Annotated in this window: 53 protein-coding genes; 40 read left to right on the top strand and 13 right to left on the bottom strand. The window is 36.3% G+C overall.

All coding sequences use genetic code 11. The features are described 5' to 3' along the window. Positions 1–275: 275 nt before the first annotated feature. From ACIQ1H_RS22665 to dnaA, 7 genes are all read right to left on the bottom strand, one after another. Complete coding sequence (locus tag ACIQ1H_RS22665; protein WP_173479123.1) at positions 276–1,364, bottom strand: HD-GYP domain-containing protein; 1,089 nt, start codon at positions 1,362–1,364, stop codon at positions 276–278. Positions 1,365–1,512: 148 nt separating this feature from the next. Next, a complete protein-coding gene (gyrA, locus tag ACIQ1H_RS22660; RefSeq protein WP_402892256.1) occupies positions 1,513–4,005 on the bottom strand; it encodes a DNA gyrase subunit A in 2,493 nt (830 codons plus the stop codon). Positions 4,006–4,030: 25 nt separating this feature from the next. Beyond that, a complete protein-coding gene (gyrB, locus tag ACIQ1H_RS22655; protein ID WP_402892253.1) occupies positions 4,031–5,965 on the bottom strand; it encodes a DNA topoisomerase (ATP-hydrolyzing) subunit B in 1,935 nt (644 codons plus the stop codon). Positions 5,966–6,056: 91 nt separating this feature from the next. Then, positions 6,057–7,172 carry a DNA replication/repair protein RecF gene (gene recF, locus ACIQ1H_RS22650; protein ID WP_173479126.1) on the bottom strand — a complete coding sequence of 372 codons (1,116 nt, stop codon included), beginning with the start codon at positions 7,170–7,172 and terminating at the stop codon, positions 6,057–6,059. Positions 7,173–7,175: 3 nt separating this feature from the next. After that, positions 7,176–7,400 carry a S4 domain-containing protein YaaA gene (gene yaaA / locus ACIQ1H_RS22645; RefSeq protein ID WP_024364626.1) on the bottom strand — a complete coding sequence of 75 codons (225 nt, stop codon included), beginning with the start codon at positions 7,398–7,400 and terminating at the stop codon, positions 7,176–7,178. Between the two features lie 166 nt (positions 7,401–7,566). Beyond that, positions 7,567–8,703 carry a DNA polymerase III subunit beta gene (gene dnaN / locus ACIQ1H_RS22640; RefSeq protein WP_173479127.1) on the bottom strand — a complete coding sequence of 379 codons (1,137 nt, stop codon included), beginning with the start codon at positions 8,701–8,703 and terminating at the stop codon, positions 7,567–7,569. A 168-nt stretch (positions 8,704–8,871) separates the two neighbouring features. Continuing rightward, positions 8,872–10,221 carry a chromosomal replication initiator protein DnaA gene (gene dnaA, locus ACIQ1H_RS22635; RefSeq protein ID WP_402892249.1) on the bottom strand — a complete coding sequence of 450 codons (1,350 nt, stop codon included), beginning with the start codon at positions 10,219–10,221 and terminating at the stop codon, positions 8,872–8,874. 554 nt (positions 10,222–10,775) lie between these two features. Between dnaA and rpmH the strand changes: the two genes are divergently transcribed. From rpmH to ACIQ1H_RS22580, 11 genes are all read left to right on the top strand, one after another. Further along, on the top strand, positions 10,776–10,910 hold the full coding sequence (gene rpmH, locus ACIQ1H_RS22630; RefSeq protein WP_004233310.1) for a 50S ribosomal protein L34: 135 nt from the start codon (positions 10,776–10,778) through the stop codon (positions 10,908–10,910). Positions 10,911–11,004: 94 nt separating this feature from the next. Beyond that, positions 11,005–11,349: a ribonuclease P protein component gene (gene rnpA, locus ACIQ1H_RS22625; RefSeq protein WP_173479129.1), complete on the top strand. Its 345-nt coding sequence runs from the start codon at positions 11,005–11,007 to the stop codon at positions 11,347–11,349. Positions 11,350–11,585: 236 nt separating this feature from the next. Further along, positions 11,586–12,356: a membrane protein insertase YidC gene (gene yidC, locus ACIQ1H_RS22620; RefSeq protein ID WP_173479130.1), complete on the top strand. Its 771-nt coding sequence runs from the start codon at positions 11,586–11,588 to the stop codon at positions 12,354–12,356. Continuing rightward, positions 12,353–13,174, top strand: a complete 822-nt coding sequence (gene jag, locus ACIQ1H_RS22615) for an RNA-binding cell elongation regulator Jag/EloR (RefSeq protein ID WP_402892246.1) — start codon at positions 12,353–12,355, stop codon at positions 13,172–13,174. The genes yidC and jag overlap by 4 nt, the downstream gene beginning before the upstream one ends. A gap of 304 nt (positions 13,175–13,478) precedes the next feature. After that, positions 13,479–14,864 carry a tRNA uridine-5-carboxymethylaminomethyl(34) synthesis GTPase MnmE gene (gene mnmE, locus ACIQ1H_RS22610; protein ID WP_402892243.1) on the top strand — a complete coding sequence of 462 codons (1,386 nt, stop codon included), beginning with the start codon at positions 13,479–13,481 and terminating at the stop codon, positions 14,862–14,864. A 27-nt stretch (positions 14,865–14,891) separates the two neighbouring features. Next, positions 14,892–16,787, top strand: a complete 1,896-nt coding sequence (mnmG, locus tag ACIQ1H_RS22605) for a tRNA uridine-5-carboxymethylaminomethyl(34) synthesis enzyme MnmG (RefSeq protein ID WP_402892240.1) — start codon at positions 14,892–14,894, stop codon at positions 16,785–16,787. 153 nt (positions 16,788–16,940) lie between these two features. Then, on the top strand, positions 16,941–17,657 hold the full coding sequence (gene rsmG, locus ACIQ1H_RS22600) for a 16S rRNA (guanine(527)-N(7))-methyltransferase RsmG (protein WP_401012247.1): 717 nt from the start codon (positions 16,941–16,943) through the stop codon (positions 17,655–17,657). 180 nt (positions 17,658–17,837) lie between these two features. Then, on the top strand, positions 17,838–18,737 hold the full coding sequence (gene noc, locus ACIQ1H_RS22595) for a nucleoid occlusion protein (protein WP_402892237.1): 900 nt from the start codon (positions 17,838–17,840) through the stop codon (positions 18,735–18,737). A gap of 233 nt (positions 18,738–18,970) precedes the next feature. Beyond that, positions 18,971–19,732, top strand: coding sequence for a ParA family protein (locus tag ACIQ1H_RS22590; RefSeq protein ID WP_173479136.1), 762 nt, complete (start codon positions 18,971–18,973; stop codon positions 19,730–19,732). Then, positions 19,725–20,576, top strand: a complete 852-nt coding sequence (locus ACIQ1H_RS22585; RefSeq protein WP_173479137.1) for a ParB/RepB/Spo0J family partition protein — start codon at positions 19,725–19,727, stop codon at positions 20,574–20,576. The genes ACIQ1H_RS22590 and ACIQ1H_RS22585 overlap by 8 nt, the downstream gene beginning before the upstream one ends. A gap of 74 nt (positions 20,577–20,650) precedes the next feature. Next, positions 20,651–21,367 carry a DUF554 domain-containing protein gene (locus tag ACIQ1H_RS22580; protein WP_402892234.1) on the top strand — a complete coding sequence of 239 codons (717 nt, stop codon included), beginning with the start codon at positions 20,651–20,653 and terminating at the stop codon, positions 21,365–21,367. On the opposite strand, the gene yyaC is transcribed toward ACIQ1H_RS22580, so the two are convergent. Next, positions 21,284–21,916: a spore protease YyaC gene (gene yyaC, locus ACIQ1H_RS22575; RefSeq protein WP_402892231.1), complete on the bottom strand. Its 633-nt coding sequence runs from the start codon at positions 21,914–21,916 to the stop codon at positions 21,284–21,286. The two genes, ACIQ1H_RS22580 and yyaC, sit on opposite strands and share 84 nt — an antisense overlap. Positions 21,917–22,009: 93 nt before the next feature. On the opposite strand from yyaC, the gene ACIQ1H_RS22570 reads away from it, so the two are divergent. The 4 genes from ACIQ1H_RS22570 (at position 22,010) to ACIQ1H_RS22555 (ending at position 25,892) form a co-directional block, all read left to right on the top strand. Then, a complete protein-coding gene (locus ACIQ1H_RS22570; RefSeq protein ID WP_402892228.1) occupies positions 22,010–22,837 on the top strand; it encodes a mechanosensitive ion channel family protein in 828 nt (275 codons plus the stop codon). Between the two features lie 55 nt (positions 22,838–22,892). Then, the gene (locus tag ACIQ1H_RS22565; RefSeq protein WP_173479265.1) at positions 22,893–23,093 is read left to right on the top strand and encodes a DUF951 domain-containing protein; all 201 of its coding nucleotides are present in this window, start codon (positions 22,893–22,895) and stop codon (positions 23,091–23,093) included. Between the two features lie 448 nt (positions 23,094–23,541). Beyond that, on the top strand, positions 23,542–24,642 hold the full coding sequence (ychF, locus tag ACIQ1H_RS22560; RefSeq protein ID WP_173479266.1) for a redox-regulated ATPase YchF: 1,101 nt from the start codon (positions 23,542–23,544) through the stop codon (positions 24,640–24,642). A 209-nt stretch (positions 24,643–24,851) separates the two neighbouring features. After that, entirely contained in the window at positions 24,852–25,892 is a 1,041-nt protein-coding gene (locus ACIQ1H_RS22555; protein WP_402892225.1) for an acyl-CoA dehydrogenase family protein, read from the top strand. Positions 25,893–25,908: 16 nt separating this feature from the next. Here the strand turns inward: ACIQ1H_RS22555 and ACIQ1H_RS22550 are convergent, their stop codons facing one another. After that, positions 25,909–26,481 (bottom strand): DUF3267 domain-containing protein, encoded by a 573-nt coding sequence (locus tag ACIQ1H_RS22550; protein WP_402892222.1) that lies wholly within the window; start codon positions 26,479–26,481, stop codon positions 25,909–25,911. A gap of 178 nt (positions 26,482–26,659) precedes the next feature. On the opposite strand from ACIQ1H_RS22550, the gene rpsF reads away from it, so the two are divergent. From rpsF to ACIQ1H_RS22490, 12 genes are all read left to right on the top strand, one after another. Continuing rightward, on the top strand, positions 26,660–26,950 hold the full coding sequence (rpsF, locus tag ACIQ1H_RS22545) for a 30S ribosomal protein S6 (protein ID WP_024364644.1): 291 nt from the start codon (positions 26,660–26,662) through the stop codon (positions 26,948–26,950). A 36-nt stretch (positions 26,951–26,986) separates the two neighbouring features. Then, positions 26,987–27,559, top strand: a complete 573-nt coding sequence (gene ssb / locus ACIQ1H_RS22540) for a single-stranded DNA-binding protein (RefSeq protein WP_173479143.1) — start codon at positions 26,987–26,989, stop codon at positions 27,557–27,559. Between the two features lie 46 nt (positions 27,560–27,605). Then, on the top strand, positions 27,606–27,842 hold the full coding sequence (rpsR, locus tag ACIQ1H_RS22535) for a 30S ribosomal protein S18 (protein ID WP_024364646.1): 237 nt from the start codon (positions 27,606–27,608) through the stop codon (positions 27,840–27,842). 242 nt (positions 27,843–28,084) lie between these two features. Continuing rightward, positions 28,085–28,504: a hypothetical protein gene (locus ACIQ1H_RS22530; RefSeq protein WP_402892219.1), complete on the top strand. Its 420-nt coding sequence runs from the start codon at positions 28,085–28,087 to the stop codon at positions 28,502–28,504. Positions 28,505–28,561: 57 nt separating this feature from the next. Next, complete coding sequence (locus ACIQ1H_RS22525) at positions 28,562–29,494, top strand: hypothetical protein (RefSeq protein ID WP_402892218.1); 933 nt, start codon at positions 28,562–28,564, stop codon at positions 29,492–29,494. Further along, positions 29,491–30,774 (top strand): hypothetical protein, encoded by a 1,284-nt coding sequence (locus ACIQ1H_RS22520; RefSeq protein WP_402892215.1) that lies wholly within the window; start codon positions 29,491–29,493, stop codon positions 30,772–30,774. The genes ACIQ1H_RS22525 and ACIQ1H_RS22520 overlap by 4 nt, the downstream gene beginning before the upstream one ends. Next, positions 30,767–31,459, top strand: a complete 693-nt coding sequence (locus ACIQ1H_RS22515) for an ABC transporter ATP-binding protein (protein WP_402892213.1) — start codon at positions 30,767–30,769, stop codon at positions 31,457–31,459. The genes ACIQ1H_RS22520 and ACIQ1H_RS22515 overlap by 8 nt, the downstream gene beginning before the upstream one ends. 231 nt (positions 31,460–31,690) lie before the next feature. Beyond that, complete coding sequence (locus ACIQ1H_RS22510) at positions 31,691–32,632, top strand: YybS family protein (RefSeq protein WP_402892211.1); 942 nt, start codon at positions 31,691–31,693, stop codon at positions 32,630–32,632. A 12-nt stretch (positions 32,633–32,644) separates the two neighbouring features. Beyond that, the gene (locus tag ACIQ1H_RS22505; protein WP_402892208.1) at positions 32,645–34,618 is read left to right on the top strand and encodes a DHH family phosphoesterase; all 1,974 of its coding nucleotides are present in this window, start codon (positions 32,645–32,647) and stop codon (positions 34,616–34,618) included. Continuing rightward, on the top strand, positions 34,615–35,061 hold the full coding sequence (gene rplI / locus ACIQ1H_RS22500) for a 50S ribosomal protein L9 (protein ID WP_173479149.1): 447 nt from the start codon (positions 34,615–34,617) through the stop codon (positions 35,059–35,061). Before ACIQ1H_RS22505 ends, rplI begins: the two co-directional genes overlap by 4 nt. Before the next feature lie 13 nt (positions 35,062–35,074). Then, positions 35,075–36,436, top strand: a complete 1,362-nt coding sequence (gene dnaB / locus ACIQ1H_RS22495) for a replicative DNA helicase (protein ID WP_173479150.1) — start codon at positions 35,075–35,077, stop codon at positions 36,434–36,436. 188 nt (positions 36,437–36,624) lie between these two features. Then, positions 36,625–37,914 carry an adenylosuccinate synthase gene (locus ACIQ1H_RS22490; protein ID WP_402892204.1) on the top strand — a complete coding sequence of 430 codons (1,290 nt, stop codon included), beginning with the start codon at positions 36,625–36,627 and terminating at the stop codon, positions 37,912–37,914. A 237-nt stretch (positions 37,915–38,151) separates the two neighbouring features. Here ACIQ1H_RS22490 and ACIQ1H_RS22485 read toward each other — a convergent pair whose 3' ends face one another. After that, entirely contained in the window at positions 38,152–38,964 is an 813-nt protein-coding gene (locus ACIQ1H_RS22485; protein ID WP_173479268.1) for a YitT family protein, read from the bottom strand. Between the two features lie 400 nt (positions 38,965–39,364). Here ACIQ1H_RS22485 and ACIQ1H_RS22480 point away from each other — a divergent pair, with 400 nt between their 5' ends. The 11 genes from ACIQ1H_RS22480 (at position 39,365) to ACIQ1H_RS22430 (ending at position 51,534) form a co-directional block, all read left to right on the top strand. Further along, positions 39,365–40,828, top strand: a complete 1,464-nt coding sequence (locus tag ACIQ1H_RS22480) for a peptidoglycan DD-metalloendopeptidase family protein (RefSeq protein ID WP_402892202.1) — start codon at positions 39,365–39,367, stop codon at positions 40,826–40,828. Positions 40,829–41,217: 389 nt separating this feature from the next. Continuing rightward, positions 41,218–41,931 (top strand): response regulator YycF, encoded by a 714-nt coding sequence (gene yycF / locus ACIQ1H_RS22475; RefSeq protein ID WP_173479152.1) that lies wholly within the window; start codon positions 41,218–41,220, stop codon positions 41,929–41,931. A 5-nt stretch (positions 41,932–41,936) separates the two neighbouring features. Beyond that, positions 41,937–43,802: a cell wall metabolism sensor histidine kinase WalK gene (gene walK / locus ACIQ1H_RS22470; RefSeq protein ID WP_173479153.1), complete on the top strand. Its 1,866-nt coding sequence runs from the start codon at positions 41,937–41,939 to the stop codon at positions 43,800–43,802. Then, on the top strand, positions 43,799–45,115 hold the full coding sequence (locus tag ACIQ1H_RS22465; protein ID WP_402892199.1) for a YycH family regulatory protein: 1,317 nt from the start codon (positions 43,799–43,801) through the stop codon (positions 45,113–45,115). The genes walK and ACIQ1H_RS22465 overlap by 4 nt, the downstream gene beginning before the upstream one ends. Next, positions 45,102–45,923, top strand: a complete 822-nt coding sequence (locus ACIQ1H_RS22460) for a two-component system regulatory protein YycI (RefSeq protein WP_173479154.1) — start codon at positions 45,102–45,104, stop codon at positions 45,921–45,923. Before ACIQ1H_RS22465 ends, ACIQ1H_RS22460 begins: the two co-directional genes overlap by 14 nt. A gap of 2 nt (positions 45,924–45,925) precedes the next feature. Continuing rightward, positions 45,926–46,714 carry an MBL fold metallo-hydrolase gene (locus ACIQ1H_RS22455; protein WP_402892195.1) on the top strand — a complete coding sequence of 263 codons (789 nt, stop codon included), beginning with the start codon at positions 45,926–45,928 and terminating at the stop codon, positions 46,712–46,714. A 203-nt stretch (positions 46,715–46,917) separates the two neighbouring features. Further along, positions 46,918–48,228, top strand: coding sequence for a S1C family serine protease (locus ACIQ1H_RS22450; RefSeq protein ID WP_402892192.1), 1,311 nt, complete (start codon positions 46,918–46,920; stop codon positions 48,226–48,228). Positions 48,229–48,607: 379 nt separating this feature from the next. Further along, complete coding sequence (locus ACIQ1H_RS22445) at positions 48,608–48,772, top strand: CxxH/CxxC protein (RefSeq protein WP_402892191.1); 165 nt, start codon at positions 48,608–48,610, stop codon at positions 48,770–48,772. A gap of 90 nt (positions 48,773–48,862) precedes the next feature. Further along, entirely contained in the window at positions 48,863–49,342 is a 480-nt protein-coding gene (gene rlmH / locus ACIQ1H_RS22440; protein WP_402892188.1) for a 23S rRNA (pseudouridine(1915)-N(3))-methyltransferase RlmH, read from the top strand. A 531-nt stretch (positions 49,343–49,873) separates the two neighbouring features. Then, positions 49,874–50,473 carry a hypothetical protein gene (locus ACIQ1H_RS22435; protein WP_402892186.1) on the top strand — a complete coding sequence of 200 codons (600 nt, stop codon included), beginning with the start codon at positions 49,874–49,876 and terminating at the stop codon, positions 50,471–50,473. A gap of 458 nt (positions 50,474–50,931) precedes the next feature. Then, positions 50,932–51,534, top strand: coding sequence for a DUF3885 domain-containing protein (locus ACIQ1H_RS22430; RefSeq protein ID WP_402892183.1), 603 nt, complete (start codon positions 50,932–50,934; stop codon positions 51,532–51,534). A gap of 117 nt (positions 51,535–51,651) precedes the next feature. Here the strand turns inward: ACIQ1H_RS22430 and hepT are convergent, their stop codons facing one another. Continuing rightward, positions 51,652–52,059, bottom strand: coding sequence for a type VII toxin-antitoxin system HepT family RNase toxin (gene hepT, locus ACIQ1H_RS22425; protein ID WP_402892181.1), 408 nt, complete (start codon positions 52,057–52,059; stop codon positions 51,652–51,654). Beyond that, a complete protein-coding gene (mntA, locus tag ACIQ1H_RS22420) occupies positions 52,052–52,462 on the bottom strand; it encodes a type VII toxin-antitoxin system MntA family adenylyltransferase antitoxin (protein ID WP_337980162.1) in 411 nt (136 codons plus the stop codon). Before mntA ends, hepT begins: the two co-directional genes overlap by 8 nt. A gap of 911 nt (positions 52,463–53,373) precedes the next feature. On the opposite strand from mntA, the gene ACIQ1H_RS22415 reads away from it, so the two are divergent. Both ACIQ1H_RS22415 and ACIQ1H_RS22410 read left to right on the top strand, forming a co-directional pair. After that, positions 53,374–55,425, top strand: a complete 2,052-nt coding sequence (locus ACIQ1H_RS22415) for a GAF domain-containing sensor histidine kinase (RefSeq protein WP_402892178.1) — start codon at positions 53,374–53,376, stop codon at positions 55,423–55,425. 158 nt (positions 55,426–55,583) lie between these two features. Then, on the top strand, positions 55,584–56,075 hold the full coding sequence (locus tag ACIQ1H_RS22410; RefSeq protein WP_402892176.1) for an LURP-one-related/scramblase family protein: 492 nt from the start codon (positions 55,584–55,586) through the stop codon (positions 56,073–56,075). Between the two features lie 423 nt (positions 56,076–56,498). On the opposite strand, the gene ACIQ1H_RS22405 is transcribed toward ACIQ1H_RS22410, so the two are convergent. Next, a complete protein-coding gene (locus ACIQ1H_RS22405; RefSeq protein ID WP_402892259.1) occupies positions 56,499–56,627 on the bottom strand; it encodes an IS3 family transposase in 129 nt (42 codons plus the stop codon). Positions 56,628–56,642 lie beyond the last annotated feature (15 nt).

Genomic DNA, 56,642 nt, shown 5'->3' with positions numbered 1-56,642 from the left:
TGATGTCCAAAATTTTGTTTCGTTCACTAACGAAGTTAGCTACTAAAAACTATATTGATTACGTTTTGCTTGTTCAGTTTTCAAGGTTCATTTTGTTTCGTTTAGCGTGTCACCTCTTGGCGACTCATTAATAATATCAAGTTTCATAATCTATGTCAACACTTTCTCTAAAAAAATTAAAATAGTTTTTAATGACATGGATTTACTCCTTATATTATGCAAATTAAAAAGGCAATCTGGATGCTTAATGACTGCCTTATTAATACTTTGTTCTATTATTCATTTGTAATTATTCTTGAAATATAGAAAGTGCGATTTTTACCTAAATCAAAAATCTCTCCTGTAATACTTAATTTAATAATTGGACGAGTTGGAGCAAATCTATTAACAAACATTACTTCTCCACGTTCAAGATTTGAAAGCTCAATAATTGTACCGATAGGTAAGTCTGCAACTAAATCAATTAGTGCTCTAACTACTTTAATATCAAACTTTCCAAACTCAGACTCATTAATCATTTCTATAACTTTAAACGAAGATTGTTTAGATCGATAGATACGTTCACATGTCATAGCATGAAAAACATCTGCAACAGCAATTATCTGTGCAAAGATAGATATATTAGCGATTTTCTCACCTTTAGGATAGCCGCTTCCATTTAAGCGCTCATGATGCTGAAAAATTGCTTCTTTTATTGTATCTTTTAAGATTGTTAAATCCTTTACCATGTTGTAGCTATAAATAGGATGTTTATAAATCTCTGCAAATTCTTGTTCGGTTAAAGACGTTTTTTTATCTCGAATACGTGGATGGATTTTAGCCATTCCGCAATCTGCTAATAAACCGCCAATTGCAATTTGAATTGTTAGCCCTTTATCATAACCTAATTTTTGAGCAATAACGGAGGAAATCAAAGCTGTACCTACACAATGATGGTATAAATAATCTTTAGGATTAGAATACTCGTTTAAATTGAAAATTATTGTACGATCTTCTAATACCATATCCAATAAAGGCAAAATAATTGTACGAGCTTTTGTAATATCTACTTTTGCACCAGCTTCCCAATTTTTGAACTCTCTTTTAAATTGTTCAACAGAATTGTCGTATACTCTTTTAAATGTTGGGATGGCTTCTGGAAGGATAGCAAAATCTATTTCTTGTTCGGTTTCTACTAAAACTTCCTTTACATTATCTTTATATACAGGAGCTCTTGAAATATTAAAAGCACTAAAAACTTGTAAATGTTCATGAGATACTACTGTATCTTTGAAGATAATAGGATATTGTGTATTAGCGAAAATATCTTCAGAAATAACTTTTCCTAAACGTAATTCTGAAATTGGGACATGTACCGTTTCCACGAAATTAAACACCTCTTTACTATTTCACTTACTTAAACTAAGGTCTAATAATATATTATCACGAATTTCTAAATTATTACTTATTTTTCATGATATATAATAAAAACCGATGAGCAGCAACAAGTGCTGTCTTCATCGGTCTTTTTTTTTATTCTTCTATTTGCTCATTTTCATTTTCATTTTCAATTTCGTTTTCATCGGTCACGTCTTCGTCTTCTTTTTCTACTTTCGCAACAGTAGCAACAAGTTCGTCATCTCCTAAACGAATTAAACGAACGCCTTGCGTACTACGACCGATTAATGAAATATCATTTACATCCATACGTATAAGCATGCCGTTGATAGTAATAAGCATTAAATCTTCAGAACCATCGACGGTTTTAACAGCTACCATAGGACCATTTTTGTCGGTAATTTGAATTGTTTTTAAACCAACGCCTCCACGACTCTGTAAACGATACTCCTCTTCGGTTGTACGTTTACCATAGCCTTTTGCGGTAACAACTAAAATTTCTTGTCCTGGTTCAACGATTTCCATACCAACTACTTCGTCACCATCACGTAGTTTAATACCACGGACACCGCCTGCTGTACGCCCCATTGAACGAATATCCTCTTCTTGGAAACGAACAAGCATCCCATCACGTGTACCAATAATAACTTGCTTAATTCCATCCGTTAAACGAACAGCAATTAAATCATCATCTTCTCGTAAACTAATAGCAATTAAGCCATTTGTACGGATATTAGCAAATTGAGATACTGGCGTACGCTTCGTAATACCTGTTTTCGTCGTAAAGATAAAATAAGCATCCTTATCAAATGAATCTACGCGAATCATTGCTGTAACTTTTTCACCTTTATCGATGTTAAGTAAGTTAACGATAGGTAAACCTTTAGCTGTACGTCCATACTCAGGAATTTCGTAACCTTTTGCACGGAATACTTTCCCCTTAGATGTGAAGAATAAAATAGTATCATGCGTAGATGTATTCATAAGGTGTTCTACGAAATCATCATCGTTCGTACCCATTCCTTGTACACCACGGCCACCACGCTTTTGACTGCGGTATGTATTGGCAGCTAAGCGCTTAATATAACCATTGTGCGTTAAAGTAACAACTGAATTTTCTACAGGAATTAAATCCTCATCTTCAATCATTTCCATACCGCCAGATGTTATTTCTGTACGACGAGCATCACTGAAGCGTTCTTTAAGCTCTAATATTTCGGTACGAATAATATCAACAATTTTAGCTTCATCAGCTAAGATTGCTTTTAATTCAGCAATTAGCACTTGCAGCTCTTGATATTCAGCTTCTATTTTTTCTCGCTCTAATCCACTCAAACGAACTAAACGCATATCTAAAATTGCTTGCGCCTGACGTTCAGATAAATTAAATCGCTCCATTAATTGTGGTTTTGCTTCTTCCCCACTACGTGAACCACGAATAATCGCGATAATTTCATCGATATGGTCAAGTGCAATACGTAAGCCTTCTAAAATGTGTGCACGATCTTCCGCTTTCTTTAAGTCAAATTCAGTACGGCGACGAATAATGACTTTTTGATGCTCTAAATAATGATAAAGCATCTCTTTTATACCCATTACTTTTGGCTGTCCATTTACTAACGACAACATATTAACACCGAAACTTGATTGCATCGCTGTTTGTTTATATAGATTATTTAAAACGACGTTAGCATTTGCATCTTTTCGTATTTCAATAACCACTCGCATACCACGGCGGTCAGATTCATCACGTAAATTAGTAATGCCATCGATTTTTTTATCGCGTACGAGCTCAGCAATCTTTTCGATTAGTTTTGCTTTATTTACTTGATAAGGTAATTCATGAATTAAAATTGTTTCCTTACCATTCGATTTTTGCTCAATTTCTACTTTAGCTCGAATAATAATGGAGCCACGACCGCTTTCATAAGCACGGCGAATACCACTGCGTCCTAAAATTATTCCACCAGTCGGGAAATCTGGTCCTGGAATAATTTCCATCAATTCTTCGGTTGTAATTGCAGGATTTTCAGATAGTGCTAACACCCCATCAATCGTTTCCCCAAGATTATGTGGAGGAATGTTTGTAGCCATACCAACGGCAATCCCTGCCGCACCATTTACTAATAAGTTTGGATAGCGACTTGGTAAAACAACTGGTTCTTTTTCAGAGCCATCATAGTTATCCGTATAGTCAATTGTATTTTTATTAATGTCACGAAGCATTTCCATTGCAATGCGGGACATACGTGATTCTGTATAACGCATCGCCGCAGCTCCGTCACCATCGACAGAACCAAAGTTCCCGTGACCATCCACTAGCATATAACGATAACTAAAATCTTGCGCCATACGTACCATTGCATCATAAATTGAGGAGTCACCATGTGGATGGTACTTACCCATTACATCCCCAACGATACGTGCTGATTTTTTATACGCTTTATCTGCTGTATTACCTAGCTCCTGCATGCCGTATAAAATACGACGATGAACTGGTTTTAATCCATCACGTACATCTGGTAATGCACGCGAAACGATTACACTCATTGCATAATCGAGGAAGGATGTTTCTATTTCTTCTGTTATATTGACTCCTTTTACTCCGGAGCGTTCTTGTTCTGACAAAGTGTAGACCTCCCCTCAAGAAAAATTAAATATCTAAATTAGCGTATACCGCATTTTCTTCAATGAATTGACGACGAGGTTCTACTTCATCGCCCATTAAGCGTTCAAAAGCTTCATTTGCTTTAATTGCATCATCTAACTCTACTTGTAACAATGTGCGGTGCTCTGGATCCATCGTTGTATCCCATAGCTGCTCTGCGTTCATTTCTCCAAGACCTTTATAACGTTGAACAACAGGCTTTGGCATACTTGATAATCTTCCTAAAATCTCTTGTAGCGCAATATCATCATAGCAATATTCAACATGCTTACCTTGCTTCACTTGATATAGTGGTGGCTGTGCAATATAAATATAGCCAGCATCTACTAGCGGTCGTAGGAAACGGAAGAAGAATGTTAACAGTAACGTACGAATATGCGCTCCGTCTACGTCGGCATCCGTCATAATAATGATTTTATGATAACGGGCTTTTTCTAAATTAAATTCCTCGCCAATACCAGTACCGAATGCTGTAATCATTGCGCGAATTTCTGCATTCGATAAAATTTTATCTAATCGTGCTTTTTCTACGTTCAAAATTTTACCACGTAAAGGTAAAATCGCTTGGAAGTGACGGTCACGTCCAGATTTTGCAGAACCACCGGCAGAGTCACCCTCTACAATGTAAATTTCACATTCAGCAGGATTTGTGGAAGAACAGTCTGCAAGTTTACCAGGCAAACTTGATACTTCAAGCGCTGACTTACGACGTGTAAATTCACGGGCCTTTTTCGCTGCTACACGTGCACGAGCAGCCATTAAGCCTTTATCAATAATTTTACGTGCTACTGTTGGGTTTTCTAACATAAATCGTTCAAAACCATCTGAGAATAATGCATTCGTAATTTGGCTTACCTCTGAGTTACCAAGCTTTGTTTTCGTTTGTCCTTCAAATTGAGGATCAGGGTGCTTGATAGATATAATAGCCGTTAACCCTTCACGAACGTCTTCACCTGTAAGGTTGGCATCAGCTTCTTTTAACAAACCATTTTTACGTGCGTAATCGTTGATAACACGAGTAAGTGCTGTTTTAAAGCCAGACTCATGTGTACCACCTTCGTACGTATTGATATTATTAGCGAATGAGAAAATATTCGATGAAAATCCTGCATTATATTGCATGGCTATTTCAATTGAAATTCCATCCTTTTCACCAAGAACATCAATTGGTTCATGGATAGGCTCTTTAGATTTATTTAAGTGCTCTACATAAGAACGAATACCACCCTCATAATGATATGTAGTAGAACGTACCTCATCTTCACGCTCATCTGCAATTGTAATTCGAATACCGCGATTTAAATAAGCTAGTTCGCGAATACGGTGTGCTAAAATATCGAATTCATAAACTGTTGTTTCTTTGAAAATTTCAGGGTCTGCTTTAAAACGAGTTGTTGTTCCGTTATGATCTGTATCACCAATAACAGTTAATGCTTGTTTCGTTTGACCGCGTTCAAATTTAATTTCGTGAATATGTCCCTCACGATGAACTTGAACGATTGTCTCAACTGATAAAGCATTTACAACCGAGGCCCCTACACCATGAAGACCACCAGATACTTTATATCCCCCACCGCCGAATTTACCACCAGCATGGAGCACTGTCATAATTACTTCGACAGCTGGTTTACCCATTTTTTCTTGAATACTAACAGGAATTCCTCGACCATTATCCTCTACACGAATCCAGTTATCTTTTTCAATCGTAACAGAGATATCAGTACAAAATCCTGCAAGTGCTTCATCAATACTATTATCAACAATTTCCCACACCAAATGGTGGAGACCTTTAGAACTTGTTGAACCGATATACATCCCTGGTCTTTTACGAACCGCTTCTAAACCTTCTAATACCTGTATCTGATCGGCTTCATACGCTTGATCTTGTAAACCTTCGTTTTCTATAGCCACGGCTTCCATCTACTCCTTCATAACATCATTGTGTGTAAATGAATGAACAGTCAACCGAGCTGACTATTACCATTCTTTTATAATCTAAAAAACTCCCTGGCTAACTTTCTTCAATCGCACCTTGTTTCACGTGGAACAGCTGTGCATGTTCCATCGTCTCATGATGAATTCCATCAACACTTGTAGTCGTTACAAAGGTTTGGACTTCACCTTGAATGGTGTTTAATAAATGCGATTGGCGATAATCGTCGAGTTCCGACAATACATCATCTAAAAGTAGAATGGGTGTTTCATTTGTTTCTTGTTTAATTAACTCAATTTCGGCAAGCTTTAATGATAATGCAGTTGTACGTTGCTGCCCTTGAGAGCCATATGTTTGCACATCATAGTCGTTCACTAAAAATTGTAAATCGTCTCGATGTGGTCCAACCATAGTGACGCCACGATCGAATTCACGGTCCTTAACCTCTATTAGCTTTTTAAGTAAAATATCTTCAATTTCACCCGTTGTCTGCCCCTTATCAATACCTGCTACTGTGCGGTATTTAATAACTAAAGTTTCTTTGCCTTGTGAAATTCCTGCATGTATTGGTTCTGCCCACTCTTGTAACAAATCCATAAATTGAAATCTTTTTCGAATAATTTGGGTAGCTGCGTGAATATACTGCTCATTATAAACATCATACATCACGTCATTAGTCATTAACTTGCCCTGATTCATTTTCAAATAATGATTTCGTTGTTTTAAAATCTTCTGAAAGGTTAATAAATCATGTAAGTAGACTGGCGAAATTTGACCAATCTCCATATCGATAAAACGTCGTCGTATTTGTGGACTTCCCTTTACAACATTCAAATCTTCTGGCGCAAACATCACTACATTCATTTGACCGATATAATGGCTCAGGCGACTTTGTTCAATATGATTAATCTTACCTTTTTTGCCTTTTTTCGTAATGGTAAGCTCAATCGGTAAAATACCGTGCCTTTTTTGAACGGCCCCTTCTATTTTACCATAGTCTGAATCCCAACGTATCAATTCTTTATCGTTCGTCGTACGATGCGATTTTGCCATCGCTAATACGTAGATAGATTCCATGACATTTGTTTTCCCTTGGGCATTTTCACCAATAAATACATTTATTTTTGGAGAGAAATTTAACGCCAAAGCGTCATAATTACGGTAATTTGTAAGTTTTAACTGCTCTATATGCATAATTTATTGTCCAGTAGGCCCAACAATTCGGAATCGGCCACACCCAGGGATATTTACAACATCTCCGTTACGTAATTTGCGACCACGGCGATCGTCTACCTCGCCATTTACGTAAACATCATTTTCGTGTAAAAACCATTTTGCCATTCCGCCTGAGCTAATAGCATCGGTCATTTTTAATAGTTGCCCTAATGTGACAAACTCTACGTCGATTTCAATGTCTTTCATAGCTGTGTTACCCTCCAAATACAGAATGTCTATCTCTCTATCATACCTAAAAATGCATGATAAGTAAAAAAAGATAGCCGCATCTCGCGACTATCCTAAAGTTTATCCAAATAAAGTAAACATAACACAATTTCTTTACATTGCTCCACTAATATAAATTAGATGATCAATATGTTCGCACTGGTAAAATAAGTTGTAGAATTGCATCATCATGCACAGAACGTAAAATAAATGGTCTCATAGCGCCTGTAAATTGAATGACTACATCTTGGCCATCAATCGCTTTTAATGCTTCCATCATGTATTTTGCGCTAAAGGAAATTTTTAAGCCTTCCCCTTCTAATGCTTCGACAGGTATTTCTTCTTGTACTTTACCAATCTCAGGAGAATTCGATGAAACTTCAACAGCTTGACTATCTAAAATTTCAAATCGCACGACATTATTACGATCACCTCGTGCCACTAGTGATGCACGGTCGATTGCTTGTAACAATGCTTTACCGTTAATCGTTACATTTGTTTGATATTCTTCTGGAATTAAACGTGATGTATCTGGATAGTTTCCTTCAAGCAAGCGAGAGAAGAATAATACATCTCCTGTTTTAAATAAAACTTGCTGACTTGTAATAACAATTTGGACAAGGTTTGTAGAGTCTTCTAACACTTTGTTTAACTCATTTAAACTTTTACCTGGAATAACAACGCTATGTTCAACTTCTGGTAAATCTTCTAGTTGAACTTTACGTCTCGCTAGACGGTGGCTATCTGTTGCAACACAGATTAATGTTTCATTTTTTATCTGCCAGTTTACACCTGTCAACACGGGTCTGCTTTCAGAAGTAGCAACTGCAAACACTGTTTCACGGATAATTGATTTTAGTAGGTCAGCAGGTATAGTAAATTTTTGATCTTCCGTTAATTCGGGTAATAAAGGATATTCCGCTGCATCTGAGCCAATTAAATGGAATTCTGATTTACCTGAGCGAATATGCGTTTGGAAACCTGTTGTTACTTGTATTTCTACTTCATTTGTTGGCAATTTACGTACGATTTCATTGAACATACGAGCTTGTACGACAATAGAGCCTGTTTCTGTAATATGAATAATTTGTTGTCCATCTTCTTCTACTGGTATAAATGTTTGAATTGTAATATCAGCATCACTACCAGTTAAACGAATTCCTTCGTTTGTTACATCGATTTTTATCCCCGTTAATATTGGAATAGTTGTTTTTGAACTTACAGCTTTCATGACATCATTTAAACCTTCTAGTAAACGGTCACGTAAAATATCAAATTTCATTTCTTTTCCCTCACATATTTATATTATTTATTTATTTAAATATAAAAGATATAGTAATAGGTCCTGTGGATTTGTGGATAAGTGCTTCTATGTGAATAAAATCAGTCTATCCACATGTAGATAGACTGTGTATAAGTTTGTGTTTAAATATTTGAGTTGTCCACAAGATTATTTTCCTAGCATGCTACGAATTTGTTTAATATCTTGTTGCAATTGAGTGTCATTTTTCAACAACGAAGATATTTTTTCATGAGCATGGATGACCGTAGTATGGTCACGACCACCAAACTCTTCGCCAATTTTCGGCAATGAGAAGTCTGTTAATTCGCGCGATAAAAACATCGCAATTTGTCGAGGAAACGCGATTAGTTTTGTTCGTTTTTTAGCTGTAAAGTCTTCTAAACGAATATTAAAGTGCTCCCCTACGGCATTTTGAATGTCTAATATCGTTACAGTTCTTGGCTTCGCATTAGGAATAATATCTTTTAACGCTTCAGCGGCTAATGTAGCAGTAATATCTTTGTTAACTAGCGATGAGTATGCTACGACACGAATAAGCGCACCTTCAAGCTCCCGAATATTGGAGTCAATCTGGTTCGCAATATAGAGCATTACCTCGTTCGGTACATCCAAACCGTCCGCTTTTGCTTTTTTTCGTAGAATGGCAATACGTGTTTCTAAATCTGGAGGTGCTATATCTGTGATAAGCCCCCATTCAAATCGAGAACGTAAGCGATCCTCTAAAGTCGGGATTTCCTTAGGTGGACGGTCACTAGAAATGACAATTTGTTTGGATTCCTCATGTAATGTGTTAAAAGTATGGAAAAATTCTTCTTGAGTAGATTCTTTTCCAGCAAGGAATTGAATATCATCAATTAGCAGTACATCTACATTACGATATTTATTGCGAAAATCGAGTGCTTTGTTATCACGAATAGAGTTAATAAACTCATTCGTAAATTTTTCTGATGATAAGTACACGACTTTTGCATTTGGATTATGTTCTAACACATAATGGCCAATTGCGTGCATTAAATGCGTTTTGCCAAGCCCTACGCCCCCATAGATAAAGAATGGGTTATAGGCCTTTGCAGGGGCCTCAGCGACAGCTAATGATGCAGCATGAGCAAAGCGGTTTCCAGAGCCAATAACGAACGTATCAAATGTATATTTCGGATTTAACATTCCTGGTGAAATATCATGTTGGTCGTTATTTTTTGCTTGGATAATCGGCGCTGGTAAGTCAAAATCGTCCGAATCCTGGTTTTTTTGAACAACAAATTTAATAAGCAAGTCTTCGCCTGTTAGCTCCGTTAATATACCTGTAATCAAATGAATATAATGATTTTCAAGCCAGTCTCGAGCAAACGAATTTGGCGCGGCAATCGTCACTGTCGAACCACTTCCATTGTAAGAAAGTAATTTTGTAGACTTTAGCCACGTTTCAAAGCTTGGTTTAGAAATTTTTTGTTCAACTTGAGCCAGGACATTATTCCATAATTCTTCTAAATGTTCCAAGCTGCTATTCTCCTTTACAGTTCAATACATATACAGCAATAAAAAAAGATAGTGCATTTATGTGATAAGTAAATACGTCCATTTTACGACTAATCCACAAAATCACAAGCTGTGGATAAGACTTAACCAAAGGCTGTGATAAAAATTATCCACAGCATATCAACAGTTGTGGATAAAAGAATAGTTCGTTTTAGTTTTCAACAAAGTGAAGCACAGTAATCGTATCAGAAAAACAAAGCTATTTCAATAGTTTATGAAACTTATCCACATAACCTTGATTTACTCACTTTCGAGTTGTCCACAAGCACTGCTTATGTGAAAAAGCTGTAGATAACAGTTGTGGATAAAAAATGCGGCAAAAAATACTATACACAAGTCTGTGTAAAAAAAACAAGTATTCTGTGGATAATTTAAAAGAGGGAAATTAAAAATATAGATTATATGGTTTAAAAGAATTTTATAAAATTCATTGACAAAATAGCCGTTTACTTTATATAATATGCAGGTCTGTATGTTGAAAAATTCAACTTTCATTCAGGAGGTGTCTATATACAATGAAACGTACTTACCAACCAAAGAAACGTAAGCACAGCAAAGTTCACGGTTTCCGCGCACGTATGAGCACGAAAAACGGTCGCAAAGTTCTTGCTGCTCGTCGTCGTAAAGGAAGAAAAGTTTTATCAGCATAAAATAAGTCCACTGAGCCACATCAGTGGTCTTTTTTTTCTTTATTTTTTGAAGCCGATAAGGATCAAAAGTATAATTTAGTAGCAGGTGAAAGTAATGAAAAAACGCCAACGAGTGAAAAAGAATGAGGATTTTCAAAAGGTGTTTAAAAAGGGTAAATCTTTCGCGAATCGACAGTTTGTCGTTTATTTTTTACCGAAAGAGGGACAAGCAGAATTTCGCGTAGGCTTATCAGTTAGTAAAAAACTTGGTAATGCGGTAACACGCAACCAAATTAAACGTTATATTCGACAAAGCGTTCATGAATTAAAAGATGAACTAAAGCCGAATATGGACTATGTTATTATCGCCAGACATCCGGCGGCCACTATGGATTTTCATGAAGTGAAACAAAGTTTGCAGCATGTACTACGAATTGCTAGAGTTTTAAAGAAATCGTAATATATACGGCAACCAAAGTGGCGATAAAGTACACTTATAAAAGATTCCACGATAACTTATGTAAATTAAGTAAACACTTTACTGCATGAGCCTATAATAATTGGCATATTTAGTAGAGTGAAAGCTAATTTGCATGATAAAATAACTGATAACTTTATTCTTTCCATAATAAAATTGAATAAAGACAACGCATATAGATTTAAGAAAAGTGAATAGTAATTGTAGGGGGAAGACGGTTGAAGAAACAACTTTGGGTAATTTTGTCGCTAGTATCAGTAGCATTACTACTATCTGGATGTACAGAATTTAATGAACCAATATCCAAAGAAAGCCAAGGCTTCTGGAATGAATTCATTGTTTGGCCGCTAGTATCAGCAATTAAATATTTTGCTGATTTACTTGGTACTTATGCATGGGGGATTATTGCGGTAACAATTATTATTCGTTTAGCGATTCTTCCATTAATGATTAAACAAACGAAGAGCTCTAAAAAAATGCAAGAAATTCAGCCGAAATTGAAGGAATTGCAGAAGAAGTATGCTTCTAAGGATGCACAAACACAGAAACAATATCAGCAAGAAATGATGAAGCTGATGAGTGAATCCGGTGTAAACCCAGTTGCTGGATGTTTACCAGTAGTCATTCAAATGCCAATTTTAATTGGTTTCTACCATGCGATTAGCCGAATGAATGCTACACCTGCTTTTGATTTAGGAAATTTCTTTATCTTCCCATTAGCAGAATCTGCACCTGCTTTGGCAATAATTGCTGGTATCATGCAATTTTTCGTTTTACGTACGGGCCCAGCAATGGATAACCCTCAAATGAAAATAATGATGTATATTATGCCATTCATGATTATTGGTTTTGGTATGGCGTTACCAGCTGCATTATCACTATATTGGGTAATCGGGAACATTATCTCGATTCTTCAAAACCTGTATATTTATAAACCTTGGCAAAAAAATAAAACACAACCTGCTCAAAATGGAGGGGCTAAAAAGTGAAACAACTTACGCAAATAGGCGCAACAACACAAGAAGCGATCTCATTGGCGTTACAGAAACTTGGCAAAACCCGTGAACAAGTAGATGTTGAAGTTTTACAAGAAGGTAAAAAAGGATTTTTAGGTTTTGGAGCACGTTCTGCAGAAGTGCGTGTGACTGTAAAGGAAGTACAAGTTCGTCCAACTACGGAAATGCCCATCGTAGCTGAGCAAGGTGAGGCAGCTACAGAGCAATTGAACGAACATAAGGTAGTGGATGACGTTGAAAAATTAAGTTCACAAGTTTCAGAACAACCAATGGACATCGAAGCTATTCAACAAGTAGTGACAGAAGTAAAAAAAGAGGATGAAGATCACTCTATAAATCCGATCGAAGAGGCAAAAGCTTACCTAGTAAGTATCGCTGAGCAATTGGACATTCAAGATCTAAACATTGAAACAAAGCGTGAAGGCAAATATGTGCTGTTTCAATTGAATAGTGAGAAAGCAGCGCTGCTGATAGGGAAACGTGGTCAAACGTTAAATTCCTTACAGCAATTAACACAACTTGTATTAAATAAAACGGCTAAACAGTTCCTGATGGTTAAATTAGACGTTGAAAACTACCGAGAACGTCGCCAGGTAGCCTTAGAGCAACTGGCGGATCGTATGGCTGATAAGGCACTTCGTTTAAATCAACGTGTGGCATTTGAGCCGATGCAGTCATACGAAAGAAAAATTATTCATAATCAATTAGCGAATCGTCTCGATATTGAAACATATTCAGAAGGGACAGAACCGAATCGCTATTTAGTTATCGAACCAGTAAAGAAGGCTTAAGCTCTCTTTACGAAAAGGCATACAGACATATGCTATGAAAAAAACGGTCATTTTATCTATGATAAAGTGGCCGTTTTTTATGTCGTATAAACAAATAATTATGTGTGGCAATAAAACAAGTTATAACATGTCGTTTATTGCGTTTCACAGTGAAAAATGTTGAACGATAAATAAATGTTAGCTTATCCACAATTGGAAATGATCCTTACTTTAGATTTTAACGAAAATATGTTAGTCTAAGATGTTAGAAAGTGTTGATCGGTTTTAATTATCCACATGTGGATAACGTTGAGGAGGTAGTAAAATGGAGTTCGATACAATTGCTGCGATATCCACACCTATGGGTGAAGGTGCTATTGCTATAGTTCGATTAAGTGGAGATGAAGCAGTAGCCATTGCAGATAAAATATTTAAATCGCCTGGTGGGAAAAGTTTAACGAAGCAGGCTTCACATACAATTCATTATGGACACTTAGTAGATCCTAAAACAAACGAGGTAGTAGAAGAAGTTATGCTATCGTTAATGCGAGGACCGAAAACGTTCACGCGTGAGGATGTAATAGAGATCAATTGTCACGGAGGACTTGTATCAGTTAATCGAGTATTAAAATTAGTATTAACGAATGGTGCAAGACTTGCAGAGCCAGGTGAATTTACAAAACGTGCATTTTTAAATGGTCGTATTGATTTATCACAGGCCGAAGCGGTGATGGATTTAATTCGAGCAAAAACAGATCGTGCGATGAATGTAGCGCTTGGTCAAATGGATGGAAAATTATCTCGCCTCATCGGTGATTTACGCCAAGCATTGCTAGAGACATTAGCGCAAGTAGAGGTTAATATAGATTATCCAGAGTATGATGATGTAGAAGAAATGACAGTGCCCGTATTGCTTGAAAAATGTACATGGGTGCGCAATGAAATTATTAAACTTTTACAAACGTCATCTCAGGGCAAAATTTTACGTGAAGGCTTATCGACTGTTATTTTAGGACGACCGAATGTAGGGAAATCTTCACTTCTAAATAGTTTAGTGCAAGAAAATAAAGCGATTGTGACAGATATAGCAGGTACAACTCGTGATATTATAGAAGAGTACGTAAATGTCCGTGGTGTACCTCTTCGTTTAGTGGATACAGCTGGTATACGTGAAACAGAAGATATTGTGGAACGAATTGGTGTGGAACGTTCTCGTGAGGCGTTACAAAGCGCAGATTTAATTTTATTCGTATTAAACTATGCGGATGAATTAACGATTGAGGATGAGCGCTTATTCGAAACAATTGAGGCGATGGATTATATCGTCATTGTCAATAAAACAGATTTACCGCAAAAAATCGATTTAGCTCGTGTAAAAGAATTAGCAGGTAGTCATCGTATTGTGACAACATCACTTTTACAAGAAGAAGGAATAACAGAATTAGAGGAAGCAATTGCTGCATTATTCTTCGAAGGGCAAATTGAAGCGGGCGATTTAACATATGTATCAAATGCACGACATATTGCATTACTCCACCAAGCGCAAGCGACCGTAGAGGACGCATTAGCTGGAGCACAGGCTGGAGTACCAGTTGATATGGTGCAAATAGATGTTACAAGAACTTGGGAAATACTTGGTGAAATTATTGGGGATACAGTGCAAGAAAGCTTAATAAATCAACTATTTTCGCAGTTCTGTTTAGGAAAATAATTCTACTAGAGAAGGGAAGATACGAGCATGCCAACACAATATGAGGCAGGCACGTTTGATGTGATTGTTATTGGAGCAGGTCATGCAGGCGCAGAAGCTGCGTATGCTGCTGCTAAAATGGGCGCTAACACGCTTATGTTAACAATCAACTTAGATATGATTGCATTTATGCCATGTAACCCATCCATTGGTGGTCCTGCAAAAGGGATTGTCGTACGTGAAATTGACGCACTAGGTGGAGTCATGGGGAAAGTTATTGATAAAACGCATATTCAAATGCGTATGTTAAATACAGGGAAAGGTCCAGCTGTACGTGCATTACGTGCACAAGCGGACAAAGTACTATATCAACACGAAATGAAACGCGTGTTAGAAGAAAATGAAAACTTAACGATTCACCAAGCTATGGTGGAAGAGTTAATTATCGAAGAAGGCGAAGTAAAAGGGGTTATTACACAAATCGGCGCCATTTATCGTGCCGACGCAGTAATCGTTACAACAGGTACTTTCCTACGTGGTGAAATTATTATTGGCGATATGAAATATTCAAGTGGCCCAAATAACCAACAGCCTTCCATTCGCTTAGCGGATAATTTAAAAGAATTAGGTTTTGACCTTGTACGTTTTAAAACAGGAACACCACCTCGTGTAAATAGCCGTACAATTGATTATTCTAAAACAGAAATACAACCAGGTGATGATGTCCCACGGGCATTTAGTTTTGAAACAACGGAATTCATCATGGATCAACTTCCATGTTGGTTAACATATACAAGCCTTCAAACACATGAAATTATTGAAGCTAATTTACATCTTTCACCGATGTACTCAGGTATGATTAAAGGAACTGGCCCGCGCTATTGTCCTTCAATTGAAGATAAAGTCGTGCGATTTAATGATAAACCGCGCCACCAAATCTTTTTAGAACCAGAAGGTCGCAATACAAGAGAAGTTTATGTACAAGGTTTATCGACAAGCTTACCTGAGCATGTGCAACAACGTTTGCTAAAATCAATTCCAGGGTTAGAACAAGCTGAAATGATGCGAGCAGGCTATGCTATTGAGTACGATGCCATTGTGCCAACACAATTATGGCCAACTTTAGAAACAAAACGCATTAAAGGCTTATATACAGCAGGACAAATTAATGGAACATCTGGCTATGAAGAAGCTGCTGCTCAAGGGTTGATGGCAGGGATGAATGCTGCTGCCAATGTCCTTGGTAAAGAAGAACTGATTTTAAGCCGTTCAGAAGCTTATATAGGTGTATTAATCGATGATTTAGTAACGAAGGGTACGAATGAGCCTTATCGTCTCCTAACGTCTCGTGCCGAATATCGTTTACTATTGCGTCATGATAATGCAGATTTACGCTTAGTCGAACACGGTTATAAAATGGGCATGTTATCACAGCAACGATATGAAAAATTCATGGAGAAAAAAGCATTAATTGAAAATGAAATTGCCCGCCTTCGTGAAGTCATTATTAAACCGAACGAAGCAACGCAATCTGCCATTCGCTCTGTAGGCGGTAGCGAGCTAAAAGATGGAATCCGTGGAGCAGATTTATTAAAACGTACGGAAATGCACTATGATTTAGTCTCTTCATTAATACCAGCGGATATTGAACTTTCGGATGAAGTAAAAGAGCAAATCGAAATTCAGCTAAAATATGAAGGGTATATTGAAAAGGCATTGCAACAAGTTGAAAAGCTTCATAAAATGGAAAATAAAAAAATTCCAGAAAACATTGATTATGACGCCATTTCAGGTCTTGCAACAGAAGCACGCCAAAAATTAAAACAAGTTACACCACTTTCTATTGCACAGGCGTCTCGAATTTCTGGTGTAAACCCTGCAGACATTTCGATTTTACTTGTCTACATTGAACAAGGAAAAATCGCGCGCGTAAGTGGCGAATAATAGAGTAACAGCAAAGTGAATAAGAGGCGGGCATACCATTGTGCCCGCTTCCTATTTTTAGGCTATGTTATGACTCAAGGGTGATTGCCTCCTATTCGGCATGATAATCCCCATTTAGACAATACTGAGCCATTTTTTAAAAGGAGACCTTACATGAACGAACAACAATTTATTGAGGCATTGAAGGACAAGGGCATTGAGCTTTCTGAAAAGCAAGTTGCACAGTTCAAAAAGTATTTCGAGCTGCTTGTCGAGTGGAATGAAAAGATGAACCTAACGGCTATTACAGATTTTGAAGGCGTCTATTTAAAACATTTCTATGATTCAATTAGTGCCTCGTTTTATTTTGATTTTACAAAGGTAACGACAGTTTGTGATGTAGGAGCAGGAGCGGGCTTCCCAAGTATTCCGATTAAAATCTGCTTCCCACATTTACAAGTAACAATTGTAGATTCTTTAAATAAACGAATTACATTTTTAAATCATTTAAGTGATGAATTACAGTTAGATCATATGCATTTTGTCCATGCTCGCGCAGAGGAATTCGGTCAAAATGTAAAATATCGTGAGCAATTTGATGTTGTGACAGCCCGTGCAGTAGCTCGCTTGTCTGTACTATCAGAATTATGTGTGCCATTGGCAAAACAGGGTGGTTATTTTGTTGCATTAAAGGCTTCAGCAGGACCTGAAGAATTAAAAGATGCAAAAAAAGCATTGATTACTTTAGGTGTTTCACTAAAAGAAGAATATTCTTTCTCTCTACCTGTTGAAGAAAGTGAACGTACTTTATATGTTTTTGATAAAATAAAAGGAACACCAAAAAAATACCCGCGTAAACCTGGTGTACCAAATAAAACACCTATTCAATAATTAGTGTTTCATGTGAAACTTCTCAAACTGGAAAAATATTTTCTCTAGTTTGAGCATACATACTAGTTATGGATGGTTCACGCAAATGACATCTATGAACTATATACATTTTAGGAAATATAATAAATAATAATAGAATGAGACAGAGCAAGATAGTTACTTAAAGGTGGTGCCAATTGGATGAAAAGTCCTTTTTCACGTTTTTTTGGAGGCGGAAATAAAGCAGAGCCTATTGTGGAAAATGAAGTAGAACAAGCAGAGGCGGTTCGTGCAACAGAAGAGGTCATTAAGCTTCCAATCGATCAAATTGTACCAAACCGTTTTCAGCCACGTACTATTTTTGATGACGAAAAAATTGAAGAATTATCAAGAACCATTCATACTCATGGTGTAATTCAACCAATTGTTGTACGTAGCACAGCAAACAATCAATATGAAATCATTGCAGGTGAGCGTCGTTATCGAGCAATGAAAAAGCTACAATGGACGGAAGTTCCTGCGATTGTACGAAATTTAACGGATAAGGAAACAGCATCAATTGCATTAATTGAAAACCTTCAACGTGAAGAGTTAACGGCAATTGAAGAAGCGGTAGCCTACCAAAAATTATTAGAGCTTCATGAACTGACACAAGAAGCACTGGCTCAACGTTTAGGAAAAGGACAATCCACGGTAGCCAATAAATTACGTTTATTAAAGCTTCCTGAAGAAGTGCAGCAAGCTATTTTAAAGCGTCAAATTTCTGAAAGACATGCCCGAGCACTAATTGCAATTAAAGATCAACCGTTGCAATTAGAAATTTTACAAGGAACAATTGAAAATGATTGGAATGTGCGCCAGTTAGAAGAGCACATTCATACATTGCTACATCCTGAAGTGGCAGATCAAGAAGAAGATATGCCTAAAAAGGTAAAGCCAAAAAGGAAAGCAATTAGTAAAGATGTTCGTATTGCCTTGAATACAATTAAGCAATCGCTATCAATGGTGACGAAAAGTGGAATAACGGTTAAAACAGAGGAAGAGGATACCGAGGAATATTATCAAATTACAGTGAAAATCCCTAAAAAGAAGAAATCTTAATGAATATTTAATTATACTGAAAAAGTATTTTTCACTGTACTATATCTTCTGTATAGAGGAGGATCTTAGAATTATTTCTAAGATGCCTCCTTTTTTGTATATATTCTTAATATTTTATACAACTCTATTCGTTTTTTTTGATAGAATGATAATTAAGATAGCGGTATTGAACAATGATTTTACAAATGGATTTGTCAAAGCAAACTTTGATGGATGAAAGCAGGTGCTTTTAAATGGGTAGAATTATAGCAATCGCCAATCAAAAGGGTGGCGTAGGGAAAACAACGACATCGGTCAATTTGAGCGCTTGTCTGGCATACTTAGGGAAAAAAGTGCTATTAATTGATACAGATCCACAAGGCAATACAACAAGTGGACTTGGCATTAATAAAGGTGAAATACAAAGTTGTATTTATGATGTCCTAATTGATGATGAAAATGTTGAAAATGTTGTTCAACAAACAAATGTAGAAAATTTATCAATCGTTCCTGCAACCATTTCACTAGCGGGGGCAGAGATTGAATTAGTATCAACGATTTCTAGGGAAGTACGTTTAAAGCATGCACTTCAAGATGTAAAAGAGGACTATGACTATATTATTATTGATTGTCCACCATCACTTGGGCTTTTAACGATTAATGCATTAACGGCATCAGACGCATTAATTATTCCTGTGCAATGCGAATATTATGCATTAGAAGGTTTAAGTCAATTATTGTCAACTGTACGTTTAGTGCAAAAACATTTGAATCAGCAACTATATATTGATGGTGTATTATTAACAATGCTTGATGCAAGAACTAATTTAGGTTTACAAGTAATTGATGAAGTAAAAAAATATTTTCAAGATAAAGTATATAAAACAATCATTCCTCGTAATGTACGATTAAGTGAGGCTCCGAGTCATGGACAGCCTATTATCATTTACGATGCAAAATCAAGAGGAGCTGAAGTTTATTTAGAGATGGCGAGGGAAGTGATAAAAAATGGCTAAAGGTTTAGGAAAAGGTATTGGTGCTCTATTTCCAGGAGAATCGTTAGAACAAAGCGGACAAGTAGAAGAAATACAGCTACAGCTAATCGTCGCAAATCCATTTCAGCCTCGTAAAATATTTGATGAAGAAGCATTGCAAGAATTAGCAGATTCGATTCATGAACATGGTATTTTACAACCAATTGCTGTACGAAAAAAAGCTAGGAAATATGAAATTGTCGCGGGCGAGCGTCGTTTTAGAGCAGCGCAAATGGCTGGGCTAGATATAATACCAGCGATTGTGAAAGAGCTAACAGACTCACAAATGATGGAACTTGCAATATTAGAAAACCTTCAGCGTGAAGATTTAACAGTTATTGAAGAGGCTGAAGCATATCAAAGTTTAATGGAAAACTTGCACTTAACACAAGAGGAGCTATCCAAGCGATTAGGTAAAAGTAGGCCACACATTGCCAATCACGTTCGATTATTAGCATTGCCAGAGGATGTTCGTGCATTAATGAATGACGGTACATTATCAATGGGGCAAGGACGTGCATTACTTGGGTTGAAAAATAAAAGAAGAATTCCAGAAATTGCGCTCAAGATTATAAAGCAAGGCTTGAACGTTCGCCAAGTTGAAATTTTAGTGCAAAATTTAAATGAAGAAGTTTCACGTGAAACATCGCAGCCGAAGAAGAAAGATATTTTTGTTGTAGCGAAGGAATCTCAATTGAGAGATTATTTTGGTACTAATGTCCAAATTAAAAAAGCAAATAATAAAGGTAAAATTGAAATTGAATTTTACTCAGAAGATGACTTAGAACGTATTTTGGAAATATTAAACATTCAAGAAGATGATTAATGGACCATTAATGTAAATTAGAGCGCCAACATACTAGGCGCTCTCTATTTTTTAGAGAGAAGGAAGGCCTTTTTGTGGTTATTTTAGGAGCATTAATTAATGCACTACTGATAGTAGTAGGCGCATTGATAGGACGCATTTTTAAAAATATTCCTGAGTCAATGAAAGCTTCTGTATTATCAATTATTGGCTTATCTGTCGCGCTATTAGGGATAAAAATGGGCTTTGAGAGTAATAATTTTATAATTTTAGTGGTAAGTTTAGTAGTAGGAACAGTAATAGGTGAATGGCTAGATTTAGATAAGCAAATGAATCGACTTGGTCAGTGGGTAGAATCCCTTTTTAGTAAAAAGCGCAAAAGCGACAATCAAATTAATATTGCAGAAGGCTTTGTCACTGCTTCATTAATATTTGTTGTTGGATCAATGGCGATAATAGGTGCACTCGATAGCGGTCTGCGTCAGGACCATAACGTCCTCATAACAAAAGGCATTATTGATGGATTTACATCTATTATTTTAGCTTCTACTTTAGGTATTGGCGTACTATTATCAGCCGTTCCAGTATTTATTTATCAAGGGATTATTGCTATTTTTGCAGGTGTTATCAGCGTTTATATTCCAGATGATGCATTACAAATGTTTATTACAGAAATGACTTCTGTAGGTGGTGTAATGATTTTAGCAATCGGCTTAAATATAGCTGGCTTAACAAAGATCAAGGCTGCCAACTTGTTGCCGGGTATCGTCGTTGTCGGTATTATGGTTGCCATCATCTATCCTTTTCAATGAGTAACGATGTGCAGCAAGCAGTAAGGCTCTTGAAAGCTTTTCAGCCATTGCGTAAGATATATGCAACCTAGTATTTTGTAAAACAAGCATTTCCATAAAGCCTCCAATATTGACGATTCCTTTAACGGAAATGTCACCGATTGGGGGCAATTCTTTTTTAACAGCTTTTCCAGGCAATATGGGTCCATCTTGCACAGCAATATGACCAACATTTTGTTCACTACCGAGACATGCGTCAATCGCAATAATAAAAGGTTCCGTAGTATGATGATGTAACTGCTGTATTCTCGTATCTAAGTTGAGCGCATGCAATGGATCTTCTAAAGTCCCAACAACTTCATAGGGAAAACTAACAGACTTTTTCAAAAAGCTACCTGTTAAAGGTCCAAGTGTATCGCCAGTACAACGGTCACTTCCGATACAGCAAAAAACAAGACGTTCATGATGGAAAGGGATATACTCTAAAAATAATGTACTCAATTGCCATACGGCATTTTTACTTTCATGATGAAGAGAATAGGGTAGTACTAAATTAGATATAGTATTCATAAAAAAACTCACTTTCATTTTTATTTGGAGGAAGTGCTCAATTTTTATGCAGTATACGCAAATTTTTAACAAGTTATTCAAGAGGTGGTAATAATGGATTTTAACGCTAGATTTATTAAGAAAAAATGGGAAACACTAACGTCCGAAACATTTTGGGATCAAGTCATAGATGCAACCTTTGAGATTACAGTTATCCTTATTGCATCGTGGTTAGCGGTGCGATTAGGTAAAAAATTTATTAAAAAAGCATTTTTAATAAGAATGCGCTCACCATTAAATCACTCAGAGCGCCGCCAACGAACAATTTCGAGATTATTACAAAGTGTTATTTCGTATGTAGTCTATTTTTCAGCTATTATAGCTATCCTTTCTTCGCTGAATATTAAAGTCGCTGGTTTACTTGCAGGAGCAGGGATTGTCGGCTTAGCAATTGGTTTTGGTGCACAAAGCTTAGTGAAGGATGTCATTACAGGATTCTTTATTATTTTTGAAGACCAATTTGGTGTAGGGGATTATATTAAAATAAACGCAGCAGAAGGAACAGTTGTAGAAATAGGGTTACGTACTACGAAAATTAAAGGTTCTACTGGTGAGCAATTTATAATTCCAAATGGGTCAATAGGAGAAGTGATCAATTACTCTATAAATAACTCGAAAATTTTTATAGATTTACAAATGACTATCGATGCAGATTTTGAAAAAGCGGAAATGCTTATTAAGCAATATTTAAAATCACTTCAAGAAAATCATAAAGAGCTTGTAGCAGTACCTACCTTTTTAGGTGTACAAAATGTAAAAGGTAAAGAGGTAACGATTCGCATTGCCGCAGAGACATTACCACAGCAACAATATGGCGTGGCACGTACTATTCGTCGTGACGTTACAAAACTATTTGAAGAACATAATATTCCTATGGCATAACCTAAAATGATGTTATATGGTGGAAGTGGAAAAGAAGATGGGAGTAGTGAATAAGATGGAAGCGAAAAAGTTCGATTTAAATGATATTGTCGAAATGAAAAAACAACATCCTTGCGGCACAAATGAGTGGAAAATTATTCGTATGGGAGCGGATGTGCGCATTAAATGTGAAGGATGTCAACACAGTGTAATGATTCCACGTAGAGAATTTGAGAAAAAAATGAAAAAGGTTCTGAAGCATGCAAATGAAGCCTAGCTTTTTGCGTATTAGACTTTTTAGGGGCGAATCAATATAATAGATAGGGTTATACAGAAATCTCTAACTTGCTTCACACGTCCTTACAGGGATGAATATTACCTATGCACTTACATTCATTGAGGAATCTAACCTCGCTTGAATCATGTTCAATGCCCTAAGCGAATGTTACAGATTTTTAGAAATAATTTTCGAGCAGGTTCGCAAAAATCTGGACGCCATTACGTGGGGGCGTAATGAATTGTGTGTAGTTTACTTCCATCTTACTGATTTATGGACGGAATTTGGACTAAGAGCGTCACATCGGCTAAGACGAAGTAATGAATGTTGGTCTGTAACTGCTTATACAGCTTATACGGACTTACTGTTTGAAGTAAGAATTTTAGCACCTAAAATACGGGATAAAAACAACAAAATTGAACTGATTATAGAAAGGTTGTGTCCATTTATGGCATTAACAGCTGGAATTGTTGGATTACCTAACGTCGGTAAATCAACATTATTTAACGCAATTACAAAAGCGGGCGCTTTAGCTGCAAACTATCCATTCGCAACAATCGATCCAAACGTAGGAATCGTTGAAGTACCAGATGCACGTTTAGATAAACTTACAGAATTAGTAGTACCGAAAAAGACAGTCCCTACAGCATTCGAATTTACTGATATTGCAGGGATTGTAAAAGGCGCTTCTAAAGGCGAAGGTCTAGGGAACAAATTCCTTGCACATATCCGTGAAGTTGATGCAATTTGCCAAGTAGTACGCTGCTTTGTAGACGAAAATATTACACACGTATCGGGCGCAGTAGATCCGATTGATGATATTGAAGTCATTAATTTAGAGCTTGCTCTTGCTGATTTAGAATCAGTTGAAAAACGCATACAACGTGTAAGCAAAATGGCGAAGCAAAAAGATAAAGAAGCGATGGTTGAAGAACCGATTCTTCTTAAAATCAAAGCTGAATTAGAAAACGGCCGACCTGCTCGTGCAGCTGAGCTATCAGAAGACGAGTTAAAAGTTATTAAAGGTCTTCACCTATTAACGATTAAACCAATGCTGTATGTTGCAAATGTGTCAGAAGACGAAGTTGCAGATGCAGATAATAATGAATATGTTCAAAAGGTACGTGAATATGCAGCGGCTGAGGGTGCTCAAGTCATTACAATTTGTGCAAAAATCGAAGAAGAAATTTCAGAGCTTGACGATGAAGAAAAAGCAATGTTCCTAGAGGAATTAGGCATTAAAGAATCAGGATTAGATCAGCTAATCCGTACTTCTTATGATTTACTAGGTCTTGCTACTTACTTCACTGCTGGGGTACAAGAAGTACGTGCATGGACATTCCGTAAAGGCATGAAAGCACCACAATGTGCTGGTGTCATTCATACTGACTTTGAGCGTGGATTTATTCGAGCAGAAACGGTTGCTTTCAATGATTTAGTAGAGGCAGGCTCCCAAGCTGCTGCGAAAGAAGCGGGTAAAGTACGTCTTGAAGGGAAAGAATATATTGTACAAGACGGCGATATTATGTTATTCCGCTTTAACGTCTAAATAGAATTCGCTGTGCTACCATAGGTGATGTGAAAGTTGCATCGTAAACGAGTGCTTTTCTATTGACTTACCTGTGAGAGGTTTAAGCAGTTTTACGCTAATAAATAAACAAACATAATAGGCTTCTCCTAGCGTAGTATTTTGACGTTTGGAAAAGCCTATTTTTGGTTATATAATATCAGAATTTTCAATTTCCACAGGGGGATATTATGAACATATTAGAAATAAAAGAACGTGCTTTAGAAATTGAACAGTTAGGGAAGTTACCACAAGATATATTAGAGGTTATTTACGAGCAACAACTATTTAAACTGTTTATTGCCAAGGAATTAGGTGGGAAAGATTTAGATTTAATCGAAGGGATCAAAGTGTTTCAGCGTATGTCTGCTATTGATGGGAACTTTGGATGGCTTGTGACCATTGGAACAGGCGGTAATCTGTTTATTCCTACGTTAAATCAAGAGATAGGAGAAAAGATTTTTTCACCAAGTGATGCTGTAATAGCGGGGAGTGGCTATCCTAACGGTACGGCCGTAAAAAAGGATGGAGGCTATATCGTAACAGGGCAATGGAAGTTTTGCAGTGGTGCTGACTATGCCACAACCTTTACAATGAATTGTTTTATTAAAGAAGATGGTATTATGACAGATAAAATCATTAGTTGTGCGGTAAGTCGTGAGCAAGTGGAAATCCTAAATGACTGGCAAGCGATGGGTTTAAAGGCTACAGCAAGCCATACGATTCGTGTTCAAGATGTATGGATACCGTTTGATAAAACATTCCAATTAGGCATTAGTAAAAATAGTTATAATAATGTCGTCCATAGTTTTCCGTTCACTGCTTTTGCAGAAGCGTCTTTTTTAAGTGTTTGTCTAGGGATTACAGAAAATTTTTTAGATGAAGCCTTTTCCCTAATGGAGCAAAAAAATAAGAAGTCTACTTATAGTGAACGTGTTGGTGCACTTCAATTTTTATTTATGCAGCAAAAAAAGCGCTTTTTACAGGTGGAAGAACAATTTTATTCTATGCTAACGGACTATTGGCAAAAACATAAGCTTGGGGTTGAACTGACAGAACAAGAACTTCAGCAATTTACCCAAATGAGCAAGGAAAGTGCAGCTGTATGTGTGGATATTGCAAACAATATCATTCGGAGTCTTGGAATGGACGCTATCATTGAAACAGCGACCATTAATCGAATTTGGAGAAATTTATGTACAGCTGCACAACATGGATTTTTAACACCATAAGGATAGAAAGAAGCGTTTATTTTTGAGATAGTTTCTTTTTTGGTGGAGAATAAACATAAAGCTTTGGTAACTGAGGATCGTCCTGTATAAGGGCGTTTTTTGGATATTTTCTTAATTCCTTATACATGGAAAAATCTCCGACTGCTCCAGCTATTAAAAAGGCACCAGCAAGTAATAAAACAGTACTGTTAAAGTAAAAACCTGCAATGGTTGGTACAATACCAGTTGTCCAAAATGGTAATAGCAACGCTTTTTTCATTGCATGATTAGGGAGGAGCTGGTCAGTGGTTGCGTAGGCAATACCAAGCTCTAAATTAACGCCGTATTTTAATGATTTGTAGGGCACACCCCCAAAAATCATAAACCCTATTAAATGAAAAGCTTCATGCAAAACGATAAGCACAATATAGAGTAAGACAAAAAGGACAAATCCGCCTAGCATACTCCATAACGAAAAATGAAAATCTTTTAGACAAATATATTGTACGGCAATAAACAAAATAGAGAGGCCACTAGTAATAACGGCACTATCCATCATTAGCTTCTTCATATCTAATTCAATTACATGAGGTTCTTGATCTGGTAGCATAGAAAAGTTCTCCTTTATAAAATTAATTATGGTCTTTATTATATCGAATGAATTATTTGTTTGCGACTTGAAAGACAGATGCCAATGTGTTACAATTCATTGATGTGAGTAATATTTATTGCTTACTCCTTGCTCCCTGTAAACAGGAGAGCCTGAGTCCATAAGGAGGTGTAAACAGATGAGAAAATACGAATTAATGTACATTGTACGTCCAAACATTGAAGACGAAGCGAAGAAAGCTTTAGTAGAACGTTTCAACGAAATCTTAACTTCTAACGGTGCTGAAGTCATCGAAGCAAAAGAGTGGGGCAAACGCCGCTTAGCTTACGAGATTCAAGACTTCCGCGAAGGTTACTACCAAATCGTAAAAGTAAACGCTCCTTCAGAAGCAATCAACGAATACACACGTCTTGCTAACATCAGCGAAGATATCATTCGTCACATTGCAGTACGTGAAGAAGCAAAATAATTTTAAACAAAATGCTGAAAAGGAGGTTGCATTCTGATGATAAATCGTGTCGTATTAGTTGGAAGACTAACAAAAGACCCTGAGCTGCGCTACACACCGAATGGTATTGCGTCTACTCGATTTACAGTAGCTGTAAATCGTACATTCTCAAACCAACAAGGTGAAAAAGAAGCAGATTTCATTAGCTGTGTTGCTTGGCGTAAACAGGCTGAAAACTTAGCGAACTTCATGAAAAAAGGAAGTTTGATTGGAGTAGAAGGTCGTATCCAAACAGGTAGCTTTGAAGGACAAGATGGTAAGCGTGTATATACAACTGATGTTGTGGCAGATAGCGTACAGTTTTTAGAGCCTCGTAGTGGTGGAGGTGCTCCTGCATCAAACCAATACGGTGGACAATCTTACGCAAATAGCCAACCGTCATATGGCGGTGGTCAACCACAGCAACAGTATGGTGGCGCGATGCCTCAGCAAGGTTCATTTGGCGGCGGTAATTCTTATCAGCAAAATCAACCACCAATGAATCAGCCGAACTATACACGAGTAGATGAAGATCCATTTGCTAATAGCAAGGGACCAATTGAAGTATCAGAAGACGATCTTCCATTCTAATCTTCCATCTACAAAAACTATAAACTTATAAGGAGGAGACATCACTATGGCACCACGTCGCGGAGGCCGCAAACGCCGTAAAGTTTGCTATTTTACATCTAATAACATTACGCATATCGATTATAAAGATGTGGATTTACTTAAAAAATTCATCTCTGAACGCGGTAAAATCTTACCACGTCGCGTAACTGGCACTAGCGCTAAGTACCAACGTAAATTAACTTCAGCTATCAAAGTTTCTCGTATTATGGGATTACTTCCATTCGTATCTGAAGATAAATAAGATTGCTAAGCACAACAAGGTTTATACCTTGTTGTGCTTTTTTATTTTGTTTGAAAATAGAGGTTACTTTTGCAGGACAAATTCGAGAAGCAGTAACGGATTTACATAAATGTTTGAACAAATATCTTAGTGTAAAACTATCAATTTTTATTTAATTTTGAATATTGACAAATAAATATATCAAGATTTATTATAATATTGGAAATTATCAAATTTATTTTGTGAATCAAGGGGTGTTTACATTGAAAACTACAAAATGGATATTGGTAGGTGCACTTACATTAAGTTTAAGCGGCACAATTTTATCTTCAGCAAATGCAGTAATACTAGATGACCCAACGATTTATGGCGGTTGGAGTGAAGATACGGGCTATTTTACTTTACGACAAGATAGTGATATTTCCTCATTTGCTACTGGTAACCCGATACATAGCGCAACGAAAGATTATACTAGAAGAGGTTCAGCAGTTTATGAGCGGGTCATTGCAAACACGACTTGGCCAGGTGTATACCATTATTCGAGAGCTCGTTACGAATCGGCTATTTCGGGTCGTGCAGAAGCAGATAGCGGCCGTGTATGGGGTTTCGGTACAACACAAGCAATTAGCGGTTGGCACCCTGGCGACTTAGGCTGGGTTGCGAAAACGTACTATGGAAAATAACATATATGAAGAGATAATCAATTGATTATCTCTTTCTTGCAATAAAGGTATAACGTGATGAAAAAATATTTAGTATCCAGCAAATTTGTGCTACTAACTTCACTATTGTTTGCTAGCGCCGCTGCCTTGCTTTATAGTATGGACTCTGTTAGCTATACCAATATGATTAACAATGGCTATATCAATAAAAATGCTGTTGAATTCATTATCAATACTGAAGACTCTTCTCTAGATATCGACTTAGAAGAGCCCTATTTGTTAATGCAATATAAACTAGACGATCCGAAATTAAAATATATCTATATTAACAAATCGGTAAAGTTGCCACCTATAAACTATAACAAACCACCACTAGCAACAGACTATATCATTACAGGTACTGTTTTTCCTGAAGGGGCCCTTTCGAAAAATATGAGAAGCCTCGTTATTGGCCAATTTGCCACACCTGGCTCTTATTTGAATAGGGAGGCGTGGTATATATCAGAGTCTCAACAAATCAACTTGCAAAATGGAACAAAGTTTATTCTCAATGTAGAAAGTGGAAATCCATATAAATTAATGCAAAAAATGTTCCCTAATACGAGTTATCAGCTACTTGAAAACGAAGATAGAGGAACTGCCATATTGAAGTCAAATGTTCTTTTAAAAGGGTTCTTACTCATTTCTTTACTGTTTGTTATTATTGCTCAAGCTGTTACAATCCATTATTCAATTCAAAGTAAAAAATCAATTTTTCAAATATTGTATTTAGCAGGCGGGAAATGGAAAATCATATTTGTTAAAGTTTTTAAATCAGAATTTATTGCGCTATTCGTAATAATGTTATTGGAATCTATATTATTAATAGCGGTTAACCACGTCACTTCGATTTGGGGGAATCATTGGTACTACATATCTGTTTTCTATATGTTCATTACATGTATAGGATATTTTTTTGCCTGTCTACTTGTAACAAAGTCCTTGATTAAAAAAGGAGTAAGATCATTTTGAATACAACTAGACTATTAATGAAAAATAAAAAATTGTTTGTGGTGTTAACAGGGCTTCTTTCATTTCTATTTTCTGTCGTTTTATTTGTGCTGTTAGTGAATCTAAACATTTCAAAAATAGAAATACGTTCAGCAAGTAAATTTCATAACTACAACATCTATCAGATTTCGGATGATTTAATAGGTGAAAGAGAAATTGAATTTTTCAAAGATGTAAAAAACTATGATATTCTCAATGATTTTAATAATGGGGTATTTAAAAATAATAAAGTGGTCTTTTATAATGCCGTATATCAGCCAATAGGCCTAAAACAATATCCCCCTGATGAGAAGTTCTCCGCTTATTATGAAAGTGGCTTTAATAATATATATGAGCACGAAGGTGCGTTTTATCAAACCACTAAATCGATGCAAGTGACTAAATCTGTATTCGATTATAATGTCGTTGAACTAATCGAAGGACAGTACTTTGATGATTCCGCTTATGTCTACGTAGCAGGAAGAAAGGAAATACCTGTAATTCTCGGCTCTGAATATCGTCAATACTATAAGTTGCATGACCAATTAGAGATTCATTATTATTTTGAAAAATTTATTGGGCGAGTAGTAGGCTTTGCAAAGGAAAATTCATTTATTTTCACTAATAATGAACCGCAGCAAGTACTCAATCGTTATATTCTATTGCCTTCCATGTCGCTTTCTGAACAGCCTTCTGAATTGTTACGAAAAACGCAGGTAGATGAAGTATTCTTTAGGGCACTTCTTTTAAGTGAAATGGGAGGTCATTTAATGACCAACTTAAATGCACTTGAAGTAAGAAAGGAAATTGGAAAGATAGAAAAAGTTACAAATTTCACCAATTATCAAATTATTGGTGCAAATTCGTTATCAGTTGATCTCTTATATAAAATGATTGATACCAATCAAACACTTATTTTTACAATATCGGGCGTAGTATTTATTTTTATTTTGTGTGCTTTCTATTTGTTCGTGAAAAGCTTTATAAAAAGACAATTCGATACGTATTTAGTGTTCATTATGAGTGGTGTTACAAATTATAAAATCAAAAAAAATATCCAACTTGAATTTTCAATCCTCAATGGCATGAGTATAGGATTGGCATTGTTGTGCACCGTTCTATTTATGCAAGACATTTCGATTATATCCATTTTAATAATTGCGGGGTTCATAGTTTGGCTGTTATTCAATGTCGTTGTTTATAGGTTAGTGAATAACTTATTAGCAACAACGAATGTCATTGAAAAGTTAAAGGGTGATTAAAATTATAAACTTTATATCATTAGTTAACATAGTAAAAGCGTATAAAGAAAAAATGGTATTAAACAACATTCATTTAGAAGTTGCCGACAATCAATTCATCTCTATAAAAGGGCCAAGCGGTGTCGGTAAAAGCACGCTTCTAAATATATTAGCTGGACTTGAAAAAGCAGATAGTGGTCAGTATGTTATGGATAGTATAAAAATGCATGAGCAAAATCTTAAAGAACTTTCGAATATAAGAGGCAGTCAAATCGGATACATTTCACAATACAATCCAATGATACGCAACCTCACAGTTCGAGAAAATATAGTAGCTCCGTTATTATTAGGTAAATATGATAAAAAGCAAACCATGGCGTATAGTGATGAGCTGAGTGCGTGTTTAAAAATTAATCATTTACTTGATAAGAAAATCGACAAGCTATCTGGGGGAGAAAGGCAACGGGTAGGGGTCATTAGAGCACTTATTAAAAAGCCTCAATTGTTAATAGCAGATGAGCCCACTGGATCATTGGATGACGATACAACGATGTTAGTGTTTAACCTTTTTAAAAGGCTATGTGAGAATGAAACGACTATTATCATGGCTACTCATAGTCACTTAAGCTCTCAGTTTGCTGATCAAGAGTATGTTATGAGTTCAGAGGGTATTTTTTTAATTTCCCAAACTGTGCCGCGAGTATAATGAGTTCGGTATTGCACCGAACTCATTTTTAATTTTTCCTTCGTCCATGTTCTTTTTGCTGTTCAAAACCGTAATATATGATACGATTTACCTTTTTCGATTAAGAAACTTTACTTTTGACATCAATTTATCATAAAGCATACAGACGTTCTTAGCGTTTTTTGTTCAATAAGGTGAAAAAATGGTACAATAAAGTTTAGTAAGTTTGACTGACAAAAAGGAAGGTTTTCAATGCCGAATAATCAAACAAAGGCGCTTGTACAAGGCTCAATGATGGTTGCAATTTTTACAATTTTAATGATTGCTTCAGCGTATGTACCAATCATTTCTATGGTAGCCTTATTATTTACTCCATTACCGATTGCTTGGTATAGCGCAAGTTACAAGCGTTCCTCATCAATACTCGTTGCAGTAGTTGGCTGTATTTTAACAGTGCTAACGAGTGGACTATTTATGCTGCCATTTGCTTTTATTATGGCGTTGCTTGGGATAGTCATAGGTAATGGAATTCAATTAAAGAAAAGCAAACTTTTTTTATTCATGTCATCAGGTATCGCGGTACTTTTATCGTCAGCACTTGTGTATTTAGCCTATGTACAATTAGCGGGAATTAACGTGATTGAAATGAGTTTAGAACTTGCTCGTAACAGTTATGAGCAATCCAACGAGCTTGCTAAAAGTGTAACGGGCCAAGTGGCAATTCAACCTGAACAAATGGAGGTTCTGCTTAAAACGATTGAGCTAACAATACCTTCGACCGTAACAATCTTTGCATTTTCAATAGCTTTTATTGTCATTACATTGAATTTACCGATTTTAAAGCGATTAGGTTTAAATGTTCCTAAATTCTCACCGTTTGAAAATATGCGATTACCACGCTCTGTGTTATGGTACTACATGATTATATTGTGTATTAATCTATTTATACGTCCAGAAGCAGGCTCTATGCTAGATGTTATCGTATTAAATGTATCTTATATATTGTGGTTGTTATTAATCCTTCAAGGGATCTCATTTATACATTATTTCATTACGGCTAAAGGGATGCCGAGTGCGGTAAAATGGATAGCTACAATTTTAGCCATTCCACTTGCATCATTCATTATTTTACTCGGTATTATCGATTTAGGTTTCGACGTACGTTCACTTGTGAAAGGGAAGACTAAGGAATAAGGGGCTGATGTAATGGGGACTTTTAGAAAACGACCGATCCGCTATCCGCTTTATGTTCTTTCCATTTTTGGCATTGTGACGTTCATGCTTCTGTGTATATGGAATATTGGGATTGGTATTGGCTATGGGATAGGCTTTGCTATATTAATGGTCTATACATGGAAAATTGAAAAAGCTACTTATGAAGAGACAGAAAAGCATATTGAATCTATATCCTTCCGTATGAAAAAGGTTGGAGAAGAGGCATTGCTCGAAATGCCAATTGGGATATTGCTGGTTAATGAGGAATATGAAATAGAATGGTCCAATCCATATATGCAAAATATTCTAGATAATGAGGCATTAGTGGGTGAGGGTATAGTTAATATATCCGATGACATCTATGTACTGATGAAGACCGAAGAGACAAAGGAAGCTACGATTACGCTTCGTGATAGGAAATATCGTGTCTTTTACAAAGAAGAGGAGCGTTTACTATACTTCTTCGATATTACTGAACAAATTGCTATTGAAAAGCAATATTTTGCAGATCGCACAGTCATTGCAATTTTATTTGTTGATAACTATGATGAAATTACGCAAGCAATGGACGATCAACCGCGTAGCTTAACAAATACGATGGTAACATCTATTGTCAACGAATGGGCAGCGGAGCATGGTATTTTTGTAAAACGAATTTCATCGGACCGTTTTTTAGCAGTTTTAAATGAGTCCATTTTAACGGAACTAGAAAAGAAGAAATTTGCTATTTTAGATACAATCCGTGAAAAGACAGCACAAAAAAACCTTTCCTTAACGCTTAGTATTGGCGTTGGAGCAGGCTCTTCTTCATTAGTAGAACTTGGTGAGTTAGCTCAATCTAGCTTGGACCTTGTATTAGGTCGTGGTGGAGATCAGGTAGCCATCAAGCAGCCTACTGGAAAGCTTAAATTTTACGGCGGTAAAACTAACCCTGTAGAAAAACGTACGCGTGTAAGAGCACGAGTTATCTCACATGCATTACGTGACTTAATACAAGACAGTGACCAAGTGTTTGTCATGGGACATAAAAACCCTGATATGGACTCCATAGGGGCATCTGTCGGGGTCCGCAAAATGGCCCAAATGAATGATGTAAAGGGCTATGTAGTCATTAATTTTGATGAATTAAATGGTAGCGTTACTCGTTTAATGAATGAAATTGAAAGTAAATCCGACTTCTATGAGCATTTCTTAACGCCAGAAGAAGTTGCAGCGAAAATGACTGAAAAATCGTTACTAATTATTGTGGATACACATAAGCCTAATTTAGTAATTGATCCATACTTATTAAAGCTTGCGGAAAAGGTTGTAGTTATCGACCACCACCGCCGTAGCGAAGACTTTATTGAAAATCCTACACTCGTTTATATGGAGCCTTATGCTTCGTCTACAGCAGAGCTTGTAACTGAATTGCTAGAGTATCAGCCAAAGCGAGCAAAAATTAATATGTTAGAGGCGACAGCATTATTAGCGGGTATCATTGTTGATACAAAAAGTTTTACACTTCGTACAGGTGCACGTACTTTTGAGGCTGCTTCGTATTTACGAACAAATGGTGCCGATACAGTGTTAGTGCAGCGGCTATTAAAAGAAGACATCATTACGTACATCGAACGATCAAGAATTGTGCAAACGGTAAAATTCGTGAAGCCAGGCATTGCAGTAGCTGTTGGTGAAGAATCGAAAATTTATGATTCCGTATTAATCGCACAAACGGCTGATATATTACTTACGATGAAAGACGTTAACGCATCCTTCGTCATTGCGCATCGAGCTGATGGTAAAATCGGTATTAGTGCAAGGTCGCTAGGGGAAGTAAATGTACAGCTTATTATGGAAAGGCTTGGCGGTGGCGGGCATTTAACGAATGCAGCTTGCCAAATAGAAGCACTTTCCATAGATGAAGTGAAAAAATATTTAGAAGAGGCCATATATGAGGTACTCGAAGGGAGTTCTGAATTATGAAAGTAGTATTTTTAAAAGACGTTAAAGGTAAAGGAAAAAAAGGGGAAGTAAAAAATGTAGCAGATGGCTATGCACAAAACTTCCTAATTAAAAACGGTTATGCTGCGGAGGCGAATGCTCAAGCAATGAGCCAGTTAGAAGGTCAAAAGAAATTAGAACAAAAAAATGCAGCTGCAGAATTAGCAGAAGCAAAAGCTTTAAAAGAAAAGCTAGAAGCACTAACTGTTGAGCTAAAAGCTAAATCAGGCGATGGCGGTCGCCTATTTGGTTCAGTTTCGACTAAGCAAATCGCTGAAGCACTTCAAAAAGTACATGGCATTAAAATAGATAAACGTAAAATGACATTACCTGAAGGAATCCGTGCACTAGGCTTTACAAATGTACCTGTAAAACTACATCACGAAGTATCAGCAACATTAAAAGTACAAGTAACGGAAGAATAAGGGGCGACTATCCATGAACGAACCGATGATAGACCGCGTTCCACCGCATAACCGGGAAGCGGAGCAATCGGTTATCGGTGCGATTTTTCTAGAACCACAGGCACTAATCACGGCATCTGAAATATTGCTAGCCGATGATTTTTACCAAAACGCACATAAGAAGATTTTTGAAACGATGCTGCGTTTAAGTGATCTAGGAAAAGCGATAGATGTTGTAACAGTTACTGAGGAATTATCAGCAAAAAAAGAGATTGAGGATGTTGGCGGGCTATCGTATTTACTAGAGCTCGCCAATGCTGTCCCTACGGCAGCAAACGTTGCTCACTATGCGAAAATCGTTGAGGAAAAAGCGCTCTTACGTCGATTAATCCGTGTCGCTACAAAAATTGTAGAAGATGGCTACACACGTGAGGATGAGGTAGAGGCATTACTTGGCGAGGCAGAGAAGAAAATGATGGAGGTCGCCAACCGCAAAAATGCTGGCGACTTTAAACATGTAAAAGACGTTTTAGTAGAGACATTCGATAATATTGAACAGCTTCAATCACGTAAAGGTGATGTAACGGGTATTCCAACAGGATTCCGTGATTTAGACCATATTACAGCTGGCTTCCAACGCAATGACTTAATTATAGTCGCGGCACGACCTTCTGTAGGGAAAACAGCTTTTGCGCTAAATGTTGCACAAAGTGTTGCTGTACAAGCACGTGAAAATGTTGCCATCTTCTCATTAGAGATGGGTGCAGAGCAACTAATCATGCGTATGCTATGTGCGGAAGGAAATATTGATGCACAAGTTTTACGTACAGGTGCTTTAACAACCGAAGATTGGGGTAAACTAACGATGGCAATGGGAAGTTTATCGAATTCGGGTATTTTTATTGATGACACACCAGGTGTACGTATCAATGAAATTCGAGCAAAGTGTAGACGTTTAGCACAAGAGCATGGACTTGGAATGATTCTAATCGATTACTTACAGCTTATTCAAGGTAGTGGTAAGCCAGGTGAAAACCGTCAGCAAGAAGTATCAGAAATCTCACGTTCGTTAAAACAATTAGCGCGTGAATTAAAGGTACCTGTTATTGCATTATCACAGTTATCACGTGGCGTGGAACAACGTCAGGATAAGCGACCAATGATGAGTGACTTGCGTGAATCAGGAAGTATTGAGCAGGATGCCGATATTGTTGCCTTCTTATATCGTGATGATTATTACGATAAAGAGTCCGAGAGTAAAAATATGATTGAAATTATAATTGCTAAACAACGTAATGGTCCAACAGGAACAGTTACACTTGCTTTTAAAAAGGAATTCAATAAATTTATAAACGTGGATTGGTCACAAATGCCACCACCACCACCACGCGATTAGTAATATTTATCTAAAATAGAGATAATATTCATACCATTCCGTCATTAAACACGAACGTTAAATCATAGTAATTGATTTTATGTTCGTGTTTTTAACTATTTTTTGTTGACGAGTCGTTTCTATCATTGTTACAATAATTTACGGCTTGATTAATGAGATACAATACGTATCTAACGGAGGTGCTGATTATGACATCAGTTGTAGTTGTAGGAACACAGTGGGGAGACGAAGGAAAAGGTAAAATTACAGATTTTCTTTCACAAAAGGCAGATGCAATCGCTCGCTTTGCAGGTGGCGATAATGCAGGACATACCATTAAAATTGATGGAGAAACATATAAACTCCATTTAATCCCATCAGGTATTTTCTACAAAGAAAAAACTTCTGTAATGGGAAATGGGATGGTTATTAATCCGAAGTCGCTTGTAACAGAGCTAAAAGGACTTCAAGAGCGAGGCATTAATACGGACAATCTTCGTATTTCAAATCGTGCCCATGTCATTTTGCCATATCATATTAAGCAAGATATCGCGGATGAAGAAAGCCGTGGCGATAATAAAATCGGTACAACATGTAAAGGAATCGGTCCTTGCTATCAAGATAAAGTAGCACGTATCGGTATCCGTATGGCTGATTTATTAGATAAAGAAGTATTTGAAGAAAAACTACGTCATAATTTAGCAATCAAAAATAAATTGTTTGAGAAGTTTTATGAAGTTGAAGGTGTAACATTCGAAGAAATTTTCGAAGAATTTTATGGTTATGGTCAAGAAATTGCAAAATATGTTACCGATACTTCAAAAATTTTAAATGATGTGTTAGATGAGAGTGGCAAAGTATTATTTGAAGGCGCACAAGGTATTTTACTTGATGTCGATCAAGGGACATATCCATTTGTTACTTCTTCAAACCCTGTTGCTGGTGGTGTAGCGATTGGTGCAGGTATTGGCCCATCTAAAGTAACAAGTGTTATTGGTGTATGTAAAGCCTATACTTCACGTGTAGGAGATGGCCCGTTCCCAACTGAATTATTTGATGAGGTTGGTCAACAAATCCGTGAAGTTGGTCGTGAATACGGCACAACGACTGGACGTCCTCGTCGTGTAGGTTGGTTTGATACGGTTGTCGTTCGCCATTCACGCCGTGTAAGTGGTATTACGCATTTATCTCTAAACTCAATTGATGTTTTATCTGGCTTAGAGACAGTAAAAATCTGTACAGCTTATAAATATAAAGATGAAACAATTACGGAGTACCCAGCGAATCTTCATATTATTGAACAATGTCAACCAATTTATGAAGAGCTTCCAGGCTGGTCAGAAGATATTACAAGCTGCCGTACATTAGAAGAGCTACCAGAGAACGCACGCCGTTACGTTGAACGTGTAAGTGAATTAACGGGCATTGAAATTGCTACTTTCTCTGTCGGCCCTGGTCGTGAACAAACAAATGTGTTAGTAGACATTTGGGAAGCATAAAAAATAGTAAAAGCTGCTGCCGTTGATTTCCGTTGCGTGCGGCGCTTTCCGCGGGCACAACGTAAGCCGCAACCCTCGCTAGCGCGCGGTTTGTTGCGTCTTACGTTCTGTGCGTTCCCGCAGGAGTCGCCGCTCTCCACTCCAATCAACAAGTGTTGTTTCTTATTTATTGTTTCCTAAACGTAATAATTAATAAAGCGCGTGCCAAAATGGGTACGCGCTCTTTCGTGTACTATTTTAGTGAATGTCCTTCTTCTTGAAGCGGCCACCTTTTACTTCTGCAATATTCCCTATTGCAAGGAAAGCATGGGCGTCAATTTCAGCGACAATTGATTTTAATTTTGATTCTTCTAATCGCGTAATAACTGTAAAAATAACCTTTTTGTCATTCCCAGTATAGGCTCCTTCACCATGTAGAAAAGTGACCCCACGACCGAGACGATCCATAATTGTTTGCCCGATTTCATCAATTTCATCACTAATAATATAAACAGATTTTGATTCTTCCATCCCTTGTATTACAATATCGATCATTTTGTAGGCTATATAATAGGCCATGATAGAGTACATTGCCTGCTCCCACGTAAAAACAAAACCTGCAATTGTAAAGATAAGAAGGTTAAAGAACATAATAATCTCTCCGACAGAGAAGGGGGATTTTCGGTTAAATAAAATGGCTAAAATTTCAGTTCCATCTAAAGAACCACCATAACGTATAACGATACCAACACCAATGCCCAAAATAATACCACCAAATACTGTGGCGAGTAATGTGTCTGTTGTAAATGGTTGAAGATTATGTAAGAAGATCGTTGTTACGGAGAGCACTGTAATGCCAAGCCCTGTAGAAAGTGCAAATGTTTTACCGATCTGTTTATAGCCTAAAAAGATAAAAGGTAAGTTCAAAACGAAGATGAATATGCCTAGGGGTAAGCTCAATAAATGCGAGGCGATAATGGATACACCGACGATTCCACCATCCATAATGTGGTTGGGTACTAGAAATAGCTCTAATCCTACGGCCATAATGATAGCACCTATTGCCACCATAATCGTTCTGGTGGTAATTTTCCGAACTGTATTCTTTTTTTGTTGTTTTGCTTTAGATACCTTCAATGAGGTCTGTGAATCACTCAATTCAATCGCTCCAATCAACTAGTCTCTCACTCTATTTTATCGAAATATTTAAAAAGTAAAAAGTAATAAGTTCTAAGACCTTTTTAAAATAAAATAAAAAGGATAATATTTCTTTATTTTGAGAAAAGAGGATTTTGTAAGGTGCTGTAAATGATAGGGATTATGTAACAATTAGTAGAGAAATAATACATTTTCATTACAAAAAGGATAAATTATTCAAACAACATTTTCTTTATGGTACATTATAGTGGTGCAAAATTCTTTGTGGGTAATTAAACCTATGTTAGGTTAAAGTTGGAAGGGGCTTTATTGAATGAGTTCGTCTTGGAATAAAAAAGAAGAAAGCAATCGATTCACCTACAATTTTTCTTCTTTTAAAAAAGTATCAATTATTGCAGTGTTAATGGCAAGTTTTGCAATAAACGTGGGCTTTACAAAGGAAAATAATCATAAAGAAGCATTAAATAAAATCTATCATATATATGTTGATAATGAATATATGGGTGCTGTATCTAATGACAAAGCTGTTCGCGAAATTATTGCATCAAAAGAACAACAAGCTAGCAATCAGTATAAAGACTTATTGATTGATGCAAACTCAGCGGTGAAAATAATACCAGAGCAAGTGTTTAGCAATGAAACAAAGGATGCAGAAACATTAGCAAAGCTTGAGCAATCTTTAGTAGCTCAATCACCAGCTTTTGCATTATTAGTAGATGATAAGCCCATTGCCTATTTAAAAGATGCGGATGCCTACGAAGAAACAATTCGTATGCTAAAGCTACAATATGTTTCACAACAAGAGTTAGACGCACTAGCGAACCAACAAACTATAAATAATTTACCAGCTTTACAGTCTGGAGAATCACGCCTTTTAAATATTACGTTTAAACAAGGTATTTCAGGTGTAACACAAAAGGTAGATCCAAATACCATTGTATCACCTCAAGAGGCAGTTAAATATTTAATGACGGGTTCACTGGAGCAAGAGGAATATAAAATTCAATCTGGCGATGTATTAGGAGCAGTTGCTAAAAAACATGATTTAACAACGGCTGAATTAATTGCTTTAAATCCAGGTCTTACAGTGGATACAGTGTTACAAATTGGACAGGCATTAAATGTAACAGTTGCAAAACCATTTGTAGCGTTAGAAGTAAAACAAGAAAAGAAAATTACGGATACAATTCCATTTGAAAAAATAATTGAAGAAGACTCTACGATGTACAAAGGTGAAACAGTTGTAAAACAGCAAGGTGTTAACGGCAAGAAAGAAACCTCTTACTTGATTACTGCTGAAAATGGAACAAGAACATCAAAAGTCGCTTTAGAAGAAAAGATTCTACAACAACCAGTAAATGAAATCGAAGTGGTAGGAACAAAAGTCGTTTCATCTCGTGGAACGGGAGAGTTTACTTGGCCAACAGTAGGGGGCTATATTTCAAGTGGAATGGGGCAACGTTGGGGTACGACTCATCGTGGAATTGACATTGCTCGTCCTAGTAACTACAATATACTAGCTTCAGATAATGGTGTAGTAGTATCAGCTGGTGTTTCTGGCAGCTATGGTAATCGCATTGTTATTAATCATAATAATGGCTATACGACGCTTTATGGACATTTATCTTCAATAAAAGTTAGCGTTGGACAAGTAGTTGAAAAAGGTTCTGTTATTGGGATTATGGGCTCTACAGGAAATTCAACAGGTACACATTTACACTTTGAAGTTGAGAAAAATGGAGAGCTTGTCAATCCATTATCGTATGTAGGTCAGTAATTAAATTGCTTCAACAAACATCCTCCCCTTTTTTATAAATGGGGGATGCAGAAGATGCATTGAATTCAGTGGGGATTTGCCCCTAAGCTGTATCAAGTTAAATGTCCCGTCAGATGCTACAGATTTTAAGAGAGCTTTTGAAGTAGCTCAAATCTGAATGCAAATACGTTGAGGCGTAATTGATCTTTAGTAAATGGCAGTCCAAATAGTGGGCTGCCTTTTTGTATAGAAAGCATAAAATGGTCAGTTATTTCCCGAGCAATAATTGTCGAAAGAGGGAAACTGTACGTCAATAATGCATGGAAGCTAAAAGCATGTTAGAGTTAAGAGTAGTAACTTTACAAATACACATTGTTTAGAATAGATGAATAGCGAAAGGGAGATAATGTATGAGCAAAACAATTTTAGTTGTTGACGATGAGAAACCAATCGCAGATATTTTACAGTTTAATTTAATTAAAGAGGGCTACAAAGTAATTTGTGCTTATGATGGAGATGAAGCATTAGAAAAGGTTGAGGAAGAGCAACCAGATTTAATGCTATTAGATATAATGCTACCAAAAAGAGATGGTATGGAAGTTTGTAGAGAAATCCGAAAAAAATATGATTTCCCTATTATTATGTTAACCGCTAAAGGTTCTGAGATTGATAAAGTATTAGGCTTAGAAATGGGCGCGGATGATTATGTAACAAAGCCGTTTAGTACGCGAGAACTTATTGCACGTGTAAAGGCTAATATGCGCCGCCTTCAAGTAGTAGCTCCTGCAGCTGAAGAGGAAGAAGAAGCATCAAATGAAATTGTAGTAGGCTCTCTTGTTATTCAGCCTGACGCTTATCAGGTAATGAAGCGTGATGAAGCAATTGAACTGACACATCGAGAATTTGAATTGCTACATTACTTAGGTAAACATATTGGTCAAGTGATGACTCGCGAGCATCTTTTACAAACTGTATGGGGCTACGATTATTTCGGAGACGTACGTACAGTCGATGTAACGATTCGCCGACTTCGTGAAAAAATAGAGGATAATCCAAGTCATCCGGCATGGATTGTCACTCGACGTGGTGTAGGGTATTATTTACGAAATCCTGAACAGGAGTAAAAGAAATGCAGAAAGTAAGCTTCTTTAAATCAATTCATGTCAAGCTTGTATTAATTTATATTTTGTTGATCATGTTAGCATTACAAATTATAGGCATCTATTTCGCAAAGGAATTAGAGCGGAATTTGAAAAGTAATTTTCAAGAGTCTATTTTTCAGCGTGTAGATTTGATGCAATATAGCATTCGTGAAGAAATTTTGAAAGAGCGCGATGAAAGCATGCCTTCACTTGAGGAAAGTCTGAAATCCATCGTAAAAGAATTTTCAACAGGATTGAAGGATGTATCGACGGGTGATATTTTAGAGATTCGCGTAATTGATAGTAGACAGCGTATACTTGCAACTTCAGAGGTAGATAATCAAAGTTTAATTGGACAGCGTTCAAATACAGACCTTGTTCGGCGAGCAATATCAGCAGAAACATTATTTGATATTATAAAACTCGATAATAAAACTAGAAATCGAGTATGGGTGTTAGCAACGCCAATTCGTGATGGAGCTGGCCCAGATGATGAAATTATCGGTGTGCTTTATATTGAAGCAAATATCGAATCCGTTTTTGAACAAATGAATGATATTAACCGCATTTTCCTAGGAGGTACTGCTGTTTCATTAGTAGTGACTATTTTCTTAGGAATATTAGTAGCACGCACCATTACACAACCTATTGCTGATATGCGTAAGCAAGCGCAAGCAATGGCGAAAGGAAACTTTTCTCGCAAAGTACGGGTTTATGGAACAGATGAGATTGGGCAGCTTGCTACTACCTTTAACCATTTGACCAATCGTTTGCAAGAGTCTCAATCAACGACAGAGGCGGAACGGCGAAAACTCGATTCTGTTCTTAGTAATATGACTGATGGCGTTATTGCAACCGATCGTAAAGGACGTATTATCCTTATTAATGATCCAGCATTAGAGTTATTGCATATTTCAAGAGATATTACATTAGGGCGTCCAATCGCTTCTGTTTTAGGAATCGATCAGGAATATAGCTTTGAAGATTTAATTCATATGAATGATGCAATCAACTTGGATTTTAGTACGTCAGAGGCGCCATATATTTTACGCGCTAATTTTTCTGTTATTCAAAAGGAAACAGGCTTTATTAATGGTTTAATTACAGTGCTACATGATATTACAGAGCAAGAAAAGATTGAAATGGAGCGAAGAGAATTTGTATCGAATGTATCACATGAGCTTCGCACACCATTAACAACGATGCGTAGTTATTTGGAGGCATTAATGGATGGTGCATGGAAGGATGACAACATTGCGCCGACCTTTTTAAATGTTACTCAAACTGAAACTGAGCGTATGATTCGTCTAGTGAATGACCTACTTCAATTATCACGAATGGATAGTAGTAATTATAAATTGAATAAGGATATTGTGTTATTTAATTCATTCTTTAATCGAATTATTGATCGCTTTGAAATGTCTAAATCAGAAAATGTAACATTTGAACGATTACTTCCAGAAACATCGTATTACGTTGAAATTGATACCGATAAGGTGACGCAAGTAATTGATAATGTTATATCGAACGCCATTAAATATTCTCCAGATGGCGGTAATGTCCGTTTTGGTTTTACCGTACAAGGAAATATGCTTAAGGTAATGATTTCAGATGATGGAATGGGTATTCCAAAAGAAAATGTAGGTCGTATTTTTGATCGTTTTTATCGCGTCGATCGCGCGCGTGCACGCTCTATGGGTGGTACAGGTCTTGGTTTAGCTATTGCACGGGAAATGATTGAAGCGCATGGTGGGAAGATTTGGGCCGAGAGTGAAGAAGGATATGGTACAACCGTCTTCTTCACACTACCATTTGAATTAGATGATTTTGACGAGGCAGGTGAGTGGGGATGAAATATATAGAGCCAGTTAAATCCGTTGTTTTATTTCTACTCGTCATGCTAAGTGTTGTGCTAACCTTTATTATTTGGACCTATACGCCTGATTACAAAGTAATTGAGCAAACAGAAGGTAAAGAAATATTAATCGGCACACAAAAGAAAGTGGAAGACGTCATAAAGCCATATAAAGCAATTTATAGCAGTGACGATGACTTAACAGGTACAGTATCGAATGGTGCAATGAAAGATATTATGAACATCTTTGAAGGCTGGAATATTCTTGACCTCGTTCGAGTGAATAATAATATTTCACCAACATATATCAATGAGATGATTCGCGCCAATCATCGTATGACTGTATTTTTCGCTGGAGAAATACCTTTCTCAGAGCTCGGAACTATTTTCAACTTCGACGAAAAAGAGTTACCTGAGACGACTTTCAATCGTATTATTATAGATTGGAGCAATTACTCGAATAAAGAAGTACAGATGTATTTCGTTAGTAGCTCGAATAAATCATTGTTACGCTCACATGTAAGCATTACGAATGCCAATGAATTTGCCAAAGATATTATTGAACCGTCTAAACTGCAAAGTGCGTATAAAGAAGTAGAGCGTGATGGCTATACTTCACTTTACGTTCCTAGCGATAAAATTGAATCTGTAAAATATACGTATTATATGAATGAACTATCACCAGAATTATTTAAAAATGTTTTATTCTCAGAGCCAAACGTTGTTCAGCGTAATGTTGAAAGTGCGACATTCGAAAAATATACAGATGGATTATCTCTTATGACTGTCGATACAAGATCGAAATCATTAACATATGTATATCCTGCTGCAGAAAGTAGTATCCGAATAGAGCCATCGAAGCTCTTCAAAGATAGCTTTGATTTTATTAATGAGCATGGAGGCTTCACAGCGGATTATCGATATGTATCAAGCAATCCGAGTAAAAATCAAATAGATTATCAGCTTTATTTACAAGGCTTCCCTGTTTATAGTGATCAAGCAACAACCCGTATTACAACAGTATGGGGAGATAACCGTATTTTCCGTTATAGACGTCCTTATTTTTCTTTAGACATATCAGAAAAAGAGATTAAAGAACTGCCATCTGGCACGGAAATAGTGGAAAAAATTCATAAGCTAAATAATATAGTATTGTCAGATATCGATGAAATTGCCGTAGGGTATTATTTAACGCAAGATGAAAATTTAAGATTATTTACTTTAGAACCGAGCTGGTTTATCATTCGTAATGGTTCATGGATTTTAGTGACACCTGAAATGCTTGGGGGTGTAAAAAATGGATTGGAATAGAACAAAATCTATTTTTATCGTCGTCTTTTTAATTTTAAATATTTTCTTATACTCATTGTATGTGAATCGCTACAATGAAGCACAAAGTGTAGAGGTTCCAGGGGAGAAAACGATTGATGCTCGTTTAAAAGAGGATAATATTACGTATGGTGTCCTGCCGAATGCCGTTGAATCAGCAACGTATATTTCAGGGAAAGTCCATACTTTTACAGCAGCCGATTTTACTGATCCAAACCATCAAGTTAATCTTGTTGACCCTAAAGAGGCGCGGGTAATTATAGTTAGTCCTGTGAAATTGCGAAATGTAAATGATGATGCAAGCTTCACAGAATTTGTGCAGGCAAATATTAAAGAAGGTGGTTCCTACGGATTATGGAAGGTCGATCGTGATGAACGTATAGCCATCTTCTTTCAAAAAACAAATAATCGAATGCTCTATTACAATAAATCTGGGTTGTTAAAAATACAGTGGAATGCGGACAATGAAGTAACAATGTATGAGCAAACGATGCTTGATAATATTGAGGAAGTAGAGCAACAAGAAAGTGTACTTCCGCCAATTCAAGTTATTCAAGCATTATACGCAAAAGGGCTGTTAAAGCCAGATTCACGTATTGAGCATATGCAGCTGGGCTATTCAACACTTGTTTATTTAACGCAAACACAAGTATTATTACCAACATGGGAAGTCCGAGTGAAATTATCCGACGGGGCAATTGAAGAGTATTTTGTCGATGCTGTGGAAGGTAAAATCATTGAAATACAAGAGGAAAAGCAAGAGGTTGAAGAAGAAGACTGGGGAGTTTAATCATGCGATTTAGTGTTTTAGCAAGTGGCAGTACAGGCAATTCGATTTATGTAGAGAACGATAATCATGCATTTATTGTCGATGCTGGCTTTAGTGGTAAAAAGATGGAGCAGCTCTTCACAAAAATCGATCGCAATATGAAACAGCTAAGTGGCATTTTAGTTACGCACGAGCATAGTGATCATATTAAAGGAATTGGTGTATTAGCACGTAAATATAACGTACCGATCTATGCAAATGCAAAAACGTGGCAGGCAATGGATGGGCTCGTAGGAGAAATTCCTGTAGAGCAACGCTTCGAGTTTGAAATGGAGACTGTGAAGCATTTTGGCACACTAGCAATTGAATCTTTTGCCGTTTCCCACGATGCAGCAGATCCGATGTTTTATACATTTCATGAGAATGGTCGTAAACTCGTGATTATTACCGATACGGGCTATGTTAGCGACCGGATGAAAGGTATTATTCGCGGAGCAGATTCCTTTGTGTTCGAAAGTAATCATGATGTTAATATGCTACAAATGGGTCGATATCCATGGTCCATAAAGCGTCGTATTTTAAGTGATGTAGGACATGTATCTAATGAAGATGCAGCCATTGCAATGAGCGAGGTTGTGTTTGAAAAGCCAACGAATATTTATTTATCGCATTTAAGTAAAGATAATAATATGAAAGAGCTTGCGCGCATGAGTGTTTCACAAACACTACAATCTTGTGGAATTATTGCAGGTGAGTATGTCCATTTATTAGATACAGATGCTGAGGAGCCAACAAAGCTAGTAACGGTTTAAAATAGGACAAGCAATTATGGAAGATTTTCTTGCCTATTTCTATAGTTAAAAATATAAGCTGTTCAATTGCATTTTTTTATTAATGCATTGAACAGCTATTTTTTATATCCATTTTATTTATTTTTCATGTAATTTTAATGTTTGAATCGTATGATAAAGGCAAGAATTAATAGATAGAGCAGTCGCACGAAAGGATGAGGAACATGAGTTATTTTAACGAAGATGATAAAAACAGTGATTTTCTAAATAATGATGAAATACAGAAATCACCTCTACAAGAGAGACTTGAACGTGAGGAAAAGGAAATGCAAGAGAAGCGTTCCAAAAAGAAAGGTGGCGGCAATGGAGGTGGAGGCGGTAAAGGTGGCTATTTCTTTAGTGGACTAGTTGGTGTAATCATTGGTGCTTTACTCGTTTGGCTAATGCTTCCTGGACTTGTCAATCAAATGCCAGGGACAACAACAAGTAGCACTGGCAAAAATGATACAACCATCAACCAAGTAGCTACAGAAGTAAAGACCGACGTTATAAGTGCGGTTGATAAAGCATCAGGTGCTGTTGTAGGGATTACCAATATTCAAGAAGTCGCAAGCGGCGGTTTTTGGAATCAGCAAACAACACAAGATACAGAAACAGGAAGCGGCTCAGGTGTTATTTATAAAGTAGATGGTGATAAAGCCTTCATCGTAACAAATAATCACGTAATTGAAGGGGCAAAACAATTAGAAGTAACAATGCAAGATGGCTCAAAAGAAGAGGCACAATTAGTCGGAAGCGACGTTTGGACAGACTTAGCAGTTATTTCAATCAGCTCGAAAAATGTTAAAACAGTTGCGACATTTGGTAACTCAGATGTACTAAAACAAGGTGAAACAGTTATTGCTATCGGGAATCCACTAGGGTTAGAATTTTATGGCTCTGTTACAACAGGTGTTGTTTCAGGTAAAGATCGTTCTGTACCAGTTGATTTAAATGGCGACAAAGTAGCAGACTGGCAACAAGAAGTATTACAAACAGATGCAGCTATAAACCCAGGTAATAGTGGTGGTGCCCTAGTGAACCTAGCTGGTGAATTAGTAGGTATTAACTCCATGAAAATTGCTGAATCATCTGTGGAAGGTTTAGGCTTCTCAATTCCGATTAACTCAGCAATTCCAATTATTGAAGAACTAGAACGCAACGGTGAAATGAAACGTCCAACAATGGGTATTTCACTAGTTGATTTAACAGACGTACCAGCATTCTATCAACAACAAACATTAAAATTACCTCAAGACATTACAACAGGTGTTGTCATTACAGATGTTGTTGGCAACTCACCAGCTTCAAAAGCGGGTGTACAACAATATGATGTTATTGTTGAAATGGATGGCGATAAGATTGAAACATCAATTGATTTACGTAAACACTTGTATAACGACAAAAAAATTGGTGATGAATTAACAATGAAAGTATATCGCCAAGGTAAATTAGTTGAAGTGACATTAACATTAACAAATAGCGATTCATTGTAGGAATAGTAACGAGACGAAACAAAAAATAAAAGTGTTAGATTGATGAAAAGTCAATCTAACACTTTTTTCGCTATCATCAACAAGTGCTTTTTTCTAATTAAATATGTATTAACAATCGAAGGGTATAACGAAATGAGGGAAGCTAGCCTCAATTTCATTGAAATTAAGTTAGGATAAAATGTTGCGTTTTGTTAATGGCAATTAATAAATACAGGTGTGGATAACTAGGAATTTGTGAATAACAACTTTACACAGCGAATAGCGGGACAAAGCCTTCCTTCCCTACTCGCTATTCCTTTGTTACAATAGATTGTGGATAACATAGACCGAATTGTGAATAAGTTTGTGGAAATTTCGGAAAATAAGGAGAGACTATGAAATGGAAAAATACAGTTGTGAAAAGCATATAGAGCACGCTTTAGACATGTTTGTCGCGGAGCAAAAAGTATTCCCAATTATGGATAAAGTACAAGAGGAAAAAAAGTTATCCACAAATTGTAGTTACTGTGAACTGCCAGCAGAATATATTGTATCAAGTAAATAACTTTACACAATATATAGAAAACGCTTGTGGATATGTTGATAACTTTTGTGGATAATTTGTTTGTAAATGAAATGTAAAGGTGGATAACGTGTGAATATTACAATTGTATCAGTCGGAAAACTAAAAGAAAAGTACTTAAAAATGGGAATCGACGAATACGTAAAACGCCTAGGTGGCTACGCAAAAATGGACGTAATTGAAGTGCCTGATGAAAAAGCACCTGAGCAGCTAAGTGATGCAGAAATGGAAATTGTGAAGAAAAAAGAAGGTGAGCGCATCCTCGCCAAAATTGGCCCAGACACATACGTTATCGCTCTTGCCATAAACGGCAAAATGAAAACCTCTGAAGAAATGGCATCCGATATCGAGTCATTAATGACCTATGGAAAAAGTAAAATTGCCTTTGTTATCGGTGGTTCTCTCGGTTTGCACGACGATGTCCTCAAACGTGCCGACGAGAAACAATCATTTGGCAAGATGACATTGCCTCACCAATTAATGAAGCTTGTATTGATTGAACAAATTTACCGAAGCTTTAGGATTATGAAGGGTGAACCTTATCATAAGTAAGTGCGGTTTTTAATAAACCATCGATTACAGTTATTTTAATGTAGTTGGTGGTTTGTTTTTTTGTTTGCTGGGATTTGAGAATTTGCAGATACATTGGGGTAGGACGTAACGTATTCGTTCTAAAATAAAAATAGAAGATGTAATAGAGATATTATTATTAAATTTAAAATTGAATGAAGTATATTAATTCTTATTTTTACTTTTTTTGTATTTTTTATTGATTTTCTATATAATATTTAAAAGATAATTTAGGTGTGATTTTATAGGAAGGTGTGAATTAATTTGGCTAAGGATTTAACTAGTTCAAATATTCAAAGACAAAATATATAAAATAATGAAGGAATAAAGCTAAAAATTCTAGAAGCAATAGAACAGGGAGAGCTATTAAAAAAACTACAATTAGCCGCATTACGGAAAACCGTATCATAATTAAGTAAGGTTTTTCAATAATACAAATATTGGTTATCTCATTGTAAATCTTTAGGGGTAATCTATTAATTTATTTATAAATAAAGGAGTGTAAAATCGAAAATGTTTAATTTATCGAAAATAACAACACAGGACTTAATTCAATGCGTCGGAATATTATTAACACTTGTTGTAATTGGTGTTTCGATTAGTCAATTTAGTAAAAATGTAAGTAATTCAATTAGTCAAGCCAAAAAGCAAGTGGCATTAGAACAAACAAGTGAATTGCCACTACAAGTTTCAGAGTTTTGTATCAATGCAAGTAATGTGGCTACTGTAGTTTTGCTTACAGAGAATGGTATTGATATAGATGTTGCAATTGAAGCAGAATACAAAGCATCTAAAGAAAAACAAGATGCTTTGTTACCAATAATAAAAAATAATATTTTAGCATATGGCTCAAATGATGCATTACAATTATTTATTGAGTTTGAGAAAGGGATATCAAATCCTGATAAAAATCAAATTGATATTAATGTTTACTACTTGTTGCCTCTCCTCCTTTCGCAAGTAAAAATGGATGTAACGGGAGAAGTAGTAGATCCAATGATTTTTTTAAATTCATTAATGCCTCAATTTAAAGAACATAATCCCAAGGCTAAGGAATATATTAACGAGTTAATCGTTGATTTAAACTTAGATAAAGAACTTAGTTCGAAATAATTGTTTGGGTTGAAGGGACAGCTTTTAACAATCACCTTATCATTATTATCTTATTTGCCTATTTCTAATAAAAGCCACAAAGTGTTTATTAAGTTCGGAATAGTGCGAGAACTAGGCTACTTTTACTGACTGGAAAAGCCTATTGGAAGTTAAGGCTAATCAATTTAGATCAGGCTAGTGATGTTCTTACGTCCAACTCTTTCAGTATTTCAGGGTCGTATTACATAACAGGAGGTACCTCTCACACTGCTTCTCTAACATGTAAACCAGTTTGGTCGTACCAAGGGCAGATGCGAAAGGAAAAGAATATTTAATGTAAAAACCGCACTTTGACTAGGAGCGGTGAACCGTATCATAAGTAAGGGCGGTTTTTACAAGACCAGCTAGAACAAATATGTTTTAGTTGGTTTTTATTATATAATGAGGAACAAATAGAATGATAGGAGGTTCAATACTGTATGAAATTTCAGCGTTTTATGGATACTTATTATGATGGTCATAAATTAGTGCCGAATTTTTATCATAATTGGCCTTATTCTTTACATATAGAATCCCCCTATGATCCTACGAATGAAGTTACGTATCAATTACTTCAGGAAGTACAGTCCTTTTTATTTAAAAGTGAGGACGAGCTTTTTATTGTTGTAAATAGCTATCCTATTGTTAAAAATAAACCGACCTACCCCAATGTTTTCAAACGATACATGAAAGACTCTATGGGAAAATATCAATTGCAATTAACGAACTTTGAATGGTTATTTGATGCAGAATTTGTTGCTGTTCAGCAAATTGTTTGGTCATGTAACGTTTCACAAATAAAATTATCCCATCTACTAAAATCACTCGCGAATGAAGATTTTCCAAAGCTTCGACCACAATTAAAACGAAATAATAGTATGTATGCCCCAGATGTTTTTATTGTTAATCGACGAACAAAGTGTATCGTCCATGTGTATGATGATCGAGGAATTGAAATTATGAGTGCAGATAAAGAAAAGCATCATAAAGATATCATGTTATTTAACTCATTGTCCTCAATGGCCCTAAATACAAGCACCTAATTGGATACCGCAATCTTCTGCTTTAACCAATTTTAAGTTTCTTGGAGAAGTACCGAATTTAAGTTGAGTAAGCAAATACTATTAACTAAAAGCTCTTCTTCATTTAACTTAAAATACCTATGCTTCAAGTTGTAACACGACCTTCGTAAAATCTTTAAAATCATCAATATGTTTTTCTAAAATGGCTTCTAATATTTCAAGTTCGAGTGCTTGGTAGTCATGTACTGCGATGTTGCGGAAACCAACCATATTCATTAATGTTTTCGCTAACTTAGCGTCAATAATATTCGCTTCCTGTAACAGCTTAAACCCTTCACGACTTGCTTTCGGGACGCCTAATTTTTGTTCACTTACAATGTGCATCGCTAAATCAATACTCGCCTCACAAGCGCGTTGAATATTTAAAATGATACTATCTTGCTTTGTATAATCTTTTAAATTATTGGGATTTCCCGCATAAACCTCGTGAATCCGATTCACACAGCGTTCGATAGTGGTTGTTTTACTTAATATCACATCATTCATCGCCGAAAACACTTCCTCTTTTTTTAATTGCTTCAATTATCGGGGCGCGCTGCTCGCTTAATGTAGCATACATACTATAGGCACGCATTTTTTGACGAGTATATTCATTTTCATCATGTATATAAATCGGTATGCCTTGCTTGAAAATTTGCATTGTAAAAACGGTATCAATTTGTTTTAAATCAATTAAATCTACTTCCCGATTTGCGACCAATGCCAAATCGCCAGACAGTAAAAAACGTTCATAAGACGATAGAGGTTGTTTACTAAAATAAGCAAGATCAATATCACTTTCGGCACGCACAGTACCTTTTGCGAAGGAACCAAACAATATAATAAAATCGGGATTAATCTGCTGCTTAATCGTATCAATCAATTGTTGCTGTAAATCTTTCGTTAACATCCTTATCACCGTCCTTTTCTTTATTATAAACGTTGGCGAAAAAAACCGCACTTATACTTATTACAGAGAACCGTATCATAAGTAAGGGCGGTTTTTGAAGGGAACTTCTCCTAAATCAAACGCTATTTATCTGCGTTCTGCGTTTTTTGATGCTTTTAATCGAGAAATCGTTGGTTATTCAATATTTAAAAGTCCGAACTTAGATTTAATCAAACAATCTTGGGAAAAGCCATACGATTAAGGAATGACCTCTTGATCCATTCGGATTAGGGATGGCTATATCAAATTGGTCGCTTTCAACAAATGTTAGAATATATCGGATGACTCAAAGCATGTCGCGTAAAGGGAACTGTTCATATCACTATTCCAGCTGGAGTCGCCGCCTTTCGCTACAAACCATCACCAACTAAAATAGTGATTTACTAAAAAGTATACAAAAAAACAGGTATAGAAAAAGTTCTCTTTTTCTATACCTGTTTCCATTTAAGAATTTGTTGGATAGTCATTATTCTCCAAACTGAGTTTAAGAATAAAATGGGAATATAGTAGATTTATGAATCAAATGTTTCTTTTATTTTTAAATTTGTCTTGGTGCGAGTGATATATATTACAGCTGAAAGGGAACGAATGTAGGGTCTATTAAGTGGATAGAGTCATTGAAGGTGACTGGCAATGGAATGATAATGATAGCAGGAACTAACAAAAGCGAATTGGAGTTATTAGAAGTCCTTATGGTCGTTCCTATCATCGGGTCGAAACAGGCTAGCGCTATCACAGTAAACCGTATCATAAGTAATAGAGGTTTTCCATGTATAATAGAATACAGATATAATATAAACTGATTTAGAACTAGACTGTTAGCTAGAAATTATACTTTTACTTTTAGTAGGTTTTGATTGGAGACATTGTGAATGTTAAGTGAACAGACGAGATATTCTAGGCTCGCGAGTATAACCAAAGTAATTAATACAAAGTTAGAACTACGTGAAGTTTTACAGCGTGTAACGCAGGCAATATCCGAGGAAATCGTGCAATGTAACTCGGTGGGTATTTATTTACCAGAAAAAGATGGCACATTTAGAGGGTTTGTGGGGAAGCCAGAAAATATGAATGGCATAACGCTTGATACACAAGTAATTGATGTTGAAACAGACTTACTGGCCAAAGAGGTTATTGAAACTAAAAAAACCATCTATATCTCTGATACCTCAAAGGATAATCGGCCGGACCCGAGATCGGTAGAAGCCTTCAAAATTAAATCCTTATTAGCACTGCCTATCTCATATGAGCAAGAGATATTTGGTTTAGTTTTTTTATTTGATTATGGAACACCAATGAATTTAACACAATCAGAAATTCAAAGTGTTGAAGCATATGTAAATATGGCTGCAGTTGCAATTCAAAACGCAAATAATTTAAAGCAAAAGGAAAACCTTATTGCAGAAAAACAATTGTTACTCAATGTTACACGTGATTTGTCGATGTGTTCCTCCGTGCAGAAAAGTCTTGATAAATGTTTTTACTACTTAGGAAAGGTTTTAGGTAGCGAAAAAAGTGCAGCCCACCTCCTGGATCCATTGGGAAAAAACAAAATCTCATTCATGAAATTTAATACAGACTGTGATTGGACAGAAGCCGATTGGATGGAGAATCTAAAAAGCATAGGAATGAACCAAAGCTACGAAGCTATGATTCAACAGATTATTGAAACAAAAAGTATAATTCTCACGCCAAATATAGATAGTATGAGTCTTTTTATGATGCCACTGGTTTCAATGGGGGAAGTATTAGGGGTTATAACAGTTGTCAATTTAGAAGAGGAAACATGTAATTTTCATGAATCTCAAATTCAATTAGCAAAATCGATAGTCGATGCCACAGCGCCTACAATTTCAAACTTGTTATATATGGACCAACTTGAAAATATGGTAGAAAAGCGAACAAGGGAACTAGCTGCTGCTAATGAAAAGGTTACAAGTGTTATTGAAAGTATAACGGATGGATTCTTTGCATTGAACAAAGAGTGGGAATTTCTTTACATGAATAAACATCAATATTTGCCTCAAAGGAAAACGGCAAAGGATGTATTAGGACAAAATATATGGGAAATTTTCCCGAAATGTGTAGATACGGTCATGTATAAGGAATTTCATCGTGCGATGTCAGAGCGAATAGCAGTACATTTCGAAATGACCTCAGCTTATGGTGATTATTGGTACGAAGCAGTTGCGTACCCATATGATGAGGGAATCTGTTGCCTTTTAAAAAACATAACTGAAAAAAAGAAATATGAGAAGGAATTGAAAAGATTATCAAACCTAGACTTAATAGGTCAGATGGCAGCAGGTATTAGCCATGAGATTAGAAATCCTATGACAACAGTACGAGGATTTTTGCAGCTATTAAAAAAAGAGAGCGAATTCGAAAAACATGATGATTACTTTAATGTCATGATCGAAGAGCTTGACCGTGCTAATTCTATTATTACTGAATTTCTTTCTATAGGTAATACAAAGACATCCGATTTACAGATGTTAGATTTAAATTCTATTATTCGTGATATTACGCCTTTAATAAAGATAGATGCATTTAATCAAAATAAAATTATTCAATTTAATCTGAATGACATTCCAGATTTACTTTTAAATCGTAACGAAATACGACAATTGATAATAAATCTATACCGTAATGGTTTAGAATCAATGAACATAGGTAAGGTTCTATCCATCAGCACCTATAAAGGGGATGGAAATTGTGTAATTCTTGCAGTACAGGATCAAGGAGAAGGTATCAGTCCTGCGATAGTAGAGAAATTGGGTACTCCATTTTACACGACCAAAGATAATGGCACTGGCTTAGGACTAGGCATATGCTATGCAATTGCTGCCCGTCATAACGCAAAAATTGAATTTCAAACAGGATCTGAAGGAACTACTTTTTTTATAAAATTTACTTATATATGAAAAGATGAAACGCTTCTTTAGTGTTGTAAGGTATTGACATTTGATGCTCTGAATAAATAAATTTATAAGTCCAAATTTCAAAAAAATATTTTGATAATTATTAATAGCTATGATGAAATCTGCGCTATATTGATATGCTATTTCGAAGGAGATGTAGAATGAAGCAACTTTATATAAAGCAAAAGGTATTCAGTCTAAGTGGTAAATTCACAATAAAAGATCAGCAGGAAAAGGATGTTTATTACGTAGAAGGTAGTTTTATGCAAATTCCAAAGACTTTCTCCATTATGAATAAAACAAGAGATGAAGTAGCCCTTATTACGAAAAAGGTGTTCAGCTTTTTACCGAAGTTTTTTATTGAGGTAAATGGTCGAGAGGTGTTAACGATTAAGAAAGAGTTTTCTTTCTTTAAAGCACGCTATACGATTGATGGGGCAGACATGGAGATACATGGTAACTGGTGGGATATGGAGTTTCAGGTCTTACAGCATGGTGTAGTCATCGGTAAAGTGAACAAGGAGTGGTTCACTTGGGGAGATAGCTATAAAGTTCAAATATTGGATGAGGAGATGGAGGAAATCATTATTGCATTCGTTGTTGCAATTGATTGTGTGAAGGCTGACGCAGCTGCTTCCTCAGCAGCGACTTAGAAAATTAATAACCTCCATTAAAGGTGCAACGGTGAACCATATCACAAAAAAGTGCGGTTAATTCAGGCAGTATCAATTTTATATTGGTGCTGCTTTTTTAGTAGGCAGTTGTAGAGAACAGAGTTTAACGATTCAAAGACATTTTTGTACTACACCATTTGCTTATAAAATTGTCTTCCATCGTGAGTACTAAAGCATTTGGGCAATTATATAAACAAAGTATTTGAACAGTCGGTTTATATAGATGAGAAATGTTATATTAAATTCACCAATGAATAATCTATTTTTTAACATCTAAAAAGCATCAATATTTGAGGAGAGGGAACACTTGAAAGAGATGTATATAAATTAAAAATGATTAAAAAGTGTCGGGTACTATTAACGGGACTGACCCCGATATAAAAGACAATAATCAAAAAAGCATTATCCAACCAGTTGTCGGTATTGAACCGGCGACTGGTTGTTTAGTTTCCTTTGGATTCGGGTATTGTTATAATAGTTTATATAGTCTTTGACAGTTTGTTCTACGATGGCTGTCGTAGTACTGTTCAAATTGTCTAAGTAGAA

The organism is Lysinibacillus sp. NPDC097279 (assembly GCF_044761745.1).
Classification (GTDB): Bacteria; Bacillota; Bacilli; order Bacillales_A; family Planococcaceae; genus Lysinibacillus.
The sequence above is the reverse complement of the archived record's forward strand: the minus strand, read 5'-3'. Positions and strand labels throughout refer to the sequence as shown.

Excerpts from the sequence above, each read along its gene's own strand:
- gyrB (WP_402892253.1), bottom strand. The coding sequence starts at position 5,965 with ATGGAAGCCGTGGCTATAGAAAACGAAGGTTTACAAGATCAAGCGTAT.
- recF (WP_173479126.1), bottom strand. The coding sequence starts at position 7,172 with ATGCATATAGAGCAGTTAAAACTTACAAATTACCGTAATTATGACGCT.
- yaaA (WP_024364626.1), bottom strand. The coding sequence starts at position 7,400 with ATGAAAGACATTGAAATCGACGTAGAGTTTGTCACATTAGGGCAACTA.
- dnaN (WP_173479127.1), bottom strand. The coding sequence starts at position 8,703 with ATGAAATTTGATATTTTACGTGACCGTTTACTAGAAGGTTTAAATGAT.
- rpmH (WP_004233310.1), top strand. The coding sequence starts at position 10,776 with ATGAAACGTACTTACCAACCAAAGAAACGTAAGCACAGCAAAGTTCAC.
- rnpA (WP_173479129.1), top strand. The coding sequence starts at position 11,005 with ATGAAAAAACGCCAACGAGTGAAAAAGAATGAGGATTTTCAAAAGGTG.
- mnmE (WP_402892243.1), top strand. The coding sequence starts at position 13,479 with ATGGAGTTCGATACAATTGCTGCGATATCCACACCTATGGGTGAAGGT.
- mnmG (WP_402892240.1), top strand. The coding sequence starts at position 14,892 with ATGCCAACACAATATGAGGCAGGCACGTTTGATGTGATTGTTATTGGA.
- rsmG (WP_401012247.1), top strand. The coding sequence starts at position 16,941 with ATGAACGAACAACAATTTATTGAGGCATTGAAGGACAAGGGCATTGAG.
- noc (WP_402892237.1), top strand. The coding sequence starts at position 17,838 with ATGAAAAGTCCTTTTTCACGTTTTTTTGGAGGCGGAAATAAAGCAGAG.
- ACIQ1H_RS22590 (WP_173479136.1), top strand. The coding sequence starts at position 18,971 with ATGGGTAGAATTATAGCAATCGCCAATCAAAAGGGTGGCGTAGGGAAA.
- ACIQ1H_RS22585 (WP_173479137.1), top strand. The coding sequence starts at position 19,725 with ATGGCTAAAGGTTTAGGAAAAGGTATTGGTGCTCTATTTCCAGGAGAA.
- yyaC (WP_402892231.1), bottom strand. The coding sequence starts at position 21,916 with ATGAATACTATATCTAATTTAGTACTACCCTATTCTCTTCATCATGAA.
- ACIQ1H_RS22570 (WP_402892228.1), top strand. The coding sequence starts at position 22,010 with ATGGATTTTAACGCTAGATTTATTAAGAAAAAATGGGAAACACTAACG.
- ACIQ1H_RS22565 (WP_173479265.1), top strand. The coding sequence starts at position 22,893 with ATGGAAGCGAAAAAGTTCGATTTAAATGATATTGTCGAAATGAAAAAA.
- ychF (WP_173479266.1), top strand. The coding sequence starts at position 23,542 with ATGGCATTAACAGCTGGAATTGTTGGATTACCTAACGTCGGTAAATCA.
- ACIQ1H_RS22555 (WP_402892225.1), top strand. The coding sequence starts at position 24,852 with ATGAACATATTAGAAATAAAAGAACGTGCTTTAGAAATTGAACAGTTA.
- ACIQ1H_RS22550 (WP_402892222.1), bottom strand. The coding sequence starts at position 26,481 with ATGCTACCAGATCAAGAACCTCATGTAATTGAATTAGATATGAAGAAG.
- rpsF (WP_024364644.1), top strand. The coding sequence starts at position 26,660 with ATGAGAAAATACGAATTAATGTACATTGTACGTCCAAACATTGAAGAC.
- ssb (WP_173479143.1), top strand. The coding sequence starts at position 26,987 with ATGATAAATCGTGTCGTATTAGTTGGAAGACTAACAAAAGACCCTGAG.
- rpsR (WP_024364646.1), top strand. The coding sequence starts at position 27,606 with ATGGCACCACGTCGCGGAGGCCGCAAACGCCGTAAAGTTTGCTATTTT.
- ACIQ1H_RS22525 (WP_402892218.1), top strand. The coding sequence starts at position 28,562 with ATGAAAAAATATTTAGTATCCAGCAAATTTGTGCTACTAACTTCACTA.
- ACIQ1H_RS22510 (WP_402892211.1), top strand. The coding sequence starts at position 31,691 with ATGCCGAATAATCAAACAAAGGCGCTTGTACAAGGCTCAATGATGGTT.
- ACIQ1H_RS22505 (WP_402892208.1), top strand. The coding sequence starts at position 32,645 with ATGGGGACTTTTAGAAAACGACCGATCCGCTATCCGCTTTATGTTCTT.
- rplI (WP_173479149.1), top strand. The coding sequence starts at position 34,615 with ATGAAAGTAGTATTTTTAAAAGACGTTAAAGGTAAAGGAAAAAAAGGG.
- dnaB (WP_173479150.1), top strand. The coding sequence starts at position 35,075 with ATGAACGAACCGATGATAGACCGCGTTCCACCGCATAACCGGGAAGCG.
- ACIQ1H_RS22490 (WP_402892204.1), top strand. The coding sequence starts at position 36,625 with ATGACATCAGTTGTAGTTGTAGGAACACAGTGGGGAGACGAAGGAAAA.
- ACIQ1H_RS22485 (WP_173479268.1), bottom strand. The coding sequence starts at position 38,964 with ATGGTGGCAATAGGTGCTATCATTATGGCCGTAGGATTAGAGCTATTT.
- ACIQ1H_RS22480 (WP_402892202.1), top strand. The coding sequence starts at position 39,365 with ATGAGTTCGTCTTGGAATAAAAAAGAAGAAAGCAATCGATTCACCTAC.
- yycF (WP_173479152.1), top strand. The coding sequence starts at position 41,218 with ATGAGCAAAACAATTTTAGTTGTTGACGATGAGAAACCAATCGCAGAT.
- walK (WP_173479153.1), top strand. The coding sequence starts at position 41,937 with ATGCAGAAAGTAAGCTTCTTTAAATCAATTCATGTCAAGCTTGTATTA.
- ACIQ1H_RS22465 (WP_402892199.1), top strand. The coding sequence starts at position 43,799 with ATGAAATATATAGAGCCAGTTAAATCCGTTGTTTTATTTCTACTCGTC.
- ACIQ1H_RS22460 (WP_173479154.1), top strand. The coding sequence starts at position 45,102 with ATGGATTGGAATAGAACAAAATCTATTTTTATCGTCGTCTTTTTAATT.
- ACIQ1H_RS22455 (WP_402892195.1), top strand. The coding sequence starts at position 45,926 with ATGCGATTTAGTGTTTTAGCAAGTGGCAGTACAGGCAATTCGATTTAT.
- ACIQ1H_RS22450 (WP_402892192.1), top strand. The coding sequence starts at position 46,918 with ATGAGTTATTTTAACGAAGATGATAAAAACAGTGATTTTCTAAATAAT.
- ACIQ1H_RS22445 (WP_402892191.1), top strand. The coding sequence starts at position 48,608 with ATGGAAAAATACAGTTGTGAAAAGCATATAGAGCACGCTTTAGACATG.
- ACIQ1H_RS22435 (WP_402892186.1), top strand. The coding sequence starts at position 49,874 with ATGTTTAATTTATCGAAAATAACAACACAGGACTTAATTCAATGCGTC.
- ACIQ1H_RS22430 (WP_402892183.1), top strand. The coding sequence starts at position 50,932 with ATGAAATTTCAGCGTTTTATGGATACTTATTATGATGGTCATAAATTA.
- hepT (WP_402892181.1), bottom strand. The coding sequence starts at position 52,059 with ATGAATGATGTGATATTAAGTAAAACAACCACTATCGAACGCTGTGTG.
- mntA (WP_337980162.1), bottom strand. The coding sequence starts at position 52,462 with ATGTTAACGAAAGATTTACAGCAACAATTGATTGATACGATTAAGCAG.
- ACIQ1H_RS22415 (WP_402892178.1), top strand. The coding sequence starts at position 53,374 with ATGTTAAGTGAACAGACGAGATATTCTAGGCTCGCGAGTATAACCAAA.
- ACIQ1H_RS22410 (WP_402892176.1), top strand. The coding sequence starts at position 55,584 with ATGAAGCAACTTTATATAAAGCAAAAGGTATTCAGTCTAAGTGGTAAA.